Below are 56,627 nucleotides of genomic sequence, written 5' to 3'. Positions count from 1 at the left end.
GGAAAAACCCGTCGATAGATTGCATCTGGAGACTGTGCTAAAAAGGCTGGCACAGCGTGCTGGCCCTTGAGCATCAAGGGTTTCCAGCCATTACTCATCGCAAAACGGACAATTTGATTCGCAAAGGCGACGGTAGAGCCCTCTTATGGAACAGCAGTCCAGCGCCTTGAAGGTCATGGTGATCGACGACTCGAAAACGATTCGACGCACCGCCGAAACACTTTTGAAAAATGTCGGTTGCGAAGTCATCACGGCGATCGACGGATTCGACGCGTTGGCGAAGATTGCCGATAACCACCCCGGGATCATTTTTGTCGACATCATGATGCCGCGTCTGGATGGTTATCAGACCTGCGCTTTAATCAAGAACAACAGTGCGTTCAAGGCCACACCGGTGATCATGCTGTCGTCCCGGGACGGGCTGTTCGACAAGGCCAAGGGGCGGATTGTCGGCTCCGATCAATTTTTGACCAAGCCTTTCAGCAAGGAAGAACTGCTCAACGCGATCCAGGCCCATGTTCCGGGCTTCGCCGCCGTTTTGCCGCAGTAAGACACGTACAGTGACGCTCGGCCAGCGGGCCGGGGGTCGACAAGAAAATGGGGAAAACCATGGCACGTATCCTGATCGTCGATGATTCGCCGACTGAAATGTACAAACTGACCGGCATGCTCGAAAAGCACGGCCATGAAGTGCTCAAAGCCGAAAACGGCGCCGATGGCGTGGCGCTGGCCCGTCAGGAAAAACCCGACGCCGTGCTGATGGACATCGTCATGCCGGGCCTCAACGGTTTCCAAGCGACCCGTCAGTTGACCAAGGATGCCGAGACCAGTCACATCCCGGTGATCATCATCACCACCAAGGATCAGGAAACCGACAAGGTCTGGGGCACCCGTCAGGGCGCCAAGGACTACCTGACCAAACCTGTCGAAGAAGACATCCTGATCAAAACCCTGAACAACGTACTCAAAGGCTGATCGCGCCGTCATGAGCGAGTCGCTGACCGCGTTCGAACTGCTGTGGCAAATCGACCAGCGCTGCCGCTTGCTGGCGGCCGACCTGCCGTCGCAACCGGCGCGCCAGGATCGCTGGAGCGGTATCGGCTTTCGCCTTGGCGAACACTGGTACGTCGCGCCGATGGGCGAAGTCAGCGAAGTGCTGCACGAACCGCGCTTCACGCAATTGCCCGGGGTCAAGCCGTGGGTCAGAGGCGTGGCTAACCTGCGTGGGCGTTTGCTGCCGATCATGGACCTGTGCGGTTTCTTCGGGCATGAGCTGTCGCCGTTGCGCAAACAGCGGCGGGTGCTGGTGGTGGAGCATGGCGACGTGTTTGCCGGGCTGATGGTCGATGAGGTGATCGGCTTGCAGCACTTCGAACAGAACAGTTTCGAACCGTTGTCGATCAGCAAGCGCCAGGGTTCGAAGGCCGAGTTCGTCAAAGGCTATTTCCGGCGCGAGCAGAACTGGCGGGTGTTCAGTCTGTTTGCGCTGGCGAAGTCCCCGGTGTTCATGAGTGTGGCAATTTAGTCGAAACAACACAGAACCCATGTGGGAGCGGGCCATGTGGCGAGGGGATTTATCCCCGTTGGGTCGCGCAGCGGCCCCAAAATCTGCAACGTTTGACCATCGTCAACGCCTGCGATTTTTTGCGACTGCTTCGCAGCCGAACGGGGATAAATCCCCTCGCCACAAGGTTAGTTCTCACTGGTTCTTCGGTGAGCTTCAAACAGGCGAGGACCGATGACAAAAGCAAAAACAGGCAAGCCGGCGGAAGGATCGCGCAGTCGCTCGCAGATCATTGTGCTGTTCATCGCACTGATCGTGTTCATCATGCTGCTGTTCGCCAACTTCGCGTACCTCAATACCCAGGCGAACTACGACAAGCAGTACATCGGCCACGCCGGTGAGCTGCGCGTCCTCTCGCAACGTATCGCCAAGAACGCCACCGAAGCCGCCGCCGGCAAGGCCGCGGCGTTCAAGTTGCTCAGCGACGCACGCAACGATTTTGCCCGGCGCTGGGGTTACCTGAAAAAAGGCGATCCGGACACCGGTCTGCCGCCGGCGCCTTCCACCGTGCGCCCGGAAATGCGCGCCGTGCAGCTGGACTGGGAACGCCTGCTGAAAAACACCGACGCGATCCTTTCCAGCGAACAGACCGTACTGTCCCTGCATCAGGTGGCGGCCACGCTGGCGGAAACCGTGCCGCAGCTGCAGATCGAATACGAAAAAGTCGTCGAGATCCTTCTGCAACGCGGTGCTCCGGCCGCGCAGGTGGCGATGGCCCAGCGTCAATCGCTGCTGGCCGAACGCATCCTCGGCGCGGTCAACACCGTGCTGGCCGGTGACGAAAACTCGCAGCAAGCCGCCGACGCCTTTGGCCGTGATGCCACGCGTTTCGGCCAGGTGCTCAACGGCATGCTGCAGGGCAACCCGGCACTGAAAATCAGTCAGGTCGAAGACCGTGATGCCCGTGCTCGCTTGAGCGAGATTTCCGAGCTGTTCCAGTTCGTCTCGGGTTCGGTGGATGAAATCCTCGAAACTTCGCCGGAGCTGTTCAAGGTTCGCGAATCGGCGACCAATATCTTCAGCCTCTCGCAAACCCTGCTCGACGAAGCCTCGCACCTGGCCAGCGGTTTTGAAAACCTTGCCGGCGGGCGCAACACCGACACCATCGGCGGTTATGTGCTGGGCTTGCTGGCGCTGGCGTCGATCATTCTGATCGGCATGGTCATGGTTCGCGAAACCAATCGCCAGTTGCGCGAGACCGCCGAGAAGAACGAGCGCAACCAGAACGCGATCATGCGCCTGCTCGACGAAATCGAGGATCTGGCTGACGGCGATCTCACCGTGACCGCCTCGGTGACCGAAGACTTCACCGGCACCATCGCCGACTCGATCAACTATTCCGTCGACCAGTTGCGCGATCTGGTCGCGACGATCAACCTCACCGCTGGGCAGGTCGCCGCTGCGGTGCAGGAAACGCAGGCCACCGCCATGCACCTGGCCCAGGCCTCGGAGCATCAGGCCCAGCAGATTTCCGAAGCGTCGACCGCGATCAGCGACATGGCCGAGTCCATCGATCAGGTCTCGGCCAACGCCGCCGAATCCTCGGCGGTGGCCGAGCGCTCGGTGGAAATCGCCAACAAGGGCAACGAGGTGGTGCACAACACCATCCACGGCATGGACAACATTCGCGAACAGATTCAGGACACCGCCAAACGCATCAAGCGTCTGGGCGAGTCTTCGCAGGAAATCGGCGACATCGTCAGCCTGATCGACGACATTGCCGACCAGACCAACATCCTCGCCCTCAACGCAGCGATTCAGGCGTCGATGGCCGGGGATGCCGGACGCGGTTTCGCCGTGGTGGCCGACGAAGTGCAGCGGCTGGCCGAGCGCTCGTCCGCCGCTACCCGGCAGATCGAAACCCTGGTGCGGGCGATTCAGACCGACACCAACGAAGCGGTAATATCCATGGAGCAGACCACGACTGAAGTGGTGCGCGGCGCGCGACTGGCGCAGGATGCCGGTGTGGCCCTGGAAGAAATCGAAGGCGTGTCCAAGACCCTTGCGGCGCTGATTCAGAGCATTTCCAACGCGGCGCAGCAGCAGACGTCTTCGGCCGGGCAGATTTCCCTGACGATGAACGTGATCCAGCAGATCACCTCGCAGACTTCGTCCGGCTCCACGGCCACCGCCGAAAGCATCGGCAATCTGGCGAAAATGGCCAGTCAGCTGCGGCGTTCGGTGTCCGGTTTCACTTTGCCGGCGGCCTCGGCACCGGCGACGGATAAGGCGTGAGTGGAGCGGTTATGGCTGATCGGCACGACTATGTGGCCCTCGAATGGGTCAAAGGCGAAATTGCCGAAACGCTGAAGCAGGCGCACCAGGCGATTGAAGCGGTGCTCGATGATCCGCAGGCCTTCCCCGGGCTGGACGAATGCCTGGATTACATTCATCAGGTGCACGGCAGCCTGCAGATCGTCGAGTTCTACGGCGCAGCGCTGCTCGCCGAAGAAATGGAGCATCTGGTCGAAGCCCTGCAACACGAACGCGTCGCCCATCGCGACGAAGCGTTGCACCTGTTGTTGCAGGCGCTGGGGCAGTTGCCGATCTACCTCGACCGCGTGCAGAACGCCCGCCGCGATCTGCCGCTGGTGGTGTTGCCGCTGATCAACGATTTGCGCAGCGCCCGGGGCGAAAGCCTGCTCTCGGAAACCAGCCTGTTCAGTCCGCAACTGCCGGAGCTTGTACCGTTGAGCTCAGAGGCGCTGACCCTGCTGGAACCTGCGGAACTGCCGAACGTGCTGCGCAAATTGCGCCAGATGCTGCAAATGGCGCTGGTCGGGTTGCTGCGCGAGCAGGACGATCAGACCCACCTCGGTTACCTGGCCAAAGTCTTCACCCGCCTCGAAGCACTGAGTGGCGAGGCGCCTTTGAGTCCGTTGTGGCAAGTCGCCTCGGCGCTGGTCGAAGGCATGCGCGAAGGTGTGATCGCCAACAGCCCGGCGCTGCGCAGCCTGTTCAAGGATGCCGACAAGGAACTCAAGCGCCTGCTCGAACAGGGCATGTCCGGCCTCAATCAGCCGCCACCGGCGGAGCTGCTGAAAAGTCTGTTGTTCTATATTGCCAAGGCCGAACATCCCACCAGGCAGATGCTGACCATGAAAGATCGCTACTCCCTGGACGACGCATTGCCCGACAGCGCGATGGTCGACGAAGAACGCGCGCGCCTCGCCGGCCCTGACCGCGATGCGATGCGCTCGGTGTTGACCGCGTTGTGCGAGGAGTTGGTGCGGGTCAAGGAACGCCTCGACCTGTTCGTGCGCAGTGACCGCCAGCACGCCTCCGATCTGGACAACTTGCTGGCGCCGCTGCGGCAGATCGCCGACACCCTCGCGGTGCTCGGTTTCGGTCAGCCGCGCAAGGTCATCATCGATCAACTGGCGGTGGTGCTCAGCCTTGCCCAGGGCCAACGCGAACCGAACGACGCGATCCTCATGGACGTGGCCGGTGCCTTGCTTTACGTCGAAGCGACGCTGGCCGGGATGGTCGGCACGGTCGAACCGGAAAACCCCGAAGACTCGCGCCTGCCGACCACTGACCTGACGCAGATCCATCAGATCGTCATCAAGGAAGCACGCATCTGCCTGCAACAGGCCAAGGACATGATCGTCGACTACATCGACGCCGATTGGGACCGTCAGCATCTGCAGGGCTTGCCCGCGCTGCTGACCCAGGTGCGCGGCGCGCTGGCGATGATTCCGCTGAGTCGCGCGGCCAGCCTGGTCGAAGCCTGCAACGGCTATATCCGCGAGCACCTGCTGCTCGATCCGCACGAGCCGGGTTGGCAGCAACTGGATAACCTCGCCGACGTCATCAGCAGCCTAGAGTATTACCTTGAACGCTTGAGCGATGATCCGCAGGCGCCGAGCGAACAGTTGCTGGATGTCGCACAGAAATCACTCGCCAGCCTCGGCTTCTTTCCCGACGAAGCGCCCGGCGAGCAGCACGTGCCGGTGCTCGACGACGTGCTCAGCCCCAGCGAAGCACTGGTGATGCAGGATATGCAGGCGCTGGACGATCCACAGGTCGTGCAAACGCTGGCCGACGTCCTGGCCAGCCCGGTTTCCGCGCTCAACCCGCCAGCGTTGATCACGCCCGGCAGCCTGATGCCGCCACCGCTCGATGAGGAGCCGGTGGACGATGAACTGCGTGAAGTTTTTCTCGAGGAGACTGACGAAGTCCTCGAAGTTCTCCACGAATACTTGCCACGCTGGACTGCCAACCCGCAGGATCGCGATGCGCTGACTGAGCTGCGCCGCGCCTTCCACACCTTGAAGGGCAGCGGGCGTATGGTGCGTGCGCTGGTGCTCGGTGAATTGGCTTGGGCCGTGGAAAACCTGCTCAACCGTGTCCTGGAACAAAGCATCGAACCGGGTCGCGTGGTCCCGCAATTGCTCACCGATACGGTGCTGTTGCTGCCTGAGCTGATCGGCGAGTTCGCCACCCACAGTCAACGCCAGCGCAGTGATGTCGATCAACTGGCGGCACGTGCCCACGCATTGGCCAAGGGTGATGCACCGCTGGCGGCCGAAGATGTCGACGATGTCGCGGCGCTCGATCCACTGTTGCTGGAGATCTTCCGCAACGAGGCCGAAACCCACCTCGCCAGCCTCAACCGCTTTCTCGATCAAGCCGCCGAACACGTGCCGCTGCAAGCCAGCGATGAATTGCAGCGCGCCTTGCACACCCTCAAGGGTAGCGCGTCGATGGCCGGCGTCGTGCCGATTGCCGAACTGGCGGCGGCGCTCGATCAATTGGCCCGGGAGTTCAAGGCGCATCAACTGCCGCTGGATCTCGACGAGGTGGAATTGCTCCTCGAAGCCGAGGGCCTGTTCCGCGTCGGTCTGCGCCAGCTCAAGCACGATCCGCTGGCGCCGATTGTCGGCGCGCAATCGCTGATCAAACGCACCGAAGCCCTGCTTGCCGAGCGTCTGCAAACAATCCTCAATGCGCCGAACACCGGCCTGCGGATCAAGCGCGATCCGCAGCTGATCAACAACTTCCTCGCCCAGGGCATGGACATCCTGCTCGACGCCGAAAGCCTGCTGCAGCGCTGGCAGCAACACCCTGGCGAGCGTCAGGAACTCAGCGCATTGCTCGATGAACTGACCACCCTCGGCGAAGGCGCACACCTGGCGGATCTGCTGCCGGTGGATGTGTTGTGCGAAGCCTTGCTCGACCTCTACGGTGCCGTGGAAGAAAGCAGCCTGGCGGTCAGCGAGCGGTTTTTCCATGAGGCGCAACTGGCCCACGAAGCGCTGATCAACATGCTCGATGAACTGGCCGCCGGTCAGGAAATCACGCCGCAACCGCAACGTATCCGCGCCTTGCACGAACTGCTCGACGAAAGCCTCGATCCGGGCGCCATGGGCCTGATCCGCAGCGACGGCAGCCGCAGTCTGAGCATCCGCGAACTGGGCAGCGCGACGGCAGAACTGCAGCAGTCGGCGACCACGTTTGACGCCGATGACGAGATCGTCGAGATCTTCCTCGAAGAGGCCGTGGACATTCTCGACAGTGCCGGTCAGGCCTTGCAGCGCTGGCTCGGTGACCCGGACAACAGCGCACCGCTGTCGTCGTTGCAGCGCGATCTGCACACCCTCAAGGGCGGTGCGCGAATGGCGCAAGTCGAGGCCATCGCTGATCTCGCCCAAGAGCTGGAAAGCCTGTACGAAGGGCTGGTGGATCGGCGCTACAGCCACAGCGAAGCGCTTGGCCGGCTGCTGAAAGAAAGCCACGATCATCTGGCGTTGCTGCTTGAGCAATTGCAAAACCACCAGCCGCTCAGCCCGGTTCTGGCGCTGATCGACGGGATTCGGCAGCTGCGTCAGGGCGCCGTGCTCAGCGCTGAAACTGTGCAACCGGTGGCCGGTCACGATGGCGCCGGGCACGATCCGGAACTGCTGGAAATCTTCCTTGAAGAAGGTTTCGACATCATCGAAAACTCCGGCGCCGCGCTGGTGCGCTGGCAGGCCGAACCGGGCAACCGCCAGGAAGTGGAAACCCTGCTGCGCGATCTGCACACCCTCAAGGGCGGCGCGCGGATGGTCGAGATCGGCCCGATCGGCGACCTCGCCCATGAATTGGAATACCTCTACGAAAGTCTCTCTGCAGGAACGTTGCAGGCTTCAACTGAACTGTTCGCGCTGGTTCAGCGTGGCCATGACCGTCTGGCGCAAATGCTCGACGCCGTGCGTGCCGGGCAACCGTGCCCGCCGGCTGACCGGCTGATCAATGCGATCCAGAACTTCAGTCACCCGGTGGCGCTGGAAACACCTGCGTTGCTGCCGATGCCGGTGAAAACCGAAGCCGCCGCACCGGCCGCCGATGCCGGCGCGGACATGGTCAAAGTCTCCGCCGAACTGCTCGATGAGCTGGTGAACCTGGCCGGGGAAACCTCGATTTTCCGCGGGCGTATCGAGCAGCAGGTCAACGATGCACAGGTCGCGCTGAACGAGATGGAAACCACCATCGAGCGCATGCGCGATCAACTGCGCCGTCTCGATATCGAAACCCAGGGGCGGATTCTCAGCCGTCAGCAAGTCGATGCCGAACGCCTCGGCTACGAAGAGTTCGACCCGCTGGAAATGGACCGCCATTCGCAGTTGCAGCAACTGTCGCGGGCGCTGTTTGAATCGGCCTCCGACCTGCTCGACTTGAAGGAAACCCTCGACCGGCGCAATCACGACGCCGAAAACCTGTTGCAGCAACAGGGGCGGATCAACACCGAGTTGCAGGAAGGCCTGATGCGCACGCGCATGGTGCCGTTCGAGCGGATGTTGCCGCGCCTCAAACGTATCGTCCGCCAAGTTGCCGAAGAGCTGAACAAAGACGTTGCCTTCGTCGTCGGCAATGCCGAAGGCGAGATGGATCGCAACGTGCTCGAACGCATGGCCGCGCCGCTGGAACACATGCTGCGCAACGCCGTCGACCATGGTCTGGAGTCTGCCGAAGCGCGGCTGGCGGCGGGCAAACCGGCGCAGGGGCAGATCAGCCTCGACCTGTCCCGCGAGGGCGGCGACATCGTTTTCGACATCCGCGACGACGGCGCCGGGGTGCCGCTGGAAGCCGTGCGGCGCAAGGCGATCAAACGCGGTTTGCTCGCCCCGGACGCCGAGATCAGTGACCGCGACGTGTTGCAGTTCATCCTGCAGCCGGGGTTCTCTACCGCCGAGAAAATCACCCAGATTTCCGGGCGTGGCGTCGGCATGGACGTGGTGCACGAAGAAGTCCGCCAATTGGGCGGCAGCATGAGCATCGACTCGGTGGCGGGGCAGGGCGTGCATTTTCGCATTCGTCTGCCGTTCACTGTTTCGGTCAACCGTGCGCTGATGGTGCAGTGCGGTGAGGATCAGTACGCGATACCGCTGAACACCATCGAAGGCATCGTCCGGGTGTTGCCCAATGATCTGGAAGGGCACTTCCGCCAGGATCCGCCGCGCTACCAATATGGCGGCCAGACCTATGAACTGTGCTACCTCGGCGAGCTGCTGAAAACCGCGCCCCGGTCGAAACTGCTGGGCCAGAACCTGCCAGTGCCGGTCCTGCTGGTGCATTACAACGACCGCCACATTGCCGTGCAGGTCGATGCCATGGCCGGTACCCGCGAAATTGTGGTGAAAAGCCTCGGCCCGCAGTTCGCGGCGGTGCAGGGCGTGTCGGGCGCGACGATTCTTGGCGATGGCCGGGTGGTACTGATTCTGGATCTGCTCGCGCCGATCCGTGCGATGCAGGCGCGGGTGGCGCAGCCTGCGATGCAGCCGGACATCGACAGCGAACCGCACAAACCGCTGCTGGTCATGGTGGTCGATGACTCGGTCACCGTGCGCAAGGTCACCAGCCGTTTGCTCGAACGCCACGGCATGAACGTGCTGACCGCCAAGGACGGGGTCGACGCCATGTTGCTGCTCGAAGAGCACATGCCCGACTTGATGCTGCTCGACATCGAAATGCCGCGGATGGACGGTTTCGAAGTCGCCACCCAGGTGCGCAACGACGAACGCCTGCAACACCTGCCGATCATCATGATCACCTCGCGCACCGGCCAGAAGCACCGCGACCGCGCCATGGCCATTGGCGTCAACGACTACCTCGGCAAGCCGTATCAGGAGTCTGTGCTGCTCGAAAGCATTGCCCACTGGAGCAAGAAACATGCATGAACGCCGGCACAATCCGCGCACCAGCCAACTGACTGGCCTGTTGTTGCCGCTGGCAGATCGCAACCTGATTCTGCCCAACGTCGCCGTCGCCGAGTTGATCGACTACCAGGCCAGCGCCTTCGATCTGGACACGCCACCGTGGTATCTGGGGCGCGTGACCTGGCGAGAGCGGCAGATTCCGTTACTCAGTTTCGAGTCGGCGTGCGGGCAGAAAATCGTCATCGGCGAGCGTGCGCGCATCGTCATCCTCAATGCCCTCGGCGGGCTGCCCGAGTTGAAGTTCATCGCGTTGCTGGTGCAGGGGATTCCACGGTCTTACAAGCTCGACAGTCAGTTGAGTTATGTCGATGTGCCGTTGTGTGCGCTGGAACAGGCGGCGGTGCAGGTGGGAGAGCAGGTGGCGAAGGTGCCTGACTTGCTTGGGCTGGAGAAGTTGTTGGTGGATGCCGGGCTGATCCATTGATCCAAGGTTTTTGGTGTTCAGACTGGCCTCTTCGCGAGCAAGCCCGCTCCCACAAGGGATCTTCAGTGAATGCAGATTTTGTAGACGATACAAATCCCCTGTGGGAGGGGGCTTGCTCCCGAAGGCGCCAGTCGCATCAACCAATGTCTATAGGCAAATCGCGGATTTTTGTAGCGCCATAAACGTTTTCAGCCGCGGCTGTTTAAAGACACTCGGTGTTACCGCTCACTGGCCTACAAATCCTTGCGCCGCTGCCTACGCATGCACCAGAATCCGCCGGCTTGTGCGCCGTGGGCTGGCTGCGTAACGTGGATCGGGTCACTGATTCCCAGTGATCGGGTTTAGCAGCCCGGCTTTGTCCTTACCTCGGTTGTACAAGTTTCATCCAGTCAGGCATTCGCCTGTGCTTGATGGTGGCTGTGCGCATGGCACCTTCGGGTGCGCCGGGTTGGGGTTTGACCGGTCTGCTAACTTGCGCATAGCCGCCACCCTACCGTTTAGCAGCGAGATGGTGAGGCCTAATAGAGGTTCATCCCCATGTTCAAAGTAACGCCTAACCCGCCGCCCACCGACCTGGCATCCCCCTACGAATCCCCCGACTCAAAGAAATTCCACGAAGCCGCCGAGCGCGCCCTCGACCATTACCTCGGCCCTACCAACGCCGACCTCATGGCCACGCCTTACACCCCCAACACGCTGTACATGGCCAGCCCCGAAGCCGACACCGAATCCCTGCTGGCCGATGCCAGTGAAACGCTCGGCTCTGCCACCGTCATGCTGCACAACCATGTGGCGATGGTCGAAGGCACCCACCGCAAAACCCTGCAAGGCATCGCGCAAGTCGTGATGCTGGCCGAGTTGGCGGTCAATCGCGTGTTGGACAAGTTAGTGCCGACCGAGTAAGCAAAAAGTCCCTCACCCCAGCCCTCTCCCGGAGGGAGAGGGGGCCGACCGAGGTGTCTTGCGCTTTACATCGACCTGAAATACCCCGTCGATTATGGATTCGGTAGAGCACGATCAGGTCGGTGTATTCCTTGAGCATCCCCCAATCAGTCCCCTCTCCCCTGGGAGAGGGCTAGGGTGAGGGGTGCTCTTGATCGTTACCCTGAGCGTAATGATTCACCGTCATGCTTGATTGATGCTTCCCACCCACACGCCTAACTTGGCTCCACGACAGCGAACCCCGTGGAGTGAGCATGACAACAACAATTTCCCCCGACTCGCGCTGGACGCGGCGGCGTGACGAGAAGCAGCGTCGCCTCGACAAGGTGCGCGGGCTGGCCGACGGTGTGGTGTTGCCCACCGACAAGATCGTCGCCGCGCTCGAAGCGCTGATCCATCCCGGCGACCGAGTGGTGCTGGAAGGCAACAACCAGAAACAGGCGGATTTCCTTTCCCGTTCCCTGGTCAAGGCTGACCCGGAAAAGCTCCACGATCTGCACATGATCATGCCCAGCGTCGGTCGCTCCGAGCATCTCGACCTGTTCGAACGCGGCATCGCCCGCAAGCTCGATTTCTCCTTCGCCGGCACCCAGAGTCTGCGCATCAGCCAGTTGCTTGAAGACGGTCTGCTGGAAGTCGGCGCGATTCACACCTACATCGAACTTTACGCCCGGCTGGTGGTGGATCTGATCCCCAATGTCGTGCTCTCGGCCGGGTTCATGGCCGACCGTGCCGGCAACATCTATACCGGCCCGAGCACCGAAGACACCCCGGCGCTGATCGAACCGGCCGCGTTCAGCGACGGCATCGTCATCGTCCAGGTCAACCAATTGGTCGATGACGTCAGTGAACTGCCCCGCGTGGATATCCCGGCCTCTTGGGTCGATTTCGTCGTGGTCGCCGACAAGCCGTTCTACATCGAACCGCTGTTTACCCGCGACCCACGGCATATCAAGCCTGTGCATGTGCTGATGGCGATGATGGCGATTCGCGGCATCTACGAAAAACACAACGTGCAGTCGCTCAACCACGGCATCGGTTTCAACACCGCGGCCATCGAATTGATCCTGCCGACCTACGGCGAGTCCCTCGGCCTCAAGGGCAAGATCTGCCGCAACTGGACGCTCAACCCGCACCCGACGCTGATCCCGGCGATTGAAAGTGGTTGGGTCGAGAGCGTGCATTGCTTCGGCACCGAGCTGGGCATGGAAAACTACATCGCCGCCCGCCCGGACGTGTTCTTCACCGGCCGCGACGGCTCGCTGCGCTCCAACCGGATGTTCTGCCAACTGGCCGGGCAGTACGCGGTGGACCTGTTCATCGGCGCAACCCTGCAAGTCGATGGCGATGGTCATTCTTCAACCGTAACCCGTGGTCGCCTCGCCGGCTTCGGCGGCGCACCGAACATGGGTCACGACCCGCGCGGCCGTCGTCACGGCACTCCGGCCTGGCTCGACATGCGCCATGACGATTCGCAGCAACCGATGCTCGACCGCGGCAAGAAACTCGTGGTGCAAATGGTCGAGACGTTCCAGGAGGGCGGCAAACCGACCTTCGTCGAAACCCTCGACGCGGTCGAAGTGGCAAAGAAAAGTGGCATGCCGTTGGCGCCGATCATGATCTACGGCGACGACGTCACTCACCTGCTCACCGAAGAAGGTATCGCTTACCTGTACAAGGCGCGCTCGCTGGAAGAGCGCCAGGCAATGATCGCCGCTGTTGCGGGCGTCACCGCCATCGGCCTGCGGCACAACCCGAAAGATACCGAACGCATGCGCCGCGAAGGCCTGATCGCCTTGCCCGAAGACCTCGGCATCCGCCGCACCGACGCCACCCGTGAATTGCTCGCGGCGAAGAGCGTGGCCGATCTGGTCGAGTGGTCCGGCGGCCTCTACAACCCGCCCGCCAAGTTCAGGAGCTGGTAATGCACGCACTCAACCTGCAAGCGAAACCGCTGTCCCTGGCTGACCGACTGGCCGATCTGGCGGTGGACGCGTTGATCGACGAAGCCGATCTGTCGCCGAAACCGGCGCTGGTCGATCGTCGTGGCAACGGCGCGCACACCGATTTGCACCTGGGCCTGATGCACGCGTCGGCGCTGTCATTGTGGCCGGCGTTCAAGGAAATGGCCGAATCTGCATTGGCCATTGGCGAAGTCGGCCTGCCATTGCGCGAGGCGATTGGCCGGATCGGCCGTGAAGGCGAACAGGCAATGCTCGCGACCACCAACGGCGTGAACACGCATCGCGGGGCGATCTGGGCCTTGGGCCTGGTGGTGACGGCCGCTGCGCTGGAACCGCAATCTTGCGGCAACAACGCGGTTTCCCTGCGCGCCGCCCGTCTGGCCTTGCTGGATGATCGCTACGCCCCACAACCCTTGAGCCACGGCGCGCAGGTCGCGCTGCGTTACGGCGCTCGCGGTGCCCGCGAAGAAGCGCAGCTCGGCTTTCCTTCGGTGCTGCAACGCGGCTTGCCACAACTCAAACGCAGCCGCGCGAGCGGTCACGGCGAACAGAACGCGAGGCTCGATGCTTTGCTGGCGATCATGACCGACCTTGCTGACACCTGCGTGCTTTACCGCGCCGGCGAAGAGGGTTTGCAAGCCATGCAACTCGGCGCGCAAGCGGTGCTCGACGCCGGTGGCAGCGCCAGCCTCAGCGGTCGTCGGCGCCTGCACGAGCTGGATCAACAACTCATCGCATTGAATGCCTCGCCCGGTGGCGCCGCCGACTTGCTAGCCGCCACACTGCTGCTCGACCGTATCGAGCGCGACGGCATCCTTCAGGGAGCGTTTTGATGGAAACCTTATCGTTTGAATTCCCCGCCGGGCAGCCGCCACGTGGGCGTGCGCTGGTCGGTTGTGTCGGCTCGGGTGATCTGGAAGTGCTGATCGAACCGGGGCTGGCCGGCAAGCTGACGATCAATGTGCAGACCTCGGTCAACGGTGCGCAGCAGCGCTGGCAGCATCTGTTTGCGCGGATGTTCGACGGCACCACGCCGCCGGCCATGGCCATCGATATCCACGATTTCGGCGCGACACCCGGCGTGGTGCGTCTGCGTCTGGAACAAGGTTTCGAGGAGATCGGCCATGACTGACAGCGCAGCGTTGCTCAACAAACACAGCTTCGTCGAACTCGGCGCGCGGCAACGGGCGAAAGCCTTACTTGATGCCGGCAGCTTTCGCGAATTGCTCGACCCGTTTCAACGCGTCATGTCGCCGTGGCTCGAACGCCAGGGCGTGGTGCCGCAGGCCGATGACGGCGTGGTGATCGCCAAGGGCAAGCTCGATGGTTTGCCGGTGGTCATCGCGGCGATTGAAGGCGCGTTTCAGGGCGGCAGCCTCGGTGAAGTTGGCGGGGCGAAGATTGCTGGCGCGTTGGAGCTGGCCGCCGAAGATAACCGCAAAGGCATCCCGACCCGCGCGGTGTTGTTGCTGGAAACCGGTGGCGTACGTTTGCAGGAAGCCAATCTTGGGTTGGCGGCGATTGCTGATATTCATGCGGCGATTGTCGATTTGCAGCAGTACCAACCGGTGGTCGGTGTGGTCGCCGGTAGCGTTGGCTGCTTTGGTGGCATGTCGATTGCCGCCGCGCTGTGCAGCTATTTGCTGGTGACTCAGGAAGCGCGCCTCGGCTTGAACGGCCCGCAGGTGATTGAGCAGGAAGCCGGGATCGAAGAATACGACTCGCGCGACCGGCCTTTCATCTGGAGCCTGACCGGTGGCGAGCAGCGTTTCGCCAGCGGTCTGGTGGATCGTTATGTCGCCGATGACGTGGCGAAAATTCGTCAGCAGGTTGGCGAATTGCTGCAACTAGGTCTGCCGGCACAACCGCGCAGCCAACGTGCCGAATGGTTTTTGCAACGCCTCGGCAGTCTGAACACTGACCCGCAAATCGAACCGTCGGTGGTTCGCGATCTGTATCAAGGAGAGCGCTCATGAATGGTTATTCCGTGCGCGGTTTGAACTGGTTCAACGCATTGAGTGCGGGCGCTGTGGTGGTTGAAGGGCTGCCGGCCTCGTTGAAGGTTGCTGACGCTGAGCTTGGGCGTTTTATCGCGGTGGTTGCTGACCCGGACAGTCGTTTTCCTCGCGCTCGTAATGGCGAAGTCGGTTTGCTCGAAGGTTGGGGTCTGGCCAAGGCTGTGGATGACGCGATCATTGCCGATCGCGATAAAGCGCAGAAGCGCCCGTTCATCGCCATCGTCGATGTGCCGAGTCAGGCCTACGGCCGGCGCGAAGAAGCGCTCGGCATTCATCAGGCGCTGGCCGGTGCGGCGGACAGTTATGCCCGCGCACGTTTGGCCGGGCATCCGGTGATTGCGCTGTTGGTGGGCAAGGCCATGTCCGGGGCGTTTCTGGCTCACGGTTATCAGGCTAATCGCTTGATCGCTTTGCGCGATCCGGGCGTGATGGTGCATGCGATGGGCAAGGCTTCGGCGGCGCGGGTGACGTTGCGCAGTGTCGAGGAACTGGAAGCATTGGCCGCCAGTGTGCCGCCGATGGCCTATGACATCGACAGTTACGCCAGCCTCGGTTTGCTCTGGGAAACCCTGTCGGTGCAGCAGATCGAACAGCCAACCGCAGAAGATCTGGCACGCGTCAGCGAATGCCTGAAGCAAGCCATCGGTGATGTCGCCAGCACTGATTTAAGCAATCGCCTTGGCGCAAAAAATCGTGCAGCCTCCAGCAAAGTCCGTGAACTGCTGAGGGCGCAGTGGTGAAAACGCCTCTGGCCCATGACTTGCTCTGGGGCATGACGCCTGCGCAGTTGCCGGCGGATGCGCCGCTGTGGGCCGTCGAGTCGCTGGCGTCCGGACAACCGGTGGTGGTGCGGCGGGCGTTGAGTGCTGAAGGTTTGGTCGCGGTCGGCGTGCGCGGTGTGCTGCGCGAGCAACGGCTGGCAGCGTTCATGACGGTCGATTCGATTGCCTGTCGGGTCAGCCCCGAAGCGCTGTGTCACGTCGACCGCGAACGCGATCTGCCGGTCATGCACGCACTCAAGCAACTGCGGCCAATGCTCGATGATTGCGGTTGGGTCTGGGGTATCAGCGGCAGCGTCGGGTTTGAGTTGGCCAGTGGTTTTAGAGCAATGCACGCGGCCAGTGATCTCGATCTGATCCTGCGTACCCCGCAGATGATCACGCGTAATCAGGCACGCAAACTGGTCGTGCTATTCGATCAGGCTGTGTGCCGAGTCGACATGCAGTTGCAGACGCCGTTCGGCGCCGTGGCCCTGCGTGAATGGGCCGGCGGTTCGGCGCGCGTGCTGCTGAAAAATACTCATCAGGCTTGTCTGGTCATTGATCCGTGGAACCCGCAGGAGCAGGCAGCGTGAGCAGCCTGCTGGTGTTCCCCGGCCAGGGCGCGCAGCAAGCGGGCATGCTCCAGCGCTTGCCTCGGGAAACGTTGGTCGAGGCCAGCGATGTGCTGGGCGAAGATGTTTTGCTACTCGATTCTGCCGAAGCATTACGCACGACAAGGGCGGTTCAGCTCTGTCTGTTGATCGCCGGCGTGGCTGCGTCGCGGCAGTTGTTAGAGGACGGACTGACGGCGGATTACGTCGCCGGCCTGTCCATCGGCGCTTATCCGGCAGCGGTGGTCGCCGGGGCGTTGTGCTTCAGCGATGCGTTGCATCTGGTCAGCCTGCGCGGTGATCTGATGCAACAGGCTTATCCACAGGGCTACGGCATGACCGCGATCATCGGTCTGCAGTTATCCACCGTCGAGACGCTGCTGGTGCAGGTGCACAGTGAGGATGCGCCGGTGTATCTGGCCAACATCAACGCCGACAATCAGGTGGTGATTGCCGGCAGTGACGAAGGGATGCATGCGGTCGCCGAACTGGCGCGCAGTCGTGGCGCCGGCCTGGCGAAACGTCTGGCGGTGAGTGTGCCGTCGCACTGTCCGCTGCTGGAAGAACCGGCGCAAACCCTCGCCGAAGCTTTCGCCAGGGTTGAACTGAAAACGCCGCAGATCGCTTACCTGAGCGGCAGTCGCGCGCGGCCTGTGACCAAAGTAGCAGCGCTGCGTGATGATCTCGCCTTCAACATGTGCCGCGTGGTGGATTGGCGCGGCACCGTGCAAAGCGCCTACGAGCGCGGTGTGCGTCTACAAATCGAATTGCCGCCCGGTGCCGTACTGACCGGACTGGCGCGCCGGGTGTTCGAGCAAGGCACCGTCACTGCCTTCGACAGTGCTCGCCTCGACACCTTGCAGGCGCTGCTGCGCGAGGAGGGAAGCCGCCAACCCTAAACCGCCGCGACTCAAGCTTCGAACAACAAAAACAACATTCGACGATGCACTTTGAGGACTACAACAATGATTATTTACGGTGTGGCGTTTCTCGCCTTTTGCACGCTGGTGGGTATCTGGGTCGGTGAACTGCTTGGCAAGTTGATCGGTGTGCCGGCCAACGTCGGCGGCGTCGGCATTGCGATGCTGCTGTTGATCGGGCTGGGCAGTTACCTGAATAAAAGCGGCTGGCTTAAAGGCAAGACCGAGCAGGGCGTCGAGTTCTGGAGTGCGATTTACATTCCGATCGTGGTCGCCATGGCGGCGCAGCAAAACGTTTACGGCGCGCTGAAGGGCGGGCCAATGGCGATTCTCGCGGGAACGCTTGCGGTGGTCATCGCCTTTGCCTTGGTGCCAGTGCTGGTGCGCCTCGGTAACAAGGAACCGGCGCCGATCACTCCTGCCAAGACTGCGGGGTGAGCGCCATGTACGAATCCATGATGAAAGTCATCACCGGCTACGGTTTGATCAGCGGTTTCCTGATTGTCGGCCTGACCATGTGGGTGTCCTACTGGATGTCCAACACCTTCACCAAAGGCCGTTTGCACGGCTCGGCCATCGCCATTTTGCTGGGACTGGTGCTGTCGTATGTCGGCGGTGCGCTGACCGGCGGGCAGAAAGGCGTGGTGGATATTCCGCTGCTGTCGGGCATCGGACTGCTCGGTGGCGCGATGTTGCGCGATTTCGCGATTGTCGCCACGGCGTTCGGTGTCAGTGTCGATGAGTTGAAGCGCGCCGGGTTTGTCGGGGTGCTGGCATTGTTTGTCGGTGTGGGCACGTCGTTTGTCGCCGGGGTCGGCGTGGCAATGGCCTTCGGTTATACCGACGCGGTGAGCCTGACCACCATCGGCGCGGGGGCGGTGACTTACATCGTCGGCCCGGTGACAGGGGCGGCGATTGGCGCGAGTTCCGAGGTGATGGCGCTGTCGATTGCCGCCGGGCTGATCAAAGCGATTCTGGTGATGGTGATGACGCCGTTCGTGGCGCCGATGATCGGCCTGAACAACCCGCGCAGTGCGGTGATTTTCGGCGGGTTGATGGGCACCTCCAGCGGCGTGGCCGGCGGGTTGGCGGCGACCGATCCGAAGCTGGTGCCTTATGGGTGTCTGACGGCAGCGTTCTATACCGCACTTGGGTGCTTGCTCGGGCCTTCGCTGTTGTTCCTGGCGATGCGCGGGTTGATGGGGTAGCTGCAAAAAAAGCTGCCCTCACCCTAGCCCTCTCCCGGGGGGAGAGGGGACTGACCGAGGTGTTTTGGCGTTATACATCGACCTGAAAGTCGTGAGTCGAACTCAGGCCTTGAAACCCGTGGAGATCTGCTCCCTTTCCCCCTCGCCCCCTTGGGGGAGAGGGCTGGGGTGAGGGGGTAGCTCTTGATCTTGATCTAAACCCCGACCTGTCGATTGGCGTACATCCGACACTCCGCCAGCAACGCCAACAAATTCGGATCCCGCTCTTTAGCCTTCAAAAACACCACCCCAATGTGCTGCTGCAACCGATACTTCTCCTGCAACGGAATCAGCTTCACGCGGTTCTCGTACACCGCCGCAATCCTCCCCGGCAGCAACGCATAACCGACCCCGGAGCTGACCATGCTCAGCAGCGTGAAGATGTCATTCACCTGCATCGCCACTTTCGGCTCGAACCCCGCCTGCTTGAACACCCGATTACCGTCCTGATGGGTGGCAAAACCCTGGGTCAATGTGATGAACGTTTCATCGCGCACCTCAGCCAAATCCACTTCACTGCGCTGGGCAAACTTTGAATCTGCCGGCGTGGCGAGGAAGATGTCATCGGAGAACAGCGGGATCTGCTCGCAGTCCGGGTCGTTGATGCTGTCGTCCAGCGACACCAGAATCGCGTCGACTTCCATGTTTTTCAGCTTGTAGAGCAGGTCGATGTTTGAGCCGAGAATCAGGTCGATGTTGAGTTCACTGCGGCGGATCTTCAGGCCCATGATCAGTTGCGGCACGGTCTTCACCGTCAGCGAATACAGCGAGCCGAGCTTGAAGCGTTCGGCAGAAAAACCAGCGGCTTCGCGGGTCAGGCGTACGCTTTCGACAACATCGTTGATCAGCTTCTGCGCGCGCTCTTCCAGCACATAAGCGCTTTCCAGCGGCGTCAGGTTGCGTCCTTCGTGTTTGAACAGCGGGCAGCGCAGTGCGCTTTCCAGGGAGTGAATCGCGCGGTGCACGCTGACGTTGCTGGTTTGCAGCTCGGCAGCAGCGCGGGCGAGATTGCCGGTGCGCATGAAAGCGAGGAACACCTCGAGTTTTTTCAGGGTCAATTCTTCGTCGATCAGCATGGCGCGGACTCTTTTTGGTATCGGCCGATTGTGCCCAATTACCACGACGCGCGCAGGCTCGTGTTGAACGGAAACATTGCGCTTTTACGCTCAAGGCCCGAGCCTTGCGCGTTGCGGTACGAATTTTGAGGTGAGCGACACATGTATCACGGGGAAAGACTCAACGCCTGGACGCATCTGGTCGGGGCGGTGGCGGCATTTATCGGCGGCGTGTGGATGCTGGTGATCGCCAGCCTCGACGGCAGTCCGTGGAAGATTGTCAGTGTGGCAATTTACGCATTCACGCTGCTGGTGCTTTACAGCGCATCGACCGTTTACCACAGCGTGCGCGGGCGTAAAAAAGCAATCATGAAGAAGGTCGATCACTTTTCGATCTACCTGTTGATTGCCGGCAGCTACACGCCGTTCTGTCTGGTGACCCTGCGCGGGCCGTGGGGCTGGACGCTGTTCGGGATTGTCTGGGGGCTGGCGCTGATCGGCATTTTGCAAGAGATCAAGCCGCGCTCCGAGGCGCGGATCCTGTCGATCGTGATTTACGCGGTGATGGGCTGGATCGTGCTGGTGGCGGTCAAGCCGCTGATCGCAGCGTTGGGAACGACGGGTTTTGCCTGGCTGGCGTCGGGCGGTGTGTTGTACACCGTGGGGATCATCTTTTTTGCTCTGGATCACCGGTTGCGGCATGCGCACGGAATCTGGCACCTGTTCGTGATTGCCGGGAGCCTGCTGCACTTTGTGGCGATTCTTTTCTACGTCCTGTGAATGCGATTTCGGTGGGAGGGGGCTTGCTCCCGAAGGCGTCAGGTCAGCCAACATCCTTGTTGAATGACATACCGCATTCGGGAGCAAGCCCCCTCCCACAGTGGAATTCCAGCGAACACAAGTTTTTTGTACACCCGAGATCTGCTGTGGGAGCGGGCTTGCTCGCGAAGAGGCCTTAGAAGTCACCCCAAAGTTGCTGGGCCACGGCCAATGCGACCACCGGTGCTGTCTCGGTGCGCAACACCCGTGGGCCAAGACGAGCGGCGTGGAAGCCGTTGCCTTTGGCCTGCTCGACTTCGGCGTCGGACAACCCGCCCTCCGGGCCGATGAGGAAAGCCAGGCTTGAAGGTTTGGCATGGCTGACCAATGGCTCTGCCACCGGATGCAGCACCAGTTTCAAATCGGCTTGGGTCTGTTTGATCCAGTCGGCCAGCATCACCGGAGGATGAATCACCGGCACCTGTGAACGCCCACACTGTTCGCACGCGCTGATCGCCACCTGACGCCAATGCAGCAGACGTTTGTCGGCGCGTTCGTCCTTGAGCCGCACTTCGCAGCGTTCGCTGAAGATCGGGGTGATTTCATTTACGCCAAGCTCGGTGGCTTTCTGGATCGCCCAGTCCATTCGCTCGCCACGGGACAGGCCTTGGCCGAGATGGATCTGCAGCGGCGATTCGACCTGCCCGGCAAATTGCTCGTCGATCTGTACGACCACGCGTTTTTTGCCGACCTCCACCAGCGAACCGCGAAACTCATGGCCGGAACCGTCGAACATCTGCACCGCATCGCCCTCGGCCATGCGCAGCACGCGGCTGATGTAATGCGCCTGGGCCTCCGGCAATTCGTGTTCGCCAGTGCTCAGGGGGGCGTCGATAAAGAAGCGGGACAGTCTCATTTCGGGTCTCTAAAAAAATGGCTCATAGTCGCTGTGGTGCAGAGCTTTTGTGGCGAGGGGATTTATCCCCGTTGGGTGGCGAAGCCGCCCCAAAATCTGCTCACGCGGTGAGTCAGGAGTACCGCGTGTGCTGATTTCACGACTGCTGCGCAGCCGAACGGGGATAAATCCCCTCGCCACAGGGGGCTTGTGAAGGTTTAGCCTGGATCACGGAAGCCCGGGTGGAAATCCTTCGGCACGGCCACGCTGACGCTGTCACGCGTAGCAATGTCGATGCCTTCGCTGGCGACTTCGGCGAGGAAGTCGATCTGCTCCGGGGTGATCACGTACGGCGGCAGGAAATACACCACGCTGCCCAGCGGACGCAGCAACGCGCCACGCTCCAACGCATGCTGGAACACCTTCAAACCACGACGTTCCTGCCAGGGGTAGGCCTCTTTCGTGGCTTTATCCTTGACCATCTCGATGGCCAGCACCATGCCGGTCTGACGCACTTCGGAGACGTTCGGGTGATCGACCAGATGCGCCGTCGCCGAGGCCATGCGCTGAGCCAACGCCTTGTTGTTCTCGATGACGTTGTCCTGCTCGAAAATATCCAGCGTCGCCAGCGCTGCCGCACAGGCCAGCGGATTGCCGGTGTAGCTGTGCGAGTGGAGGAAGGCGCGCAGGGTTGGATAGTCGTCGTAGAACGCGCTGTAGACCTCGTCGGTGGTCAGGCACGCTGCCAACGGCAGATAGCCGCCGGTCAGAGCCTTGGACAGGCAGAGGAAGTCCGGGCGGATGCCGGCCTGTTCGCAGGCGAACATCGTCCCGGTGCGACCGAAGCCGACGGCGATCTCGTCGAGGATCAAATGCACGCCGTATCGGTCGCAGGCTTCGCGCAGCAGTTTGAGGTACACCGGGTGGTACATGCGCATGCCGCCGGCGCCTTGAATCAGCGGTTCGACGATCACTGCCGCGACACTGTCATGATTCTCGGCCAAGGTCTGTTCCATGGCCGCGAACATGTTGCGCGAGTGTTCTTCCCAGCTCATGCCTTGCGGGCGTCCGTAGCAATCCGGGCTTGGCACCTTAATGGTGTCCATCAGCAGGGCTTTGTAGGTTTCGGTGAACAGCGGCACGTCGCCAACCGCCATCGCCGCCATGGTTTCGCCGTGGTAGCTGTTGGTCAGGGTGACAAAGCGCTTCTTCGCAGGCTGGCCGCGATTGAGCCAGTAGTGAAAGCTCATTTTCAGCGCGACTTCGATGCAGGACGAACCGTTATCGGCGTAGAACACCCGATTCAGGCCTTCCGGCGTCATCTTCACCAGACGCTCGGACAGCTCGATGACCGGCTGATGGCTGAAACCGGCGAGAATCACGTGTTCCAGTTGATCGACCTGATCCTTGATGCGCTGATTGATGCGTGGATTGGCGTGGCCGAACACGTTGACCCACCAGGAACTGACCGCGTCGAGGTAGCGCTTGCCTTCGAAGTCTTCGAGCCAGACGCCTTCGCCGCGCTTGATCGGGATCAGCGGCAGCTGTTCGTGGTCTTTCATCTGGGTGCAGGGATGCCACAACACCGCGAGGTCGCGTTGCATCCACTGGTTATTCAGGCCCATTTACAGTCTCCTCGAGGCGGCTCGCGTCAGGCGCGGGCAAACAATCGCGCAAGCCTATGCAATGCGTCGCGTCGGAACAACCCATTGTGTCGATTGAGCTACTTTGTATGGGCCGATAGACGTCGCTGGCGGCGTTTTGATGGCTGACGTATTCTTCGCGGTTCTTTGGGTCGTCTGACCCGCAAAATCGCTTTTTCCTACGTGTTTTTCCGGAGTTCGCTGAATGTCTGTCGGTTGGCTGCGCGCCTGTGCGCTGGTGATGTTGGGGCTGTTCAGCGTTACGGCGCTGGCCAAGGATAAAACCGCAATCGTGATCGGTGGCGGCCTGTCGGGCCTGACCGCCGCTTACGAACTGCAAAACAAGGGCTGGCAGGTCACGCTGCTGGAAGCCAAACCGAGCCTGGGCGGTCGCTCCGGCATGGCCACCAGCGAGTGGATCGGCAACGACAAGACGCAGCCGGTGCTGAACAAGTACGTCTCGACGTTCAAGCTGGGCACCACGCCAGCCCCGGAATTCGTGCGCACGCCAGGTTATCTGATCGATGGCGAGTATTTCTCCGCCGCCGATCTGGCGACCAAGCAACCGGCGACTGCCGATGCCCTGAAGCGCTACCAGAAAACCCTCGATGATCTGGCGCGTTCGATCGACGATCCGCAGAACCCGGCGGCGACCGCCACTCTGCACGCACTGGATCAGATCAACGTGTCGAGCTGGCTCGACAAGCAGAACCTGCCGGCGACCGCGCGTCAGTTGATCAACCAGGACATCCGCACCCACTACGACGAACCTTCGCGTCTGTCGCTGCTGTACTTCGCCCAGCAGAACCGTGTGTATCGCGGCATCTCCGACCGTGACCTGCGCGCTTCGCGTCTGGTTGGCGGCAGCCAGGTGCTGGCGCAGGCGTTCGTCAAGCAGATCAAGACCATCAAGACCAACTCGCCGGTGTCGGCCATCACTCAGGACAAGGACGGCGTGACCGTCAAGGTCGGCAGCGTTGGCTACCAGGCTGACTACGTCGTGCTGGCCGTGCCGCTGCGTGCGCTGAACAAGATTGCCCTGACCCCGGCGCTGGACGCCCAGCACCTGGCCGCGATCAAGGGCACCAACTATGGCTGGCGCGACCAGATCATGCTGAAGTTCAAGACGCCGGTGTGGGAAAGCAAGGCGCGCATGTCCGGCGAGATCTACAGCAACGCAGGTCTGGGCATGCTCTGGATCGAACCGGCCCTGAAGGGTGGCGCCAACGTGGTGATCAACCTGTCCGGCGACAACGCCCGCGTGATGCAGGCGTTCGGTGACAAGCAGATGGTCGATCAGGTGCTGATTCGTCTGCACGCCTTCTATCCACAGGCCCGTGGCTCGTTCACCGGCTATGAAATCCGTCGCTACAGCACCGACCCGTCGATGGGCGGCGCGTACCTGGCCTTCGGCCCGGGCCAGATCAGCAAGTTCTGGCGCCTTTGGGAACGTCCACTGCAACGCGTAGCGTTCGCCGGCGAACACACCGACACCTTGTACCCGGGCACACTGGAAGGCGCGTTGCGCACCGGTCAGCGTGCGGCCAGCCAGGTTGAAGACCTGGCGGCAGGCAAGTCGTTTGAACCGGCTAAAGTGGTTCCGGCCGCCGCAGCGGCAGGCGCGGCGGGTGCCGTGGCAGCGAAGAAGGGCAACTTCTTCAGCAACCTGTTTGGCGGTTCGGATGACGACAAGAAGCCAGAGCCTGTGAAGGCTCCTGAGCCGGCTCCGGCTCCGGTCGCTCCAGCGCCTGCGCCAACCCCGGCTCCTGCGCCAGCCCCGGTGGAAGCACCGAAGCCAGCGACCCCGGTGAAAGCTGAACCGGCGAAGAAAGCGGCGGCCAAGCCTGCGGCGAAGAAGCCTGCGGCTAAAACCGAAGCGAAAAAAACCGCGGCAAAACCGGCAGCGAAAAAGGCTGAACCGGCGAAGAAACCAGCGACCAAACCGGCTCCGGCAGCAACGACCGATACCAAAGCCCAGTAAGGCTTTGCGGTGAATGAAAAAGCGCGGCTTTCATGCCGCGCTTTTTTATTGCCTGTCAGTCGGTCCGGTCAGTGGAATCTGCGAGCAGCCAACTAACATCCCGCCACACTTTCGCCTTTAATCTTTCCTTAACTCCCCTGTTCAAGACTCTTGATCGTATTTCTCGATATTTCAAAGCGAAATTTTCCGCTTTAATTCGATAGATAACTCGCTAGTCTTGGTTCGCAGTTCTCACAGGATTTGGGCAATGCAGCTACGTAATTCTTCTTCGCGCTACGGTTGGGTCAGCATCTTCATGCACTGGGGCGTGGCGCTGGTGGTTTTCGGACTGTTTGCGCTGGGTCTGTGGATGGTCGGGCTGGATTACTACAGCACCTGGCGCAAAGACGCGCCGGACCTGCACAAGAGCATCGGTCTGGTGCTGTTGGGTGTGATGGTGTTGCGGGTGCTGTGGCGCTTTATCAGCCCACCGCCGCCGACGCTGCAAAGCTACAGCCGCATGACCCGTATCGGCGCCAAATTCGGTCACGGGTTTCTGTACCTCGCGCTGTTTGCTGTGATGATTGCCGGTTACCTGATTTCCACCGCAGACGGTGTCGGGATCCCGGTTTTTGGCCTGTTTGAAGTTCCTGCACTGGTCTCCGGACTACCGGATCAGGCAGATACCGCTGGGGTGATTCATCTCTGGCTGGCGTGGGCGCTGGTAATTTTTTCCGGCCTCCATGCGTTGGCAGCATTGAAGCACCACTTTATCGATCGTGATGCGACCCTGACGCGAATGCTCGGTCGCAAAGCCTGAAGTTCAACCTCGACTCAAAGGAAAAGAAAGCATGTTGAAAAAGACTCTGGCCGCTCTGGCAATCGGTTCTGCGCTGCTCTCGGCCCAAGCCATGGCAGCGGACTACAAAATCGACAAGGAAGGTCAGCACGCCTTCGTTGACTGGAAAATCAGCCACCTGGGTTACAGCTTCATTCACGGTACTTTCAAGGATTTCGACGGTACGTTCTCGTGGGATTCGGCCAAGCCGGAAGCCAGCAAGATCGCTGTTGATGTGAAAACCGCCAGCCTGTGGTCGAACCACGCTGAACGTGACAAGCACATCGCCAGCAAAGATTTCCTCGACGTAGGCAAGTTTGCTGATGCCAAATTCGTCTCCACCGGCGTTAAATCGACCGGCGAAAAGACTGCTGACGTGACTGGCGACCTGACCCTGCACGGCGTGACCAAGCCAGTAACCTTCAAGGCTACGTTCAACGGCGAAGGCAAGGATCCGTGGGGCGGCGAGCGTGCTGGCTTCAACGCCACCACCACCCTTAACCTGAATGATTTCGGGATCAAAGGCCCAGGTCCTACCTCGCAAACTGCGGATCTGGACATCTCGCTGGAAGGCGTGAAAGTTAAGTAACTTTCGTCTGCCACACAAAAACGCCCCCGGTCGAAAGGCCAGGGGCGTTTTTTATTGCCTTGTACCTTCCTTAAATCCCCTCGCCACAGGGTTCGATTCCAAAGTGAGGTTTGGCTGGAGCATAAAAAATGCCCCGGCTCTTTCGAGTCGGGGCATTTTTTATTGCCGCGTTGAATCAGCGATTGCGGGTCAGCAAGGCTGGTTTCTCGCCACGCGGACGGGTCGGCAGTTGATCGAGCTGCTCAGGGGTCGGGAAGCGGTCGGCCTTGGACTCCTTGTGCATGATCTTCGGCCCGTTGCTGCGCGGGTTCTGCACGGCTGGTTCAGCGCGTTGCTGATCGTCGCGGGCAGGACGGCGGTTGCGCGACGAGGACTCGTCACGACGACCCTGGCCGTCACGTGGCGCGCCATTGCGCGGGCCGCTGCGTTTGGCCGGTGGTGTGCCGGTGCTCGAGCCGTTGCTGTTGCGCGGGCCGTTCTGGCGACCTTGCGACTGACCGCCGCGTGGTGCGCCGGAACCTGCGCCTGCGCCCTGGGCCGGTGCGCCTGGACGACGGCCACGGCCGCCGGCAGGATTGGCTTTCGGCACGTAATCAACGCGGTTACCGAAGTTATCGATATCGTCGTCAAGGAACTCGTCCGGGGCACGATCAGCCGCTGCCCGGGGAGGTTGGCTCGGACGTTGTTCACGGGCCGGAGTGCCTTCGCGCGGTTTCTGCTGGCGGGCAGGGCGCTCGCCACGTTCGCCGGCAGGTTTTTCCTTGCCCTTGTCCTTGCCTTTGTCTTTACGACCGCCGCCACCGCCGCCGCCATTCGGGCCGTCACCGCGTGGGCCGCGAGGATTGCGCGGGTTGCGCATGTCCGGACGCTCACGCACTTCCGGTTTCTCGGCTTCAATCGTGCTGGCATCGAAACCCATCAGGTCGCCGTCGGCGATTTTCTGCTTGGTCATGCGTTCGATGCTTTTCAGCAGTTTTTCTTCGTCCGGGGCCACCAGCGAAATCGCCTCGCCCGAACGACCGGCACGGCCCGTACGGCCGATACGGTGCACGTAGTCTTCATCGACGTTCGGCAGTTCGAAGTTGACCACGTGTGGCAACTGGTCGATGTCCAGGCCGCGGGCGGCGATGTCGGTGGCCACCAGGATGCGCACCTGGTTGGCCTTGAAGTCGGCCAGCGCTTTGGTGCGCGCGTTCTGGCTCTTGTTACCGTGAATCGCCACAGCCGGCAGGCCGTGTTTGTCCAGGTATTCGGCCAGACGGTTGGCGCCGTGCTTGGTGCGGGTGAACACCAGTACCTGTTCCCACGCGCCGGCGGTGATCAGGTGAGCCAGCAGTGCACGCTTGTGGCTGGCCGGCAGACGGAAGACGCGTTGCTCGATGCGCTCGACCGTGGTGTTCGGCGGCGTTACTTCGATGCGTTCCGGGTTGTGCAGCAGCTTGCCGGCGAGGTCGGTGATGTCTTTGGAGAAGGTCGCCGAGAACAGCAGGTTCTGACGCTTGGCCGGCAGACGTGCGAGGACTTTCTTCACGTCATGGACGAAGCCCATGTCGAGCATGCGGTCGGCTTCGTCGAGGACGAGGATTTCAACGTGGGACAGATCGACGCTGCCCTGGCCGGCGAGGTCGAGCAGGCGACCCGGGCAGGCAACGAGGACGTCGACGCCACGGGACATGGCCTGAACCTGCGGGTTCATGCCGACACCGCCGAAGATGCAGGCGCTGACGAATTTCAGGTCACGGGCGTAGATCTTGAAGCTCTCGTGAACCTGGGCCGCGAGTTCGCGGGTCGGCGTCAGGACCAGTACGCGCGGTTGGCGCGGGCCGTGACGCTGGGATTTGTCCGGATGACCGTTAGGGAACAACCGTTCCAGGATCGGAAGGGCGAAACCGCCGGTTTTACCGGTACCTGTCTGAGCCGCCACCATCAGGTCGCGACCTTGCAACACGGCGGGAATGGCCCGCTGTTGCACCGGAGTAGGCTCGGTATAGCCCGCATCTTCGATGGCGCGGACTAAAGCCTCGGAGAGACCGAGGGAAGCAAAGGACATGAGTAATCCTGTTTTAGTTAGGGCTTGGCCCAATGGGAGTCTTGCCTGGCGCGAATCACGTTTAAGAGGACGCAATCCCGTCCGGTCCTGCTGCGGTTCCGAAGGCACGTCAGGAGCGCTCGCGCGGGCTGAAAGCTGCGCTGTAGCGGGTCGAGAGGCCTGTTACGGTTCCGGGCGTCCGGGCGTGAGCCTGGCGGGAACGCCGGAGTATAACAGAGCAATCACTGCGCGCTGCTTTCCTGCTGCTCAACGGTTTTGCTGCTGGCCGAGGCATTGCCCAGCGGCGCGGCTGCATCGGGCGCTGCGCCATAGCGTGCACTCAGCTCGGCGTAGGCCGGTTCGCGCTTGAATCGCTTGAGCTCTGCACCGAAGCGCTGCACCAGCAAATCCATGCCGGCATTGCGCCGAACCGCGAGAAACTGGCTCTGACGGCTGATAACGGTAGGATTTTCGGTAATCTGATCGCGGATATTCAACTGATCGAGCAAATGCTGACCAACACGGCGATCGGTGATCAGCAGGTCGATACGCCCGCGCACCAGTTTGCCGAAGTTGGCTTCATGGGTGGGCGCCGGTTCACGGGTAAACAGGGTCGATTCGCGAAAGTCGGGGCTGTACAGATAACCCGGCGAAGTGCCGATGGTCAGGCCTTTGAGCTCTTCGAGTTTGCTGAAGGGGTGCGGCCGGTCGTTGGCGTAGAACATCACGAACTCGACGTCCGACAGCGGTTCGATGGGGTAGAGCAGGGTGGCATCGCGCTCGTCGCTGTGGAAGATATCCAGCGCCCCGTCGGCCTGACCGGTTTCGAGCATCGACAGGCAGCGCTTCCACGGCAGGAACTGCCACTCGACTTCAATGCCCAGACGCTTGAACACAATGGCAGTGGTTTCGTAGTCGAGGCCGAGGTTTTTGCCGCCCTCTTCATAGACGTAAGGCGCCCACGGCTCGGTGACAATACGCAGTTTCTCGCCCCGAGCGGCGAAGCTCAGGCAAGCAAAAACCAGCACGGCGAATAACTGCGTGATCAGAGGCATGGCTTGAGATTACGACGAGAAACGGGAAAGAGCCAGAAAGTGGCTGCACAAGCTCTGTTTCGGGCCTTTAAAAGCAAAAGATCGCAACGGCGGGAGTGCTTACATTGGTATTAATCACCCTGTGTAAGCGCTGCCGAAGGCTGCGATCGTTTGTTCTTTCTTGTAGCTCTCAGCTTGAGGTTCGCAGCGGTTTCAGCGCGGCAACTTCAGGTTATTCCAGATCGCCAGGCTAGGTTCGGCCTGATTCATGGAATAGAAGTGCAGCCCCGGTGCACCACCCGCCAACAGGCGTTCGCACATTTCGCTGACGACTTGCTCGCCAAAGCGCTGAATGCTTGGAGCATCATCGCCGTAGGCTTCCAGTTGCTTGCGGATCCAGCGCGGAATTTCCGCACCGCAGGCATCGGAGAAGCGCGCGAGCTTGCTGTAGTTGGTGATCGGCATGATCCCCGGCACGATCGGCAGATCCACACCCTGTGCCTGCAAGCGGTCGACAAAGTAGAAGTAACTGTCGGCGTTGAAAAAGTACTGGGTGATTGCGCTGTCGGCGCCGGCGCGGGCCTTGCGCACGAAGTTGGCGAGATCGTCTTCGTAGTTGCGCGCTTGCGGATGCATCTCCGGGTAAGCGGCGACTTCGATGTGGAAATGATCGCCGGTTTCTTCACGAATGAATTCAACCAGTTCGTTGGCGTGACGCAGCTCGCCGCTGGTTATGCCCATGCCCGACGGCAGGTCGCCACGCAGGGCAACGATACGCTTGATGCCGGCAGCCTTGTACTCGTTCAGCAGGCCGCGCAGGTCGTCCTTGCTGTCGCCGACGCACGACAGATGCGGTGCGGCCGGCACTTTGATTTCGCTTTCCAGTTGCAGAACGGTGTTGAGGGTGCGATCACGGGTCGAACCGCCAGCGCCGTAGGTGCAGGAAAAGAAATCAGGGTTGTAGGTGGCCAGCTGACGGGCAGTGGCGAGCAGTTTTTCATGCCCAGCATCGGTCTTGGTCGGGAAGAACTCGAAGCTGTAGCGACGGTCTTGGGACATGGAGGGGACCTCCAGCTACAAGCTGCAAGCTTCAAGCTGCAAGAGCAGCGGAGGTGCGCTGGTCTCTTGTGCCTGAAGCTTGCGGCCTGACACTGTTTTGACAAATAGGGGCAGAGCCTCGGGCTTCGCACGGCAAGCTCGGCTTTTGACCTTGCTTGCCGCTTGAAGCTCGCAGCTGCTCTCGACTTAGTAGCGGTAAGCGTGCGGCTTGAACGGGCCTTCGACGGTCACGCCGATGTAGTCAGCCTGTTGCTTGGTCAGTTGGGTGACCACACCGCCGAAGCCGCGAACCATTTCCAGGGCTACTTCTTCGTCGAGTTTCTTCGGCAGTACTTCAACGGTCAGACGCTCGGCTTTCTGGGCTGGCGACAGGTCGGCGTACTTCTGGCCGAACAGGAAGATCTGCGCCAGAACCTGGTTGGCGAACGAACCGTCCATGATGCGGCTTGGGTGACCGGTAGCGTTGCCCAGGTTCACCAGACGGCCTTCGGCCAGCAGGATCAGGTAGTCGTCGTTCTGCGCGTCGAAAGCGCCCGGGCCGGTACGGTGGATCTTGTGTACCTGTGGCTTCACTTCTTCCCATGCCCAGTTCTTGCGCATGAAAGCGGTGTCGATTTCGTTGTCGAAGTGACCGATGTTGCAGACAACAGCGCGCTTCTTCAGGGCTTTGAGCATGTTTGCGTCGCAAACGTTGACGTTACCGGTGGTGGTCACGATCAGGTCGATCTTGCCCAGCAGCGCTTTGTCGATGCTCGCTTCGGTGCCGTCATTGATACCGTCGATGAACGGCGAAACCAGTTCGAAACCGTCCATGCAGGCTTGCATGGCGCAGATCGGGTCGACTTCGGACACTTTAACGATCATGCCTTCCTGACGCAGGGACTGGGCCGAGCCCTTGCCCACGTCACCGTAACCGATGACCAGCGCTTGCTTGCCGGACAGCAGGTGGTCGGTACCGCGCTTGATGGCGTCGTTCAGGCTGTGACGGCAGCCGTACTTGTTGTCGTTCTTGGACTTGGTCACCGAGTCGTTGACGTTGATGGCCGGGATGCGCAGTTCGCCCTTGGCCAGCATGTCCAGCAGACGGTGTACGCCGGTGGTGGTTTCTTCGGTCACGCCGTGAACGCGATCCAGAACCTGTGGGTACTTGTCGTGCAGCAGCTGGGTCAGGTCGCCGCCGTCGTCGAGGATCATGTTGGCGTCCCATGGCTGGCCATCTTTCAGGATGGTCTGCTCCAGGCACCACTCGTACTCCTCTTCAGTCTCGCCTTTCCATGCGAAAACCGGGATGCCGGCAGCGGCGATAGCGGCAGCAGCCTGATCCTGAGTCGAGAAAATGTTGCAGGACGACCAGCGAACTTCGGCACCCAGGGCAACCAGGGTCTCGATCAGCACGGCGGTCTGAATGGTCATGTGGATGCAGCCGAGGATTTTTGCGCCTTTCAGCGGCTGTTCGCCGGAGTATTTGCGACGCAGACCCATCAGGGCCGGCATTTCCGATTCGGCGATGATGGTTTCGCGACGGCCCCATGCAGCCAGGGACATGTCGGCAACTTTGTAATCGTTAAAATCTGCAGGCGTGATAACAGCGCTCATGAAGAGCCTCCATTCGTAATGTATGCGAATGGGCGCCGTTGTGCGTTTAGTGTCCGGCCTGAGCCGGTCAACGCCCCATCCGAGCCTGACAGGTTGAACCTGCTGCAGCGCCCCTCGGACAGGTGGCGGGAAAACGGTATCAAGTGAACGTTACCGTTTTGAAACGGGGGCGATTATAGCCGTCTAGACTGATCTTCCAAAGGGTTTCTGTCGGCCAAATGAAGATCGCCAATCGCGACCATAGTAGAAGCCTCATGGAGCATGACCGATCAGTCTGCCAAGATGGCGCCCATCTTTCGGCAAACGCTCAGGAGTGAACATGAATTTCCACACCCGCAAATGGGTAAAACCCGAAGACCTCAACCCCAACGGCACTCTGTTCGGCGGCAGCCTGCTGCGCTGGATCGACGAAGAAGCCGCGATCTACGCCATCGTCCAACTGGGCAACCAGCGCGTGGTGACCAAGTACATTTCCGAGATCAACTTCGTCAGCGCCTCGCGCCAGGGCGACATCATTGAACTTGGCATCACCGCCACCGAGTTCGGCCGCACATCGATTACCCTGACCTGCGAAGTGCGCAACAAGATCACTCGCAAGAGCATTCTCACGGTCGAGAAAATGGTTTTCGTGAATCTGGGTGAAGACGGTTTGCCGGCGCCGCACGGGCGGACTGAAATCAAATATGTGAAAGACCAGTTTCAGGAAGATGAATTAGTTACCAAGTGACCTCTGAGCCTGCTCGCGATAGCAGTTTCAAAGTCACTGAAGATTCATCTGGGCACTGAACAGCCTTGAACCGTGGGGGTCGTAGCTAAAAGCCCCCCACGGTTCCCACGCCATGACCACGCCAACAGACGGCAAGACCCCCGACCTCTCGGCCAAAGAGCAGCACGAAGTCGAGAAAAACCAGCCGCCTCGTGCGGCAGTCCTGCATGAAATCATCCGTACTCAAGGCGATCAGGAGCTGGAGCGCAGTATCGCTGCGTTGTGGTGGTCTGCGCTCGCGGCGGGGCTGACCATGGGCCTGTCGCTGATGGGCATGGGGTTGCTCAATTCCCGGTTGCCCGAGGGCGATGAATTCAAGGTGATTGCCAGTTTCGGCTACTGCGCGGGTTTCCTTGCGGTAATTCTTGCGCGCCAGCAACTGTTCACTGAAAACACCCTGACGGCAGTTCTGCCGGTCATGACCAAACCGACTATCCGCAATTTCGGCCGGTTGATCCGGTTGTGGGGCGTGGTGCTGTTCGGCAATCTGTGCGGCACCATTCTGGTGGCTTACGTGATGCTCGAGCTGCCGATCTTCGACAGCAAGACCGACGCAGCCTTCCTCGAAATCGGTCGTAAGGTCATGGAAAACCATGCGAGCCAGATGTTCGCCAAAGGCATTGTTTCGGGATGGATGATCGCCACCATGGTCTGGATGATTCCGTCCATGGAGAGCGCGAAGATGTGGATCATCATCCTCATCACCTACCTCATGGCGCTGGGCGACTTCACGCACATCGTGGTCGGGTCGGCGGAAGTGTCGTATCTGGTGTTTGCCGGCGAGTTGCCGTGGAGTGATTTCTGGGCGGTGTTTGCCGGGCCGACGTTGGCGGGGAACATCATCGGCGGCAGTTTCATCTTCGCCCTGATCAGTCATGCGCAGATCCGCAGCGAAAGCGGCGCGCCGAAAGAGTCTGCGGATCAGGCTGATAAACCTGATTCGCAGCAGATCAAAAAATGATCAGTGGTGTGCAGGCTCGGCCACGTTGGCCGGCTCGTCGCGAGTCGCATGCTTGACCAGTTTGCCGATGGTCAGGCCCTGCAACAGAATCGACGACAGCACCACGATGTAAGTGATGCTCAGCAGCAGATCACGCTCCGGGCCCAGCGGCAGGGCCAGGGCCAGAGCCACCGAAACACCACCGCGCAAACCACCCCAGGTCAGGATCCGGATCGTGCCGCGCGGCACCGTGCGCCAGCGACGCAGCAAGACGATGGCGGGGGCCACGGTGAGCAAGCGCGACAGCAGTATCGCCAGCGCCAGCAGACTTGCCGCCGCCACGTGCAGCCAGTTGAACGGCAGCAGCAACAGTTCCATGCCGATCAGCGCGAACAGCAGGGCGTTGAGCATGTCGTCGAGCAACTCCCAGAAACCGTCGAGGTATTTGCGGGTCATGTCGTTCATCGCCAGGTTGCGACCGAGGTTGCCGATGATCAGCCCGGCCACCACCATCGCAATCGGTGCTGAAACGTGAAGCTCGGTGGCCATCGCCGATCCGCCAATCACCAGCGCCAGGGTCAGCATCACGGTGATCTGATGCTGCTCGACGCTTTTGATCATCCGGTAAACCAGATAGCCGATCAGCCCGCCAAACAGCACGCCGCCCATGGCTTCGTGAACGAACAGCATGGCCGTGGCACTGATAGTCGGGGTTTCGCCGAGTTGGGCAATGCCCAGCAACACGGTGAATACCACGACCGCGGTGCCGTCGTTGAACAGCGACTCGCCGACGATGGTGGTTTTCAACGGTTTCGAGGCATTGGCGGTACGCAGGACGCCGAGTACCGCGATCGGGTCGGTCGGGGAAATCAGTGCGCCGAACAACAGGCAGTAGAGGAAGCTCACGTGCCAGCCGAACAGGGCAAAAATGTAATAGGCGAGGCTGCCGATCACGGCGGTGGCGATCAGTACGCCGAAGGTCGCCAGCAGGCCGATGGGCCAGCGGTAGCTGCGCAGGTCGTTCAGGTTCACATGCAAGGCGCCGGCGAACAGCAAGAACGAGAGCATCCAGTTCATCAGCAGATCGCCGAAGTCGATCTGGCCGATCAGTTGTTGCACGCGTTCTTCGAGGCCGGGGTAGCCGAGCAGGCTCAGGCCTTGCAGCAACAGGGAAAACATCAGTGCGGTAACCATCACGCCGATGGTGGGCGGCAGGCCGATGAAGCGGAAATTGACGAAGGTGAGGAGGGTGGTGAGGCAGATAAAGGCGGCAACGAGTTCAAGCATCCGGGGTCCTTTGGATGGGGGAGTGGAAAGTCAGCGCGCCCGTTCATGGACGCAAAGGTTGGATGGGCTGACGCCGGGTGGGGACACAATTGTGTCCCCCGGGAAAATCAGCCGGACACATTGACCGCAGCGACACCCCGACGTTGCAGGTAGATGAAAAACAGCGCCGTCAGCACCGTCAGTACGCCCACCAGTGCGCCGGTCCACGGCAGGTCCGCCAGGTCCGCGCCGCTGGCTACTACCAACCCGCCGATCCACGCACCCGCGGCATTACCGAGATTGAACGCACTCTGGTTCAGTGTCGAACCGAGATTCGGTGCTTCATGGGCCTGATCGATGATCAGCAGTTGCAGGATCGGGCACAGCGCGAAAGCAAAAATACCCCACAGCACCAGCGTGATCGCAGCGGGTACCACCGAGCGGCTGGTCTGGCTGAACGCCGCGAGAATCACCACCACCGCCAGCGCGACGCCGACCAGCGACGGCAGCAAGCGGCTATCCGCTAGGCGCCCGCCGAGCATGCTGCCACCGGTCAGGCCGACGCCGAACAACAGCAGCATGACGGTCACGCCGTGGGGGCTGACGCCGGTGATGTCCTGCAGGATCGGCGCGATGTAGGTGAACACGCTGAACAGACTGGTCGACGCCAGCACGCTCATGCCCAGCGCCAGCAACACGTTGACCTTGCCCAGCACCTTGAACTCGCTGGCGAGGTTGGCCTTGTCCATCGGGATGTGTTTCGGCAACCACAGCCATTGCGCGAGTGCGGCGATCACGCCGATTACCGACACAGCCCAGAAGGTCGAACGCCAACCGGCGTACTGACCCAGTGCGGTGCCCAACGGCACGCCAAGGACGTTGGCCAGGGTCAGGCCGGTGAACATCATGGCAATCGCCTGCGCGCGTTTGTTCGGTGCGACCAGTCCGGCAGCCACCACCGAGCCAATGCCGAAGAACGCGCCATGACACAGCGCAGTCACCACCCGCGCCGCCATCAGCGTCGCGTAATTCGGCGCCAATGCGCATAGCACATTGCCGAGGATAAACATTAACGTCATGCCCAACAGTGTGGCCTTGCGCGGCATGTTGGCGGTGCCGATGGCGAGGATCGGCGCACCGAACACCACGCCAAGGGCGTAACCGGTGATCAGCAGTCCGGCGTGGGGAATGCTCACGGCGAGATCGCGGGCGACGTCGGGCAGCAGGCCCATGATGACGAATTCAGTGGTGCCGATGCCGAACGCGGCAACAGCAAGTGCAAGCAAGGCGAGTGGCATGCGCAAGGTCTCTGTCGGTAGTCTTGACGCTGTGATCAGGCATACGCAGGCCAACGGCCGGTCTCGGTGAGAGAGCGGGGCAGGCAGTCATTATTGGAATTTATCTGTGCGCAACTGAGTGCGGCGTGGTCGCTTGCAGTATAAACAGCTGCTGACACATCGCGAATCAATAATCTGACTAATTGAGTCGACAATAAAAACAAGGAGTGGAATGTGCTGGCAACAGCTCTGGTGTTGGTCGCGGCGCTGTTGCATGCGGCGTGGAATACCCTGATCAAATTCAGCGCCGAACGGCTGCTGGTGGTGGCGTGCATGGACACCGTGGCGTTGCTGTTCGTCGCCCTCGCGCTGCCCTTCGTGAGTTTGCCGCCGCTGGAAATCTGGCCGTGGATTCTCGCCTCTGCTGCATTTGAACTGCTGTACCGCTACTTGCTGATTCAGGCTTATCGGGTCGGCGATCTCGGTCTGGTCTATCCGTTGATGCGCGGCCTGTCACCGCTGGTGGTGCTGGCGCTGACCCTCATTTTTGCCGGCGAAGTGCTTACCCATCAGCAGGTTTTCGGAATCATGCTGATTCCGTTGGGCATGGCCTGCCTGCTCTGGCAGGGCGGTGGCGGCAAGCATTTGCCTTGGTCGATGCTGCCGGTGGTGGCGCTGATTGGCGTGTGCATCGGTTGTTACACCTACATCGATGGTCAGGCGTTGCGGCGCTGGTCGCACCCGCTGGATTACCTGGTCTGGGTCACGTTGCTCAGTGCCTGGCCGTTTCCTTTGCTGGCGTGGGTAGCCAAGCGCCCGGCGTTTCTGGTGTTCTGGCGAGAGCAATGGAAGCTGGGTCTGGCGGTCGGGTTTTGTGTGTTGTTCAGCTACGCTCTGGTGTTATGGGCGATGCAGTTGGGCTCGATTGCCGAAGCAGCGGCGTTGCGCGAGATCAGCGTGATTCTGGTGGTGCTGTTCGGCATGCGTTACCTCAAAGAACCTTTCGGCCGGCCGCGGCTCTTAGCCTGTGGGCTGGTGCTGATCGGCATGCTGGTAATGAAGTTCTGAGCGCCCGCAATTTCCTACAACTCGAAGAAGGACGGCTTTATGACGGTAGCTCTGTGGTGCGTGTTGATCGCGATTTTCCTGCCCTATGTCTGCACAGGTGTGGCCAAGGCAGTGGGTGGCTACCGACTGAGCGACAACCATGATCCCCGGGATTTTCTGGAAAGCCTGAACGGCGTTGCTCGCCGAGCGCATGCGGCGCAACTGAACAGTTTCGAGGTGATGCCGGCGTTTGCCGCTGCGGTGATCGTTGCGCATCTGGTAGGCACTGCACAATTGGTGACGGTGAATGTGCTGGCGGTGATGTTTATCACCAGTCGCCTGCTGTACATCATCTGCTACCTGGCGGACTGGGCGATTCTGCGGTCGTTGGTGTGGTTTGTCGGGATGGGGCTGATTGCTGCGTTCTTCTTTGTGTCTGTCTGATTATCGGTGTTGGTGATGGCCTCATCGCGAGCAGGCTATCTGACTACCGCCGCTTATCTGCCGGGGTTACTTCTTCTGCGTGTCGGCCACCTGAGGCACTTGCGGCAGTGCCGCGCCTTTGGGCCACAGCATCCAGATCTGCCCTTGCTGTTTCATGTCCCCGGCCAGTTGCCCGGCTGCATCGCCCGTGCCCCAGAACAGATCTGCGCGAACCTCACCGGCAATGGCACCGCCCGTGTCCTGCGCCGCGACCGGTCGAACCAGTGCCGTACCGTCCGGGCGCGTCGTCGACAGCCACAACAGGCTGCCCAACGGAATCACCTTGCGGTCAACCGCCGCGCTGTAACCGGCAGTCAACGGTACATTCAGCGAACCGCGCGGGCCTTCGTTGCTGTCCGGGTTGCGGGTGAAAAACACATAGCTCGGGTTGCTGCCGAGCAGTTCCGGGATCCGCGCCGGGTTGGCCTTGGCCCAGTTGCTGATGGCGCTCATGGTGACGTCTTCTTTCTTCAGCTCGCCTTGCTCGACCAGCCAGCGGCCGATCGGGCGATATGGATGGCCGTTCTGGTCGGCGTAGGCGATGCGCAATTGCTTGCCATCCTGGGTCTGAATGCGCCCGGAACCCTGGATCTGCAGGAATTGCAGGTTCATCGGATCGGTCAGGTAGGCAACCACCGGTGCTTTGACGCCTTTGGATTCGATGGTTGCCGCATCGTCGTAAGGCTTGAGCACGCGACCTTCAAGACGACCGCGCAGACGCTTGCCCTTCAATTCGGGATAAATGCTGTCCAGCGACACGATGATCATGTCTTCAGGCACGCCGTACACCGGCACGTTGGCGACATCGGTGGGCGTCAGGCTGCCGGGGTAAACCGGCTCGTAATAACCAGTGATCAGCCCGTTGGGGTTGTCGTTCTCGGCGCGCAAGCCGTAGACGTCAAGGTTCTGTTTCAGAAAGGCGCGAATCTCCCCGGCACTTTGCGGCACATTGGCCGCCGCCGCGCAGGTTGTGCCCCAGACCGGATCGGTCTTGAGTCGGGTGCACGCGCTGCGCCACGAGCCGAAGCCGGCAACCAGATCGCTGTCGGATACCGCCGGCAGCGCTTCCCAGGTCGCGCTGGAGTAAGTCGCCAGCGCATGGGTTTTCGGCTTGGCGCTGTCGCCACCGGTGCAGCCGGCGAGAATCGCCATCAGGGGCAGGGTTGCGATCAACGGGTGACGCCAGGCCTTGAAACGGCTGTTCATGGAGTGATTCCTGTGCCGGTTGTCCGAGTGCTCCATGCGCTCGAACAACCCGTATTTTTAATAGGGCTATTGGTGTTTGGCGGTGACGCGGGGATACTGGCCGCCGATTTCCGTGACCTGAAGCCACCATGACTCTTAAACGAATTGCTGTTGTATTGCTGGCCTGTCTGACCTTGTCCGCCTGTGGCGGTGTCGACCCGAATTCTCCGTTGGGGCAACGCAAGGCGATTTTCAAGCAGATGCTCAAGACCGGCGAAGATCTGGGCGGCATGCTGCGTGGGCGCATTCCGTTCGACGGGCCGAAATTTGCTGAAGGTGCGGTCAAACTCGATGCGTTGTCTCATGAGCCGTGGAAGCATTTTCCGCAGGTCCGTGAAGAAGATCACACCAGCGCCAAGGACGATGTCTGGCAGAGGCAGGCACAGTTTCAGGAAATGGCCCGTACCCTTGAAGCAGCTACCGGTGAATTGGTGATCGCCAGCCAGGTTCAACCGTACAAGGCCAGTAACCTTGGGCCTGCGGTGCAGAAAGTTGAAGATGTCTGCAGCGCCTGCCATAAGCAATTTCGCGATCATTGATGCCTGTGGCTGTTGATTATCGTTGTGGCGAGGGGATCTTCGTTCGGCCACATTTTTAATGCGGTTGATTACTTGTCGATTTCGTCCAGCGCGTCCTGCAGCTCCTTGCGCGATTCGGCGAGTTTGTCCTTGCGCTTGTTGATCTTCTCCGGATCACCCTTCTTCATGGCTTTGTCGAGGTCGGCCTGGCGTTTGCTGACTTCGTGCTTGGCCTCAAGCACTTTGTTTTCGCGTTCTTTCTTCAGACCGGCGTCGGTGCAGTTCTTCGTCACCTCATCCAGAGCCGTTTGCAGGCCGGCCTGCTGATCGGTGTTGCCGCGGGATTTGGCCTGTTCGATCTGATTGATGATGCCCTGCTTTTTGGCAGCGCAACCGGTCAGGCCCGGGGCATCTTCGTCAGCCATTACGGGCGTAGCCATCATGCCGCAGAGGGTGAGCATGGCGAGCGGTGCAAGAAATTTCATAAAAGCTCCATGTGCAAAGGCAATCGGGTCGGTCAGGCACTGCGCTGTTGGAGCGCCTCGGTGGCCGATGGGTTCCCGGCGCGCCGGGATTGCGTAGTCAGAAACCGTCGATTCCGGCGGCATGTAAGGTTTCACTCAGGGCCAGCACCTGCGGGTCGCGAAAGAACGCGCTCAATTGCGCCGCGCGACCGGGGCCGATGCCGGGTTCTGCCTGCCAATGTTCGGTGTCACGTTGTGCCAGCGCCTGCCACGAATCGGCGAGTTGTGCCTGACCCGTTGGCGGCAAGCCCAGGCCCTTGAGCCATTGGGCGAACGGTCGTTGTCGGGCGCTGTGAAAACTGTAGATCAGGCGCTCGCTGCTGCGCTCGCCGAAGCCGGCAATGTTAGCAAGCTCTGGCGCGTCGAGGGTCAACCAATCCAGCAGGTTGTTCACGCGGCCTGTTTCGAGAAGTTTCTCCCAGGTGCCACGACCGACATGTTGCATCGCCAGACCTTGCTTGCCACTGAGCCAGATCAGACGCGCGAGAAACTGACTTTCGCAGCCGGGCGTCGGTTGCCAGCAGCTCAAGGCATGAAAGTCGCTGGCGGCGGGGATATTGATGTCTGCGCGTTCCGTGGCTCGCAACACAACGCTGTCGAGTCGCGGAATCGTCAGCCCTGCCAGACTGATTGCCACCTGATCCCCGGGGCGGATGTCCAGTTCCTGCCAGCGCTTGAGCGAGCCGGCGCTGACCCGTTTGATCTGGCGGTCATCGAGCATCACCGGTGACAGCTCCAGTACCGGGGTGACGCGCCCGGTGCGCCCGACTTTGAAACTGACTTTGCGGACTTCGGCCAGCGCCTGGGCGAACGGATATTTCCAGGCGATGGCCCAGTAAGGCGCGCGAGCCTCCCAGCGTTCGGCGGGTGGGCGCTGGCTCTGGCGCAAGACCACGCCGTCGCTGGCAAACGGCAGGGGTGAGCGATACCAATGGTCGCGCCATTTCTGCGCATCGGCGAAGTCGCTGACGGGTTGGCTGTAAGGCTCGTTGGCATGAAAGCCCAAAGTTGCCAACGCAGATAAGCGTGTGGGCAAGTCCGCAGGTCCTTGCGGCCAATCCCAGATAAACAATCCGATGCCGGTTGCCTGTTCGTCATTGAGTTTCTTGCGTCCCATCAGCCCGGCCACCGTCGCTCTTGCGTTGACGCTGCCGGCGCGCGCCTGCACATGTTCGTTCAGACGCCAATACAGTTCGCCCTGCACCAGCAAGTCCACGGGTTGGGGCAGTCGTTGTGGAATCGCTTTGATCTTGCGTACGGATGCCGTCCAGTCCTGGCCGTTGACCCCGTCGCCGCGACTGATCGCCTGCTGCAGATTTCCGCCTCGATAAATCAGGGTTACGGCGACACCATCGACTTTGGGTTGAACCCAGACATCCTTTCGATCTTGAAGCCACGCTTGCACATCCTCTGCTTTGTGAAGCTTATCGAGCCCGGTGTGAGCGATGGGATGCGTCACGGAGCCCGAGGCCGAACGTAAAGGCTCGATGGCCGAGGGCAAATCAAAGCACCGTTGCCATTCATTCAGGCGCAGGTGCGACTGGTCGTAGAGTTCGTCGGCAATTGGTGAGCGGCTTTCGCGGTGGTAGGCGTCGTCCCACTGTGCGATCTGCTTTTGCAGGGCGGTGATTTCGTTTTGAGCACGGGGGGCGGGCCAGTCCGGGCACTGGCCATGGGCGTTGAGGGTGAGCGCGGTCAGCAGGAAAACAAACAACAGGCGCAGTGTGACAAGCATCGTGAGCGTCCTTGCTCAGGGGGAATGCTTGAAGGTTAGAAGACGAAATGGAACTCGACAGGCGGGGTGTTTTGCGGGGTATGTCTGGTCGAACCGGCGGGCCTCTTTGCTTTCAGACATGAAAAAGCCCCGCACGGCGCGAACCGTGCGGGGCTTTTTGTACCGCCGGGGAAAGCTTACAGACCAGCAGCAGAACGCAGAGCGTCGGCGCGGTCGGTTTTTTCCCATGTGAAGGTGGTGAAGGTGTCTTCGCCAACAGTCTTGGTCTGCGGAGCGCGACCGAAGTGGCCGTACGCTGCAGTTTCCTGGTACATCGGGTGCAGCAGGTCGAGCATGGTAGTGATTGCGTATGGACGCAGGTCAAACACTTCACGTACCAGCTTGATGATCTTGTCATCGCTGATCTTGCCGGTGCCGAAGGTATTCAGCGAGATCGAGGTAGGCTGGGCCACACCGATCGCGTAGGAAACCTGAATCTCGCAACGCTCGGCCAGGCCGGCAGCCACGATGTTCTTGGCAACGTAACGGCCAGCGTAGGCAGCCGAACGGTCAACCTTCGAGGGATCCTTGCCGGAGAACGCGCCGCCGCCGTGACGGGCCATGCCGCCGTAGCTGTCGACGATGATCTTGCGACCGGTCAGACCGCAGTCACCTACCGGGCCGCCAATGATGAACTGGCCGGTCGGGTTAATGTGGAACTGGGTATCCTTGCTCAGCAGTTCGGCAGGCAGCACGTGCTTGACGATCAGCTCCATCACGCCTTCGCGCAGGTCTTTGTACGACACTTCAGGGTTATGCTGGGTCGACAGAACAACAGCGTCGATACCGACAACCTTGCCGCCTTCGTAACGGCAAGTCACTTGCGACTTGGCGTCCGGGCGCAGCCAAGGCAGCAGACCCGATTTACGGGCTTCGGCCTGACGCTGTACCAGCTGGTGCGAGAAGGTGATCGGTGCTGGCATCAGTACGTCGGTTTCGTTGCTGGCGTAGCCGAACATCAGACCCTGGTCGCCGGCGCCCTGATCTTCAGGCTTGGCACGGTCAACACCCTGATTGATGTCAGGGGATTGCTTGCCGATGATGTTCATCACGCCGCAGGTCGCGCCGTCAAAGCCGACGTCGGAGCTGTTGTAGCCGATGTCGAGAATCACGTTACGCACGATCTCTTCCAGATCGACCCAGGCACTGGTGGTCACTTCACCGGCAACGATAGCCACGCCAGTCTTGACCAGGGTTTCCACCGCAACGCGTGCGTGCTTGTCCTGGGCGATGATGGCGTCCAGCACCGCATCGGAAATCTGGTCGGCGATTTTGTCCGGATGTCCTTCAGACACGGACTCGGAGGTGAAGAGGGAGTATTCGCTCATCTCGATGTTTTCCTGAATTTACCGATGGTGAGTGTCGCCAGCCGGTCGCTGAAAATGGCGAACCTGGATCTGGAAACCATTACGTAAGCCTACATAGAGGCTTTCCCCGGGAACGAGTCCCGCAGCGGTGGCCCAACGGGCCAAATCGTCCTGTTCAAACCCCAACCACAGATCACCGCAGGCCTCCCTGGCCCAACTCTGGTTGTGGCTACATAACTCTGTCACGAGCAGGCTACCGCCCGGTTGCAGCAGGCCGGCCATGTGCTTGAGCGCTTCGGCCGGCGCGGCGAAATGGTGCAACACCATGTTCAGTACAACGCAATCGGCCTGAAGGCTGGTGCCGTTCAATGCATCGGCCAATTGCAGGCTGACGTTAGCCAGTTGTTCACGAACGCATACCTGACGCGCCAGTTCGAGCATCGCCGGGCTGTTGTCCAGCGCGGTTACGGTGCCGAAGCGGCGTGCCAGTTCCGGCAGAAAAGCACCATCGCCGGGGCCGACTTCAATGGCCGTGGCAGCACCATTGAAGTTCAGTTTGTCGAGCAGGGCCAGCACGCTGTCACGGTACTGCGGCAGGCCTGCGATCAAGTCTTGCTGGGCGCGAAATTTCTCCGCGACCCTGGCGAAAAAGTCCTGGCTGGCGGCGGCTCGCTGGGCGTGAACCTGTGCGATTCGCGCCTGGACGTCTTCCGGGAGCGCCAGATTGTCGACTTCTTCTAACAATGCAGCGTGCAGCTTGCCACCCAACAGTTCGGAGTGGGGCAGGGCGCGACGATAGAAAATTGCATTGCCTTCACGGCGAGTCGCCACCAGATCGGCTTGCGCCAGGACTTTAAGGTGATGACTCATGCCGGACTGGCCAATGCCGAAAATCTGCGCCAGCTCCAGCACGCCGAACGAATCGTTGGCCAGCGCGCGCAAGACATTCAGCCGCAGCGGATCGCCGCCGGCCTTGCACAGGGCCGCCAGCTCGTCGCAATCGTCATGGCGAATGGAAGGCACGCGTAAGTTCATAGGCTGGCAGTCTAGAGACGGCGGGATATCCCCGCAAGGGCAATATCAAAAAGTTTTGATATTGCTCGATAAATGGCACTTCTCACGAAACGGTTAACTCTACAAACGAACAGCGGAAAGGTTTCACCAGTCGAAACCGCCGTCAACCATGGGAAAAACGTCCCCGGATGACTATCTGTCATTGCCCCGAGGCGCTCCGGTGAGGGAAAATGCCCTCCTTTTTTCCGTTTCAATCTATTCACACCCAGGAGATCAGCGATGCCTAGCCGTCGTGAGCGTGCCAACGCCATTCGTGCCCTCAGCATGGATGCCGTGCAAAAAGCCAACAGCGGCCATCCCGGTGCCCCTATGGGTATGGCAGATATCGCCGAAGTGCTTTGGCGCGACTACCTCAAGCACAACCCGAGCAATCCATCGTTCGCCGACCGTGACCGCTTCGTGCTGTCCAACGGCCACGGCTCGATGTTGATCTACTCGCTGCTGCACCTGACCGGTTATGACCTGTCGATTGACGACCTGAAACAATTCCGTCAATTGCACAGCCGCACGCCGGGCCACCCGGAATTCGGCTACACCCCGGGCGTTGAAACCACCACCGGCCCGCTGGGTCAGGGTCTTGCCAATGCCGTCGGTTTTGCGCTGGCAGAAAAAGTGCTGGCCGCGCAGTTCAACCGTCCGAACCACAACATCGTTGACCATCACACCTACGTGTTCCTGGGTGATGGCTGCATGATGGAAGGCATTTCCCACGAAGTCGCTTCCTTGGCCGGTACGCTGGGCCTGGGCAAGCTGATCGCTTTCTACGATGACAACGGCATCTCCATCGACGGCGAAGTCGAAGGCTGGTTCACCGATGACACGCCGAAGCGTTTCGAAGCCTACAACTGGCAAGTGATTCGCAACGTCGACGGTCACGACCCGGAAGAAATCAAGACTGCCATTGAGACTGCTCGCAAGAGCCCGCTGCCGACCCTGATCTGCTGCAAGACCACCATCGGTTTCGGCTCGCCGAACAAGCAAGGCAAGGAAGATTGCCACGGTGCCCCGTTGGGTGACGCGGAAATCGCTTTGACCCGTCAGGCGTTAAACTGGAACCACGGCCCGTTCGAAATCCCGGCCGACATTTATGCCGAGTGGGATGCCAAGGAAAAAGGTCGCGCTGCCGAAGCCGAGTGGGATCAGCGTTTCGCTGCTTACTCCGCAGCCTTCCCGACCGAAGCCAACGAACTGATCCGTCGTCTGAGCGGCGAGCTGCCAGCCGACTTCTCGGAAAAAGCCTCGGCTTATATCGCTGAAGTGGCTGCCAAAGGCGAAACCATCGCCAGCCGTAAAGCCAGCCAGAACGCCCTGAACGCGTTCGGCCCGTTGCTGCCAGAAGTACTGGGCGGCTCGGCTGACCTGGCCGGTTCCAACCTGACCCTGTGGAAAGGCTGCAAAGGCGTCAGCGCCGAAGATGCCAGCGGCAACTACATGTACTACGGCGTGCGTGAATTCGGCATGACCGCGATCATGAACGGCGTGGCCTTGCACGGTGGCCTGGTGCCTTACGGCGCGACCTTCCTGATGTTCATGGAATACGCCCGCAACGCGGTGCGCATGTCCGCGCTGATGAAGCAGCGTGTGATCCACGTCTACACCCACGACTCCATTGGTCTGGGCGAAGACGGCCCGACTCACCAGCCGATCGAGCAACTGACCAGCCTGCGCAGCACACCGAACCTCGACACCTGGCGTCCAGCCGATGCCGTTGAATCGGCCGTGGCCTGGAAAAATGCGTTGGAGCGCAAGGACGGCCCGTCGGCGCTGATCTTCTCGCGTCAGAACCTGCAGCATCAAACCCGCGATGCCGGTCAAATCGCCGACATCAGCCGTGGCGGTTACGTGCTGAAGGACTGCGCTGGCGAGCCAGAACTGATACTGATCGCTACCGGTTCGGAAGTCGGTCTGGCCGTTCAGGCCTACGACAAACTGACCGAACAAGGCCGCAAGGTACGCGTGGTTTCCATGCCGTGCACCAGCGCGTTCGACGCTCAGGATGCGGGTTACAAGCAATCGGTTCTGCCGTTGCAGGTCAGCGCACGTATCGCGATCGAAGCGGCTCACGCCGACTTCTGGTTCAAGTACGTGGGCCTGGAAGGTCGCGTGATCGGCATGACCACTTACGGTGAGTCGGCGCCGGCGCCAGCGCTGTTCGAAGAGTTCGGCTTCACCCTGGAAAACATCCTCGGTCAGGCTGAAGAACTGCTGGAAGACTGATCCAGAAAAGATGTCGTCTGGACTGACAAGCCTGCTTCCACATTGGAATGCATTTTCCTGTGGGAGCGGGCTTGCTCGCGAAAGCGCCGGTTCGGGCAATATCGCGTTAACGGATTCACCACGGTAATCGAGAACCCCATGCCTCAACCGCGTCCTTACAAAGTTGCACTCAACGGCTACGGCCGGATTGGTCGTTGCGTCTTGCGTGCGTTGTTTGAGCGAGGCGAAAAGGCCGGGTTTGAAATTGTCGCAATCAACGATCTGGCCGACATGGCCAGCATCGAATACCTGACACGCTTCGACTCCACCCACGGCCGCTTTCCGGGCGAAGTGAGGGTTGAAGGCGATTGTCTGCATATTAATGGCGACTGCGTGAAGGTTCTGCGCAGCGCCACCCCCGAAGGCATCGATTGGGCGTCGCTGGGCGTCGATCTGGTGCTCGAATGTTCCGGTGCCTATAACACCCGTGAAGACGGTCAGCGTTTTCTCGACGCCGGCGCGCCACGCGTGTTGTTCTCGCAGCCGATGGCCAGCGAGGCGGATGTCGATGCCACCATCGTTTACGGCGTCAATCAGGATTGCCTGACCGGTGACGAACTGTTGGTATCCAACGCATCCTGCACCACCAATTGCGGCGTGCCGCTGTTGCGTTTGCTGGATAAAGCGATTGGCCTCGATTACGTGTCGATCACCACGATTCACTCGGCGATGAACGATCAGCCGGTGATCGACGCCTATCACCACGAAGACCTGCGCCGCACCCGTTCGGCGTTTCAGTCGGTGATCCCGGTGTCCACCGGTCTGGCGCGTGGTATCGAGCGCCTGCTGCCGGAACTTGCCGGACGAATCCAGGCCAAAGCCGTACGCGTGCCGACGGTCAATGTGTCGTGCCTCGACATCACGATGCAGACCGCCACGGCGACCGACGCCAATGAAGTCAACCGGATCCTGCGCGAGGCGGCCACCAGCGGCCCGCTCAAAGGCCTGCTGGCCTACACCGAGCTGCCGCACGCCAGTTGTGATTTCAACCATGACCCACATTCGGCCATCGTCGATGCCAGTCAGACCCGTGTTTCCGGCCCCAAACTGGTAAACATCCTGGCCTGGTTCGACAACGAGTGGGGTTTTGCCAACCGAATGCTGGACGTTGCAGAACACTATCTGCAAACAGCAACTTCAAAAAAACCGTAGGAAGTGCGACCCATGACCGTGTTGAAGATGTCCGACCTCGATCTGCAAGGTAAGCGCGTATTGATCCGCGAAGACCTCAACGTCCCAGTCAAGGACGGTGTTGTCACCAGCGATGCGCGTATCCTGGCTTCGCTGCCGACCATCAAGCTGGCCCTGGAAAAAGGTGCGGCCGTGATGGTCTGCTCGCACCTTGGCCGTCCGACCGAAGGCGAGTTCTCCGCCGAGAACAGCCTCAAGCCAGTCGCCGACTACCTGAGCAAGGCCCTGAACCGCGAAGTGCCGCTGGTTGCCGATTACCTGGGCGGTGTTGACGTCAAGGCCGGCGACATCGTGCTGTTCGAAAACGTACGCTTCAACAAGGGCGAGAAAAAGAACGCTGACGAACTGGCCCAGCAATACGCCGCGCTGTGCGACGTGTTCGTGATGGACGCCTTCGGCACCGCTCACCGTGCCGAAGGTTCGACCCACGGCGTGGCCAAGTTCGCCAAGGTCGCCGCCGCCGGCCCGCTGCTGGCCGCTGAACTGGACGCGCTGGGCAAAGCCCTTGGCGCGCCGGCCAAGCCGATGGCTGCCATCGTTGCCGGCTCCAAGGTGTCGACCAAACTCGACGTGCTGAACAGCCTGAGCCAGATCTGCGATCAACTGATCGTCGGCGGCGGCATCGCCAACACCTTCCTCGCCGCAGCCGGTCACCCGGTCGGCAAGTCGCTGTACGAACCGGATCTGCTCGACACCGCACGCGCCATCGCTGCCAAAGTCAGTGTGCCGCTGCCGGTTGACGTGGTGGTTGCCAAAGAATTCGCTGAAAGCGCCGAAGCGACCGTGAAACTGATCGCCGACGTCGCTGCCGACGACATGATTCTGGACATCGGCCCGCAAACTGCAGCCAACTTCGCCGAACTGCTGAAGTCGTCGAAAACCATTCTGTGGAACGGCCCGGTCGGCGTGTTCGAATTCGACCAGTTCGGCAACGGCACCAAAGTGCTGGCTCAGGCCATCGCTGAAAGCTCGGCATTCTCCATCGCTGGCGGTGGCGACACTCTGGCTGCGATCGATAAATATGGCGTGGCTGAGCAAATCTCCTACATTTCCACCGGCGGTGGCGCGTTCCTCGAATTCGTCGAAGGCAAAGTGCTGCCCGCCGTTGAAGTCCTGGAAAGCCGGGCCAAGGCCTGAGGCCGCCCGTTTGGCCAGGCAAAGGAGTGGTCACATGGTCAAGTCGTTAGCACTGTTGTTGCTGACCGGTACGCTGGCGGCCTGCGGGAGTAACCCGAAGGCCGAAGCGACACCGGCACCCAGCGATTCGCAGAAGGGCTGTTATCAGGCCGACTGGCAGGCCGAAACCAACCCGGTGCTGAACAAGCGCTCGGGGCCGGACGGTCTGGACAAATACGAGACGCAAACCCCGGCCAAGGAACATGGTTGTCCTTGACGGGTCTGACTCTTTAACTCAGGGCTGGCGGCGTGCGCCGTCAGTCGAGGAACACGGATGAAAGGCTTGATCGCCATCACGGCGTTGGCAATGTTGGGCGGATGCGCACAGATGAACCTGTTTCAGTCGTCCGCGCCTGTGGATAACTGGACGACCTGGACTTGCGATAGCCAGGCCAAAGTGTTGTGGCGCTACGCCGATGCCGGCCAGAAGGAAGTCGACGTTCGACTGGGTGGCGGTGATCAGGTTTATCGCCTGAAAGAAGAGCCGGGCGCCTCCGGCACGTTGTACAGCGACGGCATGCTGGCGTTTCACATCAAAGGTAATGAAGGCCTGGTCTACTGGGTCGCTACCAATGATCTGATCGGTCGGGGCTGCAAAGCCGAATAAAACAGAATTTGCTTTATCGAATCACCAGACCGGGCCTCAACCCCCCGATCTGCAATCACTTGAATAGCCGCCGCCGCTCCGGCAGGCTGGCACGATTAACGACCCAAACCGGGAGAGACACACACAATGGCACTTATCAGCATGCGCCAGATGCTGGACCACGCAGCCGAGTTCGGCTACGGCGTTCCAGCCTTCAACGTCAACAACCTTGAGCAGATGCGCGCCATCATGGAAGCCGCTGACAAGACTGACTCCCCGGTGATCGTTCAGGCTTCGGCCGGCGCTCGCAAATACGCAGGTGCCCCTTTCCTGCGTCACCTGATCCTGGCCGCCATCGAAGAATTCCCGCACATCCCGGTGTGCATGCACCAGGATCACGGCACCAGCCCTGACGTCTGCCAGCGCTCGATCCAGCTGGGCTTTAGCTCGGTGATGATGGACGGCTCCCTCGGCGAAGACGGCAAGACCCCGACCGACTACGAATACAACGTCCGCGTGACCCAACAAACCGTGGCCATGGCTCACGCCTGCGGCGTATCGGTTGAAGGCGAGCTGGGCTGCCTGGGTTCGCTGGAAACCGGCATGGCCGGTGAAGAAGACGGCATCGGCGCTGAAGGCGTTCTGGATCACAGCCAGATGCTGACCGACCCGGAAGAAGCCGCTGACTTCGTCAAGAAGACTCAGGTCGACGCTCTGGCCATCGCCATCGGCACCAGCCACGGCGCCTACAAGTTCACCAAGCCACCTACCGGCGACGTGCTGGCCATCGATCGCATCAAGGAAATCCACAAACGCATCCCGAACACCCACCTGGTGATGCACGGTTCGTCCTCGGTGCCACAAGAGTGGCTGGCGATCATCAACCAGTACGGCGGCGACATCAAAGAAACCTACGGCGTGCCAGTTGAAGAAATCGTCGAAGGCATCAAATACGGCGTACGCAAGGTCAATATCGACACCGACCTGCGCCTGGCATCCACCGGCGCAATGCGTCGCCTGATGGCCACCAACCCGAGTGAATTCGACCCACGTAAATTCTTCGGCGCCACCGTAACCGCGATGCGCGACGTATGTATCGCTCGTTATGAAGCGTTTGGTACTGCGGGCAATGCTTCGAAGATCAAACCGATCTCTCTGGAAGCGATGTTCCAGCGTTATCTGAAGGGTGAGTTGAACGCGAAGGTTAACTGAACCTGAGCGTTAAGCTGATTTGAAAGAAACCCGCCGAGAGGCGGGTTTTTTTTGCACAAGCCGGCGGATTCTGGCGTAGCGGTAGGCAGCGACGCAAGTTGTTGTAGGCTTCGAGACGTTACCCGGACTTCCTTTAAACAGCAGTCTTAAACGATCACGTCGCTGTTATTTATCGTGATCAATATCCAGTTTGCTAAACGTCACCTGCCCACCCTCACTCGTATACCCGGTGTTGTCCTGCACATACACCCCGGCCTTGAAATACAACGGCCTGTTGCGCCACGTCGCGCTGATTTGTGAATCCCACTGATACCCCGCTGCACTGATCCCCAGCGCACCGCCCGGGCTGAGGTGGATGAGGTAGTTGAACTCGTTATCCAGTTTGATCCCGGTGGCGAGGGTAATGACGCGGCTTTCATCGTCATCGGGGTGCATGCGCACTTTGATCACCAGGTTGCCGGTTTCGGTTTTGGTCTTGTACTGGTACTCGAGTTTGACCAGCGGCTTCTGGCTCTCGTAGGCGTGGATCTGGCCGATGACGATTTTGCCGGAGCTGGGCACTTTGTTGACGGACAGCGTTGCGCGCAGCAGGTTGTCGGCGTCGGGGTAGTACCAGTTGCGCAGGGTGCCGTTGCTGTAGGTTTCGCGCAGTTCGGTGCGCGGGTAGATGGCGTTTTCGGTTTTTGACCCGGTAACCGGTGACCAGAAGAACAAGGTGCCGGTGTCGGAATGGAAGTATTGATCCTTGAAGCCGTTCACCAGTTTGGAGGTTTCGACGGTGTAGGGCGGGCTGCCAACGGGAACGCTGAGGTTCCAGGTTGCGAGATCGATCATGTCGGTTCTTCCACTCAAGTTTCACTGCACGCGCGTGCCAGAAGCTCTAGCCCGCGGGTTTCTGGGGCGGCCTTTATAAGCGTAGAGGGAGTTTTTGTTAACGCCCGTTTGGCAGATGATTGACGTCAACATCCTGTCGAAATGCCATCTATCCCGGTTTTAGCGGGCTGCAGCGCTGACCGTTAGTCGGCTAATCGGCTGTTTGACTAAGTGATGGCGCTGTGACAGCTACTGCTTTTGTCGATCCGCGACTAGAGTGAAGGCTCAGTACGTGTACGGTTTTGACCGGAAAACCGCCTGAAGTCCCGACAAGAGAAGCAGCATGGAATGCGCGCACCCCGAGCCAGTTGAAGGCAGCTCTGTCCTTTTGATCGTTGATGATTACCCTGAAAACCTGATCAGCATGCGCGCGTTGCTGCAACGCCAGGACTGGCAGGTCATCACCGCTGCCTCCGGTTTCGAGGCACTGAGTCTGTTGCTTGAACACGAAGTCGATCTGGTGCTGCTGGATGTGCAGATGCCGGGCATGGACGGTTTTGAAGTCGCGCGACTGATGCGCGGCAGCCAGCGCACGCGCCTGACCCCGATTATTTTTCTCACCGCCAACGAGCAATCCCAGGACGCCGTGATCAAGGGCTACGCCAGTGGCGCGGTGGATTACCTGTTCAAACCGTTCGACCCACAGATTCTCAAACCCAAGGTTCAGGCATTGCTGGAACATCAACGCAATCGCCGCGCCCTGCAGCGCCTGACCCATGATCTGGAAGTGGCGCGTGCTTTCAATGCATCGGTGCTGGATAACGCCGCTGAGGGAATTCTCGTCATTGGCGAGGACGGTTTGATTCGTTTCGCCAACCCGGCGATTTCCCGGTTGTTGAATGCGCCGGTGAAGGAACTGGAGGGCCAGGAATTTCTCGATTTCCTGCAGAAACCGCACATTGCGCACTGGGCTGAATCCGAGTTTCAGGCCAGCTACAAACGGGGTGAGACCCTGCGCCTGCACGATGCGTTGTTGCGCACCGCGCCGGGCCAGCAGGTGCCGGTGGCGTTGTCCTGCGCGGCGTTACCCTCCGAGCAACGCGCGATGGTGGTGACAGTGCTGGACATGTCGGTGGTGCGCCATCTGCATCAGCAACTGGAGTTTCAAGCGGTCACTGACCCGCTGACTGGGCTGCTCAATCGCCGAGGCTTTTACCAGACAGTGGAAAACCTGTTGTTGCGCGGCGAACGCAGCGACAGCAGTTGGGTGTTGCTGTACCTCGATCTCGACGGTTTCAAACGGGTCAACGATTCCCTTGGCCATGATGCCGGCGACCGAGTCTTGCGCTGGGTTTCCGAACAATTGAAAGCGTGTCTGCGACCGTTCGATATCCTCGCGCGGATGGGCGGCGATGAGTTCACCGCGCTGCTGGATCTGGAGTTTCCCGAGCAGGCGGCGAAAATTGCCGAGAAGCTCATCGAGCGCGTGTCGATCTGTCAGCAAATCGAAGGACTGGATATCGCTCTCGGCGCCAGCATCGGCATCGCCACCTATCCGGATTGCGGTTCGAACCTCGACGGACTGCTGCGCGCTTCGGACATTGCCATGTACGAGGCCAAGCGCGCCGGCCGGCAGCAATATCGTTTCTACGACCATGAAATGAACGGACGTGCGCGCTCGCGATTGATGCTTGAAGAAAGCGTGCGCAGCGCCATCGAAAACCGTGATTTCAATCTGGTTTATCAGCCGCAGGTGGCAATCGACAGTGGCCAGATACGCGGTTTCGAAGCGTTGTTGCGTTGGCAGCATCCGAGCGTCGGTGATGTGCCGCCGGGGTTGTTCTTGCCCTTGCTGGAAGAGGCGCGGCTGATCAGTCGGCTCGGCAGCTGGATTTATCATCGCGGCGCCGGTCAGCGCAAAGCCTGGGAAACCTTGTTCGCCGAAGATCTGGTGCTTGGCGTAAGCCTGAGCAACACGCAGTTCGGCATGCCGAATCTGGTCACTGAATTGCGCCAGGTCATGGAGCGGCATTCACTGCAGCCGCGCCAGCTGGAGGTGGAAGTCACCGAAGAAGCGTTGACGCAGAATCCTGATGAAACCCGCAAACAGCTGCGTCTGCTGCGCAATCTCGGTGTGCGGGTGGCGCTGGATGATTTCGGCTCGGGGCCGTGTTCGCTGGCGCATCTGCGCGATCTGGAACTCGATACGCTCAAGCTTGACCGGCATCTGATCGCGAAACTGCCGGACTCTTCGCGCGATGCCTCGCTGGTGCGCACGGTGATCGACCTGTGCAAGCAATACGGTTTGCTGGTGATCGCCGAAGGTGTCGAAACCATCGAGCAATATCAGTGGCTGCAGGCCAACGGCTGTGAGTATGTGCAGGGCTTCCTTGTCGCACGTCCGCTGATGGCTGAAGACGCCGCCACGTTTGCCGAACCGTTTGACTGGAGCGCGCTGCCCGGTTGAATTCGCTACACTGGCGCACCTTTTTTCGATCCGTGTCGCCCGTCCATGACTGTGTTGAAGTACCTCCAGGCCTATCCCGCGCAATTGCAGGATCAAGTGCGCCAACTGATCGCCGAAGGGCGTCTGGGTGAATACCTGAACCAGCGTTATTCGGGGCGGCACGATGTGCAGAGCGACAAGGCGTTGTACAGCTACGCGCTGGACCTGAAGCAGGAATACCTGCGCAACGCCCCGGCCATCGACAAAGTGCTGTTCGACAACCGCCTCGACCTGACTCACCGCGCCCTCGGTCTGCACACCACGGTGTCGCGGGTGCAAGGCGGCAAGTTGAAGGCCAAGAAAGAGATTCGTATCGCCTCGCTGTTCAAGGAGGCCGCGCCTGACTTTCTGAAAATGATCGTCGTGCATGAACTGGCGCACTTCAAGGAATCGGATCACAACAAAGCGTTCTATAAATTGTGTGAACACATGCTGCCGGGGTATCACCAGGTCGAGTTTGATCTGCGGGTGTACCTGACGTGGCGGGACATGCAGTAAAAAACAGTCGCAACCAGGAAGGTGTGGATGGACGTCAGCAAGACGAAAAGCAGTTTCTATCGCCGTTTGTATGTGGCGTACCTGATCGACAGTGGCCTGGCTGCGAGTGTGCCAGCGTTGACCGACGTGACCGGCATGCCGCGACGCACCGCGCAGGACACGATTGCGGCGCTGGCGGATCTGGATATCGTCTGTGAATTCGAGCAGGAAGAGGGCGCACGCAACCATGCGGGGCGCTATCGGATTCGTGAGTGGGGGGCGATTGATCGGGGGTGGATCGAGCGTAATTTGCGGCAGATCAAGGCAGTGCTGGAATATCCCTAAAAGCCCCTCACCCCAGCCCTCTCCCAGAGGTAGAGGGGGCCGATTGGGGGATATTGGAGAGCTGCACCGACCTGAAAGTATTGCTGTGAATCCGTAATCGACTCGGTTTTTCAGGTCGGTGTATAGCGCAAGACACCACGGTCAGTCCCCTCTCCCTCCGGGAGAGGGCTAAGGTGAGGGCTGTTCAGGCACGGCGCATCCCGATGTGCGGAATGTCATCCTCCAGATATTCCTCACCCGCCACGACAAATCCGTACTTGCCGTAATACCCCTGCAAATGCGCCTGCGCCGACAGATAGATCGGCATCTGTGGCCAATGCTTCTCGGCTTGTTTCAGCGCCTGTTCCATCATTTCGTGGCCCAGCCCCTTGCCGCGCCCCTGCGGTGCGGTGAGCACTCGGCCGATCACTACGTCGCCGCCCTGGGATTCCGGATCCAGCAGGCGCAGGTACGCCATCAACTGGTTATCTTCCCAACCCATCAAGTGGTAGGTGTCGCCGTCCAGATCCTGGCCGTCGAGGTCGGGGTAGGCGCATTTCTGCTCGACCACGAACACTTCCGAACGCAGTTTCAACAGTGCGTACAACTGTTCTTTGCCCAAATCACTGTGATGTTTGCAAACCCACTCGATTGTCATTTTCCAACTCCTTGAACGCGTTGCCCGATACTAAGCGCACGCGTCGCGGATGTCTGTATGGCGTAAGAGTCTGTGATAAAGGTCAAAATGCCATCATTCCTTTCTCGCAGTACGGTCGACTTTGTGTAATCTGCTGGTGAGCGCTGTGCATGGGCTCCATTGAGCTAATGTTAGTGCCTGGGTTTTGCCGGTAAGGGGCCTTGGGGTTTTGACTGAAAAACACGCCGGGCGGCCCGCCCGCTAAGGATTTTCAAGCATGCCGCGATTGCATCGAGCCTTTGCTTTGATCGGATTGCTCCTGCTGGCTCAAACCGCCGCAGCGGAGAAGCTGCGGTTGGTGTTTGATATCTGGCCGCCCTTTACCGATGACACGCTGGTCAATGGCGGTCTGGCCACCGATATCGTCAGTACGGCGCTGGCCCGGGCCGGTTACGCCAGCGGTTATGAGCAAGTGCCGTGGGCGCGGGCATTACTGGGCGTAGGTGAGGGGCGTTATGACGTTTTGGTCAACGCTTGGTACAACGACGAACGCACAAAACTCGGGCAGTTTTCCGCTGAATACCTGCTCAACCGCATCCGCTTTCTCAAGCGCAAAGACACGCCCCTCGAGTACAACAATCTTCAACAACTGCACACGTATCCGATTGCGGTGGTGCGCGGTTACGCCTACTCGCCGCCGTTCGATGCTGACACGGCGTTGCAGAAAGTCCCTGTGCACAACTTCGCCATGGCCGTGCGCATGCTCGCGGCGGATCGGGTCAAGCTGACACTGGAAGATGAATACGTCGCGCGCTATTACTTGGCGCGGGAATCGCCGAGGGTGCGCAATTCCGTGGAGTTTCTGCCCAAGCCGCTGAGCGAGAACAGCCTGCACATATTGGTCAGCCTGAAGAACCCGCAGCATGAGCAGATCGTGGCGGGGTTCGACAAGGCGATTGCGGCGATGAAGGCGGATGGCAGTTATGACAAATTGCTGCGGCAGCATGGGATGTGAGGGCTGATCCAGAATTTTCTGTGTGGCTGATGGCCCTTTCGCGAGCAAGCCCGCCCCCACATCGGATTCGAGTCGTTCATAAATCCACTGTGGGAGATTCTATGTTT

General features: G+C 60.4%; 51 protein-coding genes and 1 riboswitch. Of the genes, 35 read left to right on the top strand and 16 right to left on the bottom strand.

Annotation, left to right across the window (positions count from 1 at the left end; all coding sequences use genetic code 11):
• Window positions 1-145: 145 nt before the first annotated feature.
• From pilG to madM, 16 genes are all read left to right on the top strand, one after another.
• Entirely contained in the window at window positions 146-550 is a 405-nt protein-coding gene (pilG, locus tag F2P67_RS15765; protein WP_007913673.1) for a twitching motility response regulator PilG, read from the top strand.
• 59 nt (window positions 551-609) lie between these two features.
• Entirely contained in the window at window positions 610-975 is a 366-nt protein-coding gene (pilH, locus tag F2P67_RS15760) for a twitching motility response regulator PilH (protein ID WP_166221493.1), read from the top strand.
• A 10-nt stretch (window positions 976-985) separates the two neighbouring features.
• The gene (locus tag F2P67_RS15755) at window positions 986-1,525 is read left to right on the top strand and encodes a chemotaxis protein CheW (RefSeq protein WP_166221491.1); all 540 of its coding nucleotides are present in this window, start codon (window positions 986-988) and stop codon (window positions 1,523-1,525) included.
• Window positions 1,526-1,738: 213 nt separating this feature from the next.
• Window positions 1,739-3,799: a methyl-accepting chemotaxis protein gene (locus F2P67_RS15750; RefSeq protein ID WP_166221489.1), complete on the top strand. Its 2,061-nt coding sequence runs from the start codon at window positions 1,739-1,741 to the stop codon at window positions 3,797-3,799.
• Window positions 3,800-3,810: 11 nt separating this feature from the next.
• A complete protein-coding gene (locus F2P67_RS15745) occupies window positions 3,811-9,723 on the top strand; it encodes an Hpt domain-containing protein (RefSeq protein ID WP_166221487.1) in 5,913 nt (1,970 codons plus the stop codon).
• The gene (locus tag F2P67_RS15740) at window positions 9,716-10,186 is read left to right on the top strand and encodes a chemotaxis protein CheW (RefSeq protein ID WP_166221485.1); all 471 of its coding nucleotides are present in this window, start codon (window positions 9,716-9,718) and stop codon (window positions 10,184-10,186) included. Before F2P67_RS15745 ends, F2P67_RS15740 begins: the two co-directional genes overlap by 8 nt.
• Before the next feature lie 537 nt (window positions 10,187-10,723).
• Complete coding sequence (locus F2P67_RS15735; RefSeq protein ID WP_166221483.1) at window positions 10,724-11,089, top strand: DUF6124 family protein; 366 nt, start codon at window positions 10,724-10,726, stop codon at window positions 11,087-11,089.
• Between the two features lie 293 nt (window positions 11,090-11,382).
• Window positions 11,383-13,053: a malonate decarboxylase subunit alpha gene (gene mdcA, locus F2P67_RS15730; protein WP_166221481.1), complete on the top strand. Its 1,671-nt coding sequence runs from the start codon at window positions 11,383-11,385 to the stop codon at window positions 13,051-13,053.
• Window positions 13,053-13,925 carry a triphosphoribosyl-dephospho-CoA synthase gene (locus tag F2P67_RS15725; RefSeq protein ID WP_166221479.1) on the top strand — a complete coding sequence of 291 codons (873 nt, stop codon included), beginning with the start codon at window positions 13,053-13,055 and terminating at the stop codon, window positions 13,923-13,925. Before mdcA ends, F2P67_RS15725 begins: the two co-directional genes overlap by 1 nt.
• Entirely contained in the window at window positions 13,925-14,224 is a 300-nt protein-coding gene (locus tag F2P67_RS15720; protein ID WP_003229075.1) for a malonate decarboxylase subunit delta, read from the top strand. Before F2P67_RS15725 ends, F2P67_RS15720 begins: the two co-directional genes overlap by 1 nt.
• On the top strand, window positions 14,217-15,068 hold the full coding sequence (locus F2P67_RS15715) for a biotin-independent malonate decarboxylase subunit beta (RefSeq protein ID WP_166221477.1): 852 nt from the start codon (window positions 14,217-14,219) through the stop codon (window positions 15,066-15,068). Before F2P67_RS15720 ends, F2P67_RS15715 begins: the two co-directional genes overlap by 8 nt.
• The gene (gene mdcE, locus F2P67_RS15710) at window positions 15,065-15,850 is read left to right on the top strand and encodes a biotin-independent malonate decarboxylase subunit gamma (RefSeq protein WP_166221475.1); all 786 of its coding nucleotides are present in this window, start codon (window positions 15,065-15,067) and stop codon (window positions 15,848-15,850) included. Before F2P67_RS15715 ends, mdcE begins: the two co-directional genes overlap by 4 nt.
• On the top strand, window positions 15,844-16,464 hold the full coding sequence (locus F2P67_RS15705; RefSeq protein WP_166221473.1) for a malonate decarboxylase holo-ACP synthase: 621 nt from the start codon (window positions 15,844-15,846) through the stop codon (window positions 16,462-16,464). The genes mdcE and F2P67_RS15705 overlap by 7 nt, the downstream gene beginning before the upstream one ends.
• Window positions 16,461-17,381, top strand: coding sequence for a malonate decarboxylase subunit epsilon (mdcH, locus tag F2P67_RS15700; protein ID WP_166221471.1), 921 nt, complete (start codon window positions 16,461-16,463; stop codon window positions 17,379-17,381). Before F2P67_RS15705 ends, mdcH begins: the two co-directional genes overlap by 4 nt.
• A 66-nt stretch (window positions 17,382-17,447) precedes the next feature.
• On the top strand, window positions 17,448-17,840 hold the full coding sequence (gene madL / locus F2P67_RS15695) for a malonate transporter subunit MadL (protein WP_025109166.1): 393 nt from the start codon (window positions 17,448-17,450) through the stop codon (window positions 17,838-17,840).
• A 5-nt stretch (window positions 17,841-17,845) separates the two neighbouring features.
• Window positions 17,846-18,610 (top strand): malonate transporter subunit MadM, encoded by a 765-nt coding sequence (gene madM, locus F2P67_RS15690; protein WP_038861195.1) that lies wholly within the window; start codon window positions 17,846-17,848, stop codon window positions 18,608-18,610.
• 194 nt (window positions 18,611-18,804) lie between these two features.
• Here the strand turns inward: madM and F2P67_RS15685 are convergent, their stop codons facing one another.
• Window positions 18,805-19,725 (bottom strand): LysR family transcriptional regulator, encoded by a 921-nt coding sequence (locus F2P67_RS15685; RefSeq protein WP_166221469.1) that lies wholly within the window; start codon window positions 19,723-19,725, stop codon window positions 18,805-18,807.
• Between the two features lie 141 nt (window positions 19,726-19,866).
• On the opposite strand from F2P67_RS15685, the gene trhA reads away from it, so the two are divergent.
• A complete protein-coding gene (gene trhA, locus F2P67_RS15680; protein WP_025109169.1) occupies window positions 19,867-20,484 on the top strand; it encodes a PAQR family membrane homeostasis protein TrhA in 618 nt (205 codons plus the stop codon).
• A gap of 175 nt (window positions 20,485-20,659) precedes the next feature.
• Here the strand turns inward: trhA and F2P67_RS15675 are convergent, their stop codons facing one another.
• Together F2P67_RS15675 and F2P67_RS15670 are read right to left on the bottom strand one after the other, a co-directional pair.
• Window positions 20,660-21,379 carry a 16S rRNA (uracil(1498)-N(3))-methyltransferase gene (locus F2P67_RS15675; protein ID WP_166221467.1) on the bottom strand — a complete coding sequence of 240 codons (720 nt, stop codon included), beginning with the start codon at window positions 21,377-21,379 and terminating at the stop codon, window positions 20,660-20,662.
• A gap of 197 nt (window positions 21,380-21,576) precedes the next feature.
• Window positions 21,577-22,983 (bottom strand): adenosylmethionine--8-amino-7-oxononanoate transaminase, encoded by a 1,407-nt coding sequence (locus F2P67_RS15670; protein WP_166221465.1) that lies wholly within the window; start codon window positions 22,981-22,983, stop codon window positions 21,577-21,579.
• 223 nt (window positions 22,984-23,206) lie between these two features.
• Here F2P67_RS15670 and F2P67_RS15665 point away from each other — a divergent pair, with 223 nt between their 5' ends.
• From F2P67_RS15665 to F2P67_RS15655, 3 genes are all read left to right on the top strand, one after another.
• Window positions 23,207-24,982, top strand: coding sequence for a flavin monoamine oxidase family protein (locus F2P67_RS15665; RefSeq protein WP_166221463.1), 1,776 nt, complete (start codon window positions 23,207-23,209; stop codon window positions 24,980-24,982).
• Window positions 24,983-25,229: 247 nt separating this feature from the next.
• On the top strand, window positions 25,230-25,781 hold the full coding sequence (locus F2P67_RS15660; RefSeq protein ID WP_166221461.1) for a cytochrome b: 552 nt from the start codon (window positions 25,230-25,232) through the stop codon (window positions 25,779-25,781).
• Window positions 25,782-25,812: 31 nt separating this feature from the next.
• A complete protein-coding gene (locus F2P67_RS15655; RefSeq protein ID WP_166221459.1) occupies window positions 25,813-26,388 on the top strand; it encodes a YceI family protein in 576 nt (191 codons plus the stop codon).
• A gap of 175 nt (window positions 26,389-26,563) precedes the next feature.
• Here F2P67_RS15655 and rhlE2 read toward each other — a convergent pair whose 3' ends face one another.
• From rhlE2 to ahcY, 4 genes are all read right to left on the bottom strand, one after another.
• Window positions 26,564-28,438: an RNA helicase RhlE2 gene (gene rhlE2, locus F2P67_RS15650; protein ID WP_166221457.1), complete on the bottom strand. Its 1,875-nt coding sequence runs from the start codon at window positions 28,436-28,438 to the stop codon at window positions 26,564-26,566.
• Between the two features lie 221 nt (window positions 28,439-28,659).
• A complete protein-coding gene (locus tag F2P67_RS15645; protein ID WP_166221455.1) occupies window positions 28,660-29,472 on the bottom strand; it encodes a substrate-binding periplasmic protein in 813 nt (270 codons plus the stop codon).
• A gap of 192 nt (window positions 29,473-29,664) precedes the next feature.
• On the bottom strand, window positions 29,665-30,510 hold the full coding sequence (gene metF / locus F2P67_RS15640) for a methylenetetrahydrofolate reductase [NAD(P)H] (RefSeq protein WP_166221453.1): 846 nt from the start codon (window positions 30,508-30,510) through the stop codon (window positions 29,665-29,667).
• Between the two features lie 186 nt (window positions 30,511-30,696).
• Complete coding sequence (gene ahcY / locus F2P67_RS15635) at window positions 30,697-32,106, bottom strand: adenosylhomocysteinase (RefSeq protein WP_166221451.1); 1,410 nt, start codon at window positions 32,104-32,106, stop codon at window positions 30,697-30,699.
• Window positions 32,107-32,129: 23 nt separating this feature from the next.
• Window positions 32,130-32,228, bottom strand: a riboswitch (S-adenosyl-L-homocysteine riboswitch).
• A gap of 197 nt (window positions 32,229-32,425) precedes the next feature.
• Here ahcY and F2P67_RS15630 point away from each other — a divergent pair.
• Together F2P67_RS15630 and F2P67_RS15625 are read left to right on the top strand one after the other, a co-directional pair.
• Window positions 32,426-32,833, top strand: coding sequence for an acyl-CoA thioesterase (locus tag F2P67_RS15630; protein ID WP_016984776.1), 408 nt, complete (start codon window positions 32,426-32,428; stop codon window positions 32,831-32,833).
• Between the two features lie 112 nt (window positions 32,834-32,945).
• Window positions 32,946-33,833, top strand: coding sequence for a formate/nitrite transporter family protein (locus tag F2P67_RS15625; protein ID WP_166221449.1), 888 nt, complete (start codon window positions 32,946-32,948; stop codon window positions 33,831-33,833).
• On the opposite strand, the gene F2P67_RS15620 is transcribed toward F2P67_RS15625, so the two are convergent.
• Together F2P67_RS15620 and F2P67_RS15615 are read right to left on the bottom strand one after the other, a co-directional pair.
• Window positions 33,834-35,099 carry a cation:proton antiporter gene (locus F2P67_RS15620; RefSeq protein ID WP_166221447.1) on the bottom strand — a complete coding sequence of 422 codons (1,266 nt, stop codon included), beginning with the start codon at window positions 35,097-35,099 and terminating at the stop codon, window positions 33,834-33,836.
• Between the two features lie 107 nt (window positions 35,100-35,206).
• Window positions 35,207-36,376 carry an MFS transporter gene (locus tag F2P67_RS15615; protein WP_007959692.1) on the bottom strand — a complete coding sequence of 390 codons (1,170 nt, stop codon included), beginning with the start codon at window positions 36,374-36,376 and terminating at the stop codon, window positions 35,207-35,209.
• 213 nt (window positions 36,377-36,589) lie between these two features.
• On the opposite strand from F2P67_RS15615, the gene F2P67_RS15610 reads away from it, so the two are divergent.
• Both F2P67_RS15610 and F2P67_RS15605 read left to right on the top strand, forming a co-directional pair.
• On the top strand, window positions 36,590-37,423 hold the full coding sequence (locus F2P67_RS15610; protein WP_166221445.1) for an EamA family transporter: 834 nt from the start codon (window positions 36,590-36,592) through the stop codon (window positions 37,421-37,423).
• A 39-nt stretch (window positions 37,424-37,462) separates the two neighbouring features.
• Window positions 37,463-37,846, top strand: coding sequence for an MAPEG family protein (locus tag F2P67_RS15605; protein ID WP_166221443.1), 384 nt, complete (start codon window positions 37,463-37,465; stop codon window positions 37,844-37,846).
• Between the two features lie 66 nt (window positions 37,847-37,912).
• On the opposite strand, the gene mltA is transcribed toward F2P67_RS15605, so the two are convergent.
• Window positions 37,913-39,091, bottom strand: a complete 1,179-nt coding sequence (gene mltA / locus F2P67_RS15600; RefSeq protein WP_166221441.1) for a murein transglycosylase A — start codon at window positions 39,089-39,091, stop codon at window positions 37,913-37,915.
• 128 nt (window positions 39,092-39,219) lie between these two features.
• Here mltA and F2P67_RS15595 point away from each other — a divergent pair, with 128 nt between their 5' ends.
• Complete coding sequence (locus F2P67_RS15595; RefSeq protein WP_166221439.1) at window positions 39,220-39,669, top strand: c-type cytochrome; 450 nt, start codon at window positions 39,220-39,222, stop codon at window positions 39,667-39,669.
• Window positions 39,670-39,737: 68 nt separating this feature from the next.
• Here the strand turns inward: F2P67_RS15595 and F2P67_RS15590 are convergent, their stop codons facing one another.
• The 4 genes from F2P67_RS15590 to F2P67_RS15575 all read right to left on the bottom strand — a co-directional run bounded on the left by F2P67_RS15590 (window position 39,738) and on the right by F2P67_RS15575 (window position 44,288).
• Window positions 39,738-40,133 (bottom strand): DUF1090 domain-containing protein, encoded by a 396-nt coding sequence (locus tag F2P67_RS15590; protein ID WP_166221437.1) that lies wholly within the window; start codon window positions 40,131-40,133, stop codon window positions 39,738-39,740.
• A 97-nt stretch (window positions 40,134-40,230) separates the two neighbouring features.
• Window positions 40,231-41,907 carry an NAD-dependent DNA ligase LigB gene (gene ligB / locus F2P67_RS15585; protein ID WP_166221435.1) on the bottom strand — a complete coding sequence of 559 codons (1,677 nt, stop codon included), beginning with the start codon at window positions 41,905-41,907 and terminating at the stop codon, window positions 40,231-40,233.
• A gap of 176 nt (window positions 41,908-42,083) precedes the next feature.
• Window positions 42,084-43,274 (bottom strand): methionine adenosyltransferase, encoded by a 1,191-nt coding sequence (metK, locus tag F2P67_RS15580; protein ID WP_166221433.1) that lies wholly within the window; start codon window positions 43,272-43,274, stop codon window positions 42,084-42,086.
• 18 nt (window positions 43,275-43,292) lie between these two features.
• Window positions 43,293-44,288, bottom strand: coding sequence for an ArsR/SmtB family transcription factor (locus tag F2P67_RS15575; RefSeq protein WP_166221431.1), 996 nt, complete (start codon window positions 44,286-44,288; stop codon window positions 43,293-43,295).
• A 258-nt stretch (window positions 44,289-44,546) separates the two neighbouring features.
• On the opposite strand from F2P67_RS15575, the gene tkt reads away from it, so the two are divergent.
• From tkt to fba, 6 genes are all read left to right on the top strand, one after another.
• Window positions 44,547-46,544, top strand: a complete 1,998-nt coding sequence (gene tkt, locus F2P67_RS15570; RefSeq protein WP_166221429.1) for a transketolase — start codon at window positions 44,547-44,549, stop codon at window positions 46,542-46,544.
• Window positions 46,545-46,682: 138 nt separating this feature from the next.
• Complete coding sequence (epd, locus tag F2P67_RS15565; protein WP_093429868.1) at window positions 46,683-47,735, top strand: erythrose-4-phosphate dehydrogenase; 1,053 nt, start codon at window positions 46,683-46,685, stop codon at window positions 47,733-47,735.
• Window positions 47,736-47,747: 12 nt separating this feature from the next.
• Window positions 47,748-48,911: a phosphoglycerate kinase gene (locus F2P67_RS15560; protein WP_166221427.1), complete on the top strand. Its 1,164-nt coding sequence runs from the start codon at window positions 47,748-47,750 to the stop codon at window positions 48,909-48,911.
• Between the two features lie 34 nt (window positions 48,912-48,945).
• Complete coding sequence (locus F2P67_RS15555; RefSeq protein WP_166221426.1) at window positions 48,946-49,167, top strand: hypothetical protein; 222 nt, start codon at window positions 48,946-48,948, stop codon at window positions 49,165-49,167.
• A gap of 57 nt (window positions 49,168-49,224) precedes the next feature.
• On the top strand, window positions 49,225-49,557 hold the full coding sequence (locus F2P67_RS15550; protein WP_166221424.1) for an MliC family protein: 333 nt from the start codon (window positions 49,225-49,227) through the stop codon (window positions 49,555-49,557).
• A gap of 126 nt (window positions 49,558-49,683) precedes the next feature.
• A complete protein-coding gene (gene fba / locus F2P67_RS15545; RefSeq protein WP_003229012.1) occupies window positions 49,684-50,748 on the top strand; it encodes a class II fructose-bisphosphate aldolase in 1,065 nt (354 codons plus the stop codon).
• Window positions 50,749-50,913: 165 nt separating this feature from the next.
• Here the strand turns inward: fba and F2P67_RS15540 are convergent, their stop codons facing one another.
• Entirely contained in the window at window positions 50,914-51,582 is a 669-nt protein-coding gene (locus F2P67_RS15540) for a polysaccharide lyase family 7 protein (RefSeq protein ID WP_166221422.1), read from the bottom strand.
• A 322-nt stretch (window positions 51,583-51,904) separates the two neighbouring features.
• Here F2P67_RS15540 and F2P67_RS15535 point away from each other — a divergent pair, with 322 nt between their 5' ends.
• From F2P67_RS15535 to F2P67_RS15525, 3 genes are read left to right on the top strand one after another with little or no spacing between them, the layout of a single operon-like run.
• Entirely contained in the window at window positions 51,905-54,028 is a 2,124-nt protein-coding gene (locus F2P67_RS15535) for a putative bifunctional diguanylate cyclase/phosphodiesterase (RefSeq protein WP_166221420.1), read from the top strand.
• 45 nt (window positions 54,029-54,073) lie between these two features.
• Window positions 54,074-54,565, top strand: a complete 492-nt coding sequence (locus F2P67_RS15530; RefSeq protein WP_166221418.1) for a M48 metallopeptidase family protein — start codon at window positions 54,074-54,076, stop codon at window positions 54,563-54,565.
• Window positions 54,566-54,592: 27 nt separating this feature from the next.
• Complete coding sequence (locus tag F2P67_RS15525; protein WP_127647867.1) at window positions 54,593-54,889, top strand: winged helix-turn-helix domain-containing protein; 297 nt, start codon at window positions 54,593-54,595, stop codon at window positions 54,887-54,889.
• Window positions 54,890-55,073: 184 nt separating this feature from the next.
• Here F2P67_RS15525 and F2P67_RS15520 read toward each other — a convergent pair whose 3' ends face one another.
• The gene (locus F2P67_RS15520) at window positions 55,074-55,526 is read right to left on the bottom strand and encodes a GNAT family N-acetyltransferase (protein ID WP_166221416.1); all 453 of its coding nucleotides are present in this window, start codon (window positions 55,524-55,526) and stop codon (window positions 55,074-55,076) included.
• Window positions 55,527-55,782: 256 nt separating this feature from the next.
• Between F2P67_RS15520 and F2P67_RS15515 the strand changes: the two genes are divergently transcribed.
• Window positions 55,783-56,520 carry a substrate-binding periplasmic protein gene (locus F2P67_RS15515; RefSeq protein WP_166221414.1) on the top strand — a complete coding sequence of 246 codons (738 nt, stop codon included), beginning with the start codon at window positions 55,783-55,785 and terminating at the stop codon, window positions 56,518-56,520.
• Window positions 56,521-56,627: the final 107 nt, after the last annotated feature.

Source organism: Pseudomonas atagonensis, from assembly GCF_011369485.1.
In the GTDB taxonomy this organism is placed as follows: domain Bacteria; phylum Pseudomonadota; class Gammaproteobacteria; order Pseudomonadales; family Pseudomonadaceae; genus Aquipseudomonas; species Aquipseudomonas atagonensis.
This window is presented reverse-complemented; position numbering and strand designations above follow the sequence as displayed.

Excerpts from the sequence above, each read along its gene's own strand:
- metK (WP_166221433.1), bottom strand. The coding sequence starts at position 43,274 with ATGAGCGAATACTCCCTCTTCACCTCCGAGTCCGTGTCTGAAGGACAT.
- F2P67_RS15735 (WP_166221483.1), top strand. The coding sequence starts at position 10,724 with ATGTTCAAAGTAACGCCTAACCCGCCGCCCACCGACCTGGCATCCCCC.
- F2P67_RS15755 (WP_166221491.1), top strand. The coding sequence starts at position 986 with ATGAGCGAGTCGCTGACCGCGTTCGAACTGCTGTGGCAAATCGACCAG.
- metF (WP_166221453.1), bottom strand. The coding sequence starts at position 30,510 with ATGTCCCAAGACCGTCGCTACAGCTTCGAGTTCTTCCCGACCAAGACC.
- F2P67_RS15615 (WP_007959692.1), bottom strand. The coding sequence starts at position 36,376 with ATGCCACTCGCCTTGCTTGCACTTGCTGTTGCCGCGTTCGGCATCGGC.
- F2P67_RS15630 (WP_016984776.1), top strand. The coding sequence starts at position 32,426 with ATGAATTTCCACACCCGCAAATGGGTAAAACCCGAAGACCTCAACCCC.
- trhA (WP_025109169.1), top strand. The coding sequence starts at position 19,867 with ATGTATCACGGGGAAAGACTCAACGCCTGGACGCATCTGGTCGGGGCG.
- F2P67_RS15750 (WP_166221489.1), top strand. The coding sequence starts at position 1,739 with ATGACAAAAGCAAAAACAGGCAAGCCGGCGGAAGGATCGCGCAGTCGC.
- F2P67_RS15525 (WP_127647867.1), top strand. The coding sequence starts at position 54,593 with ATGGACGTCAGCAAGACGAAAAGCAGTTTCTATCGCCGTTTGTATGTG.
- F2P67_RS15590 (WP_166221437.1), bottom strand. The coding sequence starts at position 40,133 with ATGAAATTTCTTGCACCGCTCGCCATGCTCACCCTCTGCGGCATGATG.
- F2P67_RS15560 (WP_166221427.1), top strand. The coding sequence starts at position 47,748 with ATGACCGTGTTGAAGATGTCCGACCTCGATCTGCAAGGTAAGCGCGTA.
- pilG (WP_007913673.1), top strand. The coding sequence starts at position 146 with ATGGAACAGCAGTCCAGCGCCTTGAAGGTCATGGTGATCGACGACTCG.
- madM (WP_038861195.1), top strand. The coding sequence starts at position 17,846 with ATGTACGAATCCATGATGAAAGTCATCACCGGCTACGGTTTGATCAGC.
- F2P67_RS15725 (WP_166221479.1), top strand. The coding sequence starts at position 13,053 with ATGCACGCACTCAACCTGCAAGCGAAACCGCTGTCCCTGGCTGACCGA.
- tkt (WP_166221429.1), top strand. The coding sequence starts at position 44,547 with ATGCCTAGCCGTCGTGAGCGTGCCAACGCCATTCGTGCCCTCAGCATG.
- F2P67_RS15550 (WP_166221424.1), top strand. The coding sequence starts at position 49,225 with ATGAAAGGCTTGATCGCCATCACGGCGTTGGCAATGTTGGGCGGATGC.
- F2P67_RS15685 (WP_166221469.1), bottom strand. The coding sequence starts at position 19,725 with ATGCTGATCGACGAAGAATTGACCCTGAAAAAACTCGAGGTGTTCCTC.
- mdcE (WP_166221475.1), top strand. The coding sequence starts at position 15,065 with ATGAATGGTTATTCCGTGCGCGGTTTGAACTGGTTCAACGCATTGAGT.
- F2P67_RS15515 (WP_166221414.1), top strand. The coding sequence starts at position 55,783 with ATGCCGCGATTGCATCGAGCCTTTGCTTTGATCGGATTGCTCCTGCTG.
- F2P67_RS15530 (WP_166221418.1), top strand. The coding sequence starts at position 54,074 with ATGACTGTGTTGAAGTACCTCCAGGCCTATCCCGCGCAATTGCAGGAT.
- F2P67_RS15660 (WP_166221461.1), top strand. The coding sequence starts at position 25,230 with ATGCAGCTACGTAATTCTTCTTCGCGCTACGGTTGGGTCAGCATCTTC.
- F2P67_RS15605 (WP_166221443.1), top strand. The coding sequence starts at position 37,463 with ATGACGGTAGCTCTGTGGTGCGTGTTGATCGCGATTTTCCTGCCCTAT.
- F2P67_RS15520 (WP_166221416.1), bottom strand. The coding sequence starts at position 55,526 with ATGACAATCGAGTGGGTTTGCAAACATCACAGTGATTTGGGCAAAGAA.
- pilH (WP_166221493.1), top strand. The coding sequence starts at position 610 with ATGGCACGTATCCTGATCGTCGATGATTCGCCGACTGAAATGTACAAA.
- F2P67_RS15620 (WP_166221447.1), bottom strand. The coding sequence starts at position 35,099 with ATGCTTGAACTCGTTGCCGCCTTTATCTGCCTCACCACCCTCCTCACC.
- F2P67_RS15535 (WP_166221420.1), top strand. The coding sequence starts at position 51,905 with ATGGAATGCGCGCACCCCGAGCCAGTTGAAGGCAGCTCTGTCCTTTTG.
- fba (WP_003229012.1), top strand. The coding sequence starts at position 49,684 with ATGGCACTTATCAGCATGCGCCAGATGCTGGACCACGCAGCCGAGTTC.
- F2P67_RS15720 (WP_003229075.1), top strand. The coding sequence starts at position 13,925 with ATGGAAACCTTATCGTTTGAATTCCCCGCCGGGCAGCCGCCACGTGGG.
- epd (WP_093429868.1), top strand. The coding sequence starts at position 46,683 with ATGCCTCAACCGCGTCCTTACAAAGTTGCACTCAACGGCTACGGCCGG.
- F2P67_RS15670 (WP_166221465.1), bottom strand. The coding sequence starts at position 22,983 with ATGGGCCTGAATAACCAGTGGATGCAACGCGACCTCGCGGTGTTGTGG.
- F2P67_RS15645 (WP_166221455.1), bottom strand. The coding sequence starts at position 29,472 with ATGCCTCTGATCACGCAGTTATTCGCCGTGCTGGTTTTTGCTTGCCTG.
- F2P67_RS15740 (WP_166221485.1), top strand. The coding sequence starts at position 9,716 with ATGCATGAACGCCGGCACAATCCGCGCACCAGCCAACTGACTGGCCTG.
- rhlE2 (WP_166221457.1), bottom strand. The coding sequence starts at position 28,438 with ATGTCCTTTGCTTCCCTCGGTCTCTCCGAGGCTTTAGTCCGCGCCATC.
- F2P67_RS15665 (WP_166221463.1), top strand. The coding sequence starts at position 23,207 with ATGTCTGTCGGTTGGCTGCGCGCCTGTGCGCTGGTGATGTTGGGGCTG.
- madL (WP_025109166.1), top strand. The coding sequence starts at position 17,448 with ATGATTATTTACGGTGTGGCGTTTCTCGCCTTTTGCACGCTGGTGGGT.
- F2P67_RS15575 (WP_166221431.1), bottom strand. The coding sequence starts at position 44,288 with ATGAACTTACGCGTGCCTTCCATTCGCCATGACGATTGCGACGAGCTG.
- mltA (WP_166221441.1), bottom strand. The coding sequence starts at position 39,091 with ATGAACAGCCGTTTCAAGGCCTGGCGTCACCCGTTGATCGCAACCCTG.
- F2P67_RS15715 (WP_166221477.1), top strand. The coding sequence starts at position 14,217 with ATGACTGACAGCGCAGCGTTGCTCAACAAACACAGCTTCGTCGAACTC.
- F2P67_RS15675 (WP_166221467.1), bottom strand. The coding sequence starts at position 21,379 with ATGAGACTGTCCCGCTTCTTTATCGACGCCCCCCTGAGCACTGGCGAA.
- F2P67_RS15745 (WP_166221487.1), top strand. The coding sequence starts at position 3,811 with ATGGCTGATCGGCACGACTATGTGGCCCTCGAATGGGTCAAAGGCGAA.
- ahcY (WP_166221451.1), bottom strand. The coding sequence starts at position 32,106 with ATGAGCGCTGTTATCACGCCTGCAGATTTTAACGATTACAAAGTTGCC.
- ligB (WP_166221435.1), bottom strand. The coding sequence starts at position 41,907 with ATGCTTGTCACACTGCGCCTGTTGTTTGTTTTCCTGCTGACCGCGCTC.
- mdcA (WP_166221481.1), top strand. The coding sequence starts at position 11,383 with ATGACAACAACAATTTCCCCCGACTCGCGCTGGACGCGGCGGCGTGAC.
- F2P67_RS15625 (WP_166221449.1), top strand. The coding sequence starts at position 32,946 with ATGACCACGCCAACAGACGGCAAGACCCCCGACCTCTCGGCCAAAGAG.
- F2P67_RS15540 (WP_166221422.1), bottom strand. The coding sequence starts at position 51,582 with ATGATCGATCTCGCAACCTGGAACCTCAGCGTTCCCGTTGGCAGCCCG.
- F2P67_RS15595 (WP_166221439.1), top strand. The coding sequence starts at position 39,220 with ATGACTCTTAAACGAATTGCTGTTGTATTGCTGGCCTGTCTGACCTTG.
- F2P67_RS15655 (WP_166221459.1), top strand. The coding sequence starts at position 25,813 with ATGTTGAAAAAGACTCTGGCCGCTCTGGCAATCGGTTCTGCGCTGCTC.
- F2P67_RS15555 (WP_166221426.1), top strand. The coding sequence starts at position 48,946 with ATGGTCAAGTCGTTAGCACTGTTGTTGCTGACCGGTACGCTGGCGGCC.